Annotated in this window: 33 protein-coding genes and 1 tRNA gene; 19 read left to right on the top strand and 15 right to left on the bottom strand. The window is 45.8% G+C overall.

Going from position 1 to position 48,452, the window contains the following annotated elements:
• Window positions 1-1,096 precede the first annotated feature (1,096 nt).
• The gene (locus Q5691_RS17960) at window positions 1,097-3,682 is read left to right on the top strand and encodes a calcium-binding protein (RefSeq protein ID WP_333346039.1); all 2,586 of its coding nucleotides are present in this window, start codon (window positions 1,097-1,099) and stop codon (window positions 3,680-3,682) included.
• Between the two features lie 279 nt (window positions 3,683-3,961).
• Window positions 3,962-4,033 (top strand) — tRNA-Gly (locus tag Q5691_RS17955).
• A gap of 168 nt (window positions 4,034-4,201) precedes the next feature.
• Here the strand turns inward: Q5691_RS17955 and Q5691_RS17950 are convergent.
• The gene (locus Q5691_RS17950) at window positions 4,202-4,390 is read right to left on the bottom strand and encodes a hypothetical protein (RefSeq protein WP_333346036.1); all 189 of its coding nucleotides are present in this window, start codon (window positions 4,388-4,390) and stop codon (window positions 4,202-4,204) included.
• Between the two features lie 122 nt (window positions 4,391-4,512).
• Window positions 4,513-4,845: a hypothetical protein gene (locus tag Q5691_RS17945; protein WP_333346033.1), complete on the bottom strand. Its 333-nt coding sequence runs from the start codon at window positions 4,843-4,845 to the stop codon at window positions 4,513-4,515.
• Window positions 4,846-5,186: 341 nt separating this feature from the next.
• Between Q5691_RS17945 and Q5691_RS17940 the strand changes: the two genes are divergently transcribed.
• On the top strand, window positions 5,187-5,537 hold the full coding sequence (locus tag Q5691_RS17940) for a hypothetical protein (RefSeq protein WP_333346030.1): 351 nt from the start codon (window positions 5,187-5,189) through the stop codon (window positions 5,535-5,537).
• Window positions 5,538-5,694: 157 nt separating this feature from the next.
• Here Q5691_RS17940 and Q5691_RS17935 read toward each other — a convergent pair whose 3' ends face one another.
• The 6 genes from Q5691_RS17935 to Q5691_RS17910 all read right to left on the bottom strand — a co-directional run bounded on the left by Q5691_RS17935 (window position 5,695) and on the right by Q5691_RS17910 (window position 12,620).
• The gene (locus Q5691_RS17935) at window positions 5,695-8,466 is read right to left on the bottom strand and encodes a DUF3854 domain-containing protein (RefSeq protein WP_333346027.1); all 2,772 of its coding nucleotides are present in this window, start codon (window positions 8,464-8,466) and stop codon (window positions 5,695-5,697) included.
• Between the two features lie 820 nt (window positions 8,467-9,286).
• Complete coding sequence (locus Q5691_RS17930; RefSeq protein WP_333346024.1) at window positions 9,287-9,832, bottom strand: hypothetical protein; 546 nt, start codon at window positions 9,830-9,832, stop codon at window positions 9,287-9,289.
• Complete coding sequence (locus Q5691_RS17925; protein WP_333346021.1) at window positions 9,823-10,086, bottom strand: hypothetical protein; 264 nt, start codon at window positions 10,084-10,086, stop codon at window positions 9,823-9,825. The genes Q5691_RS17930 and Q5691_RS17925 overlap by 10 nt, the downstream gene beginning before the upstream one ends.
• Window positions 10,087-10,596 carry a hypothetical protein gene (locus tag Q5691_RS17920; RefSeq protein ID WP_333346018.1) on the bottom strand — a complete coding sequence of 170 codons (510 nt, stop codon included), beginning with the start codon at window positions 10,594-10,596 and terminating at the stop codon, window positions 10,087-10,089.
• On the bottom strand, window positions 10,593-11,120 hold the full coding sequence (locus tag Q5691_RS17915; protein ID WP_333346015.1) for a hypothetical protein: 528 nt from the start codon (window positions 11,118-11,120) through the stop codon (window positions 10,593-10,595). The genes Q5691_RS17920 and Q5691_RS17915 overlap by 4 nt, the downstream gene beginning before the upstream one ends.
• 264 nt (window positions 11,121-11,384) lie before the next feature.
• Window positions 11,385-12,620 (bottom strand): tyrosine-type recombinase/integrase, encoded by a 1,236-nt coding sequence (locus Q5691_RS17910; RefSeq protein WP_333346013.1) that lies wholly within the window; start codon window positions 12,618-12,620, stop codon window positions 11,385-11,387.
• Window positions 12,621-12,847: 227 nt separating this feature from the next.
• On the opposite strand from Q5691_RS17910, the gene trhO reads away from it, so the two are divergent.
• The 9 genes from trhO (at window position 12,848) to Q5691_RS17865 (ending at window position 25,899) form a co-directional block, all read left to right on the top strand.
• Entirely contained in the window at window positions 12,848-13,795 is a 948-nt protein-coding gene (gene trhO / locus Q5691_RS17905; protein ID WP_333346010.1) for an oxygen-dependent tRNA uridine(34) hydroxylase TrhO, read from the top strand.
• 234 nt (window positions 13,796-14,029) lie between these two features.
• Entirely contained in the window at window positions 14,030-14,680 is a 651-nt protein-coding gene (locus tag Q5691_RS17900) for a glutathione S-transferase (RefSeq protein WP_333212230.1), read from the top strand.
• Window positions 14,681-14,882: 202 nt separating this feature from the next.
• The gene (dpdE, locus tag Q5691_RS17895) at window positions 14,883-18,218 is read left to right on the top strand and encodes a protein DpdE (protein WP_333346007.1); all 3,336 of its coding nucleotides are present in this window, start codon (window positions 14,883-14,885) and stop codon (window positions 18,216-18,218) included.
• A gap of 298 nt (window positions 18,219-18,516) precedes the next feature.
• Entirely contained in the window at window positions 18,517-20,421 is a 1,905-nt protein-coding gene (locus Q5691_RS17890) for a response regulator (RefSeq protein ID WP_333311587.1), read from the top strand.
• Window positions 20,422-20,643: 222 nt separating this feature from the next.
• The gene (locus Q5691_RS17885; protein WP_333346004.1) at window positions 20,644-24,078 is read left to right on the top strand and encodes a PAS domain S-box protein; all 3,435 of its coding nucleotides are present in this window, start codon (window positions 20,644-20,646) and stop codon (window positions 24,076-24,078) included.
• A gap of 57 nt (window positions 24,079-24,135) precedes the next feature.
• The gene (locus Q5691_RS17880; RefSeq protein WP_333212238.1) at window positions 24,136-24,516 is read left to right on the top strand and encodes a response regulator; all 381 of its coding nucleotides are present in this window, start codon (window positions 24,136-24,138) and stop codon (window positions 24,514-24,516) included.
• A gap of 116 nt (window positions 24,517-24,632) precedes the next feature.
• Window positions 24,633-25,067 (top strand): hypothetical protein, encoded by a 435-nt coding sequence (locus Q5691_RS17875; RefSeq protein WP_333346001.1) that lies wholly within the window; start codon window positions 24,633-24,635, stop codon window positions 25,065-25,067.
• Window positions 25,068-25,194: 127 nt separating this feature from the next.
• The gene (locus Q5691_RS17870; RefSeq protein ID WP_333212290.1) at window positions 25,195-25,575 is read left to right on the top strand and encodes a response regulator; all 381 of its coding nucleotides are present in this window, start codon (window positions 25,195-25,197) and stop codon (window positions 25,573-25,575) included.
• A gap of 132 nt (window positions 25,576-25,707) precedes the next feature.
• The gene (locus Q5691_RS17865; protein WP_333212242.1) at window positions 25,708-25,899 is read left to right on the top strand and encodes a hypothetical protein; all 192 of its coding nucleotides are present in this window, start codon (window positions 25,708-25,710) and stop codon (window positions 25,897-25,899) included.
• A 79-nt stretch (window positions 25,900-25,978) separates the two neighbouring features.
• Here Q5691_RS17865 and Q5691_RS17860 read toward each other — a convergent pair whose 3' ends face one another.
• The 5 genes from Q5691_RS17860 to gatB all read right to left on the bottom strand — a co-directional run bounded on the left by Q5691_RS17860 (window position 25,979) and on the right by gatB (window position 31,801).
• Window positions 25,979-27,211, bottom strand: coding sequence for a pentapeptide repeat-containing protein (locus tag Q5691_RS17860; protein WP_333212243.1), 1,233 nt, complete (start codon window positions 27,209-27,211; stop codon window positions 25,979-25,981).
• A 107-nt stretch (window positions 27,212-27,318) separates the two neighbouring features.
• Window positions 27,319-27,957 carry a Uma2 family endonuclease gene (locus Q5691_RS17855; RefSeq protein ID WP_333212245.1) on the bottom strand — a complete coding sequence of 213 codons (639 nt, stop codon included), beginning with the start codon at window positions 27,955-27,957 and terminating at the stop codon, window positions 27,319-27,321.
• A 184-nt stretch (window positions 27,958-28,141) separates the two neighbouring features.
• The gene (locus Q5691_RS17850; RefSeq protein WP_333212247.1) at window positions 28,142-28,729 is read right to left on the bottom strand and encodes a Uma2 family endonuclease; all 588 of its coding nucleotides are present in this window, start codon (window positions 28,727-28,729) and stop codon (window positions 28,142-28,144) included.
• Between the two features lie 39 nt (window positions 28,730-28,768).
• On the bottom strand, window positions 28,769-29,935 hold the full coding sequence (locus tag Q5691_RS17845) for a pentapeptide repeat-containing protein (RefSeq protein ID WP_333212249.1): 1,167 nt from the start codon (window positions 29,933-29,935) through the stop codon (window positions 28,769-28,771).
• 363 nt (window positions 29,936-30,298) lie between these two features.
• On the bottom strand, window positions 30,299-31,801 hold the full coding sequence (gene gatB, locus Q5691_RS17840) for an Asp-tRNA(Asn)/Glu-tRNA(Gln) amidotransferase subunit GatB (protein WP_333212251.1): 1,503 nt from the start codon (window positions 31,799-31,801) through the stop codon (window positions 30,299-30,301).
• A gap of 542 nt (window positions 31,802-32,343) precedes the next feature.
• Between gatB and Q5691_RS17835 the strand changes: the two genes are divergently transcribed.
• From Q5691_RS17835 to Q5691_RS17825, 3 genes are all read left to right on the top strand, one after another.
• Entirely contained in the window at window positions 32,344-35,619 is a 3,276-nt protein-coding gene (locus Q5691_RS17835) for a PAS domain S-box protein (RefSeq protein WP_333345998.1), read from the top strand.
• A 361-nt stretch (window positions 35,620-35,980) separates the two neighbouring features.
• Entirely contained in the window at window positions 35,981-39,190 is a 3,210-nt protein-coding gene (locus Q5691_RS17830; RefSeq protein WP_333345994.1) for an EAL domain-containing protein, read from the top strand.
• 547 nt (window positions 39,191-39,737) lie between these two features.
• A complete protein-coding gene (locus Q5691_RS17825; protein WP_333212257.1) occupies window positions 39,738-41,327 on the top strand; it encodes a glycoside hydrolase family 57 protein in 1,590 nt (529 codons plus the stop codon).
• Window positions 41,328-42,192: 865 nt separating this feature from the next.
• Here Q5691_RS17825 and Q5691_RS17820 read toward each other — a convergent pair.
• Window positions 42,193-43,266, bottom strand: coding sequence for a radical SAM protein (locus tag Q5691_RS17820; RefSeq protein WP_333345991.1), 1,074 nt, complete (start codon window positions 43,264-43,266; stop codon window positions 42,193-42,195).
• Window positions 43,267-43,725: 459 nt separating this feature from the next.
• Here Q5691_RS17820 and Q5691_RS17815 point away from each other — a divergent pair, with 459 nt between their 5' ends.
• The 3 genes from Q5691_RS17815 to Q5691_RS17805 all read left to right on the top strand — a co-directional run bounded on the left by Q5691_RS17815 (window position 43,726) and on the right by Q5691_RS17805 (window position 46,412).
• The gene (locus Q5691_RS17815) at window positions 43,726-44,508 is read left to right on the top strand and encodes an ABC transporter permease (RefSeq protein ID WP_333212291.1); all 783 of its coding nucleotides are present in this window, start codon (window positions 43,726-43,728) and stop codon (window positions 44,506-44,508) included.
• Between the two features lie 222 nt (window positions 44,509-44,730).
• Entirely contained in the window at window positions 44,731-45,594 is an 864-nt protein-coding gene (locus Q5691_RS17810; RefSeq protein ID WP_333212270.1) for an aldo/keto reductase, read from the top strand.
• Window positions 45,595-45,734: 140 nt separating this feature from the next.
• Entirely contained in the window at window positions 45,735-46,412 is a 678-nt protein-coding gene (locus Q5691_RS17805; RefSeq protein WP_333212272.1) for a GIY-YIG nuclease family protein, read from the top strand.
• Window positions 46,413-46,557: 145 nt separating this feature from the next.
• On the opposite strand, the gene Q5691_RS17800 is transcribed toward Q5691_RS17805, so the two are convergent.
• A complete protein-coding gene (locus Q5691_RS17800) occupies window positions 46,558-47,406 on the bottom strand; it encodes a DUF3598 family protein (RefSeq protein ID WP_333345988.1) in 849 nt (282 codons plus the stop codon).
• 18 nt (window positions 47,407-47,424) lie between these two features.
• On the opposite strand from Q5691_RS17800, the gene Q5691_RS17795 reads away from it, so the two are divergent.
• Window positions 47,425-48,234, top strand: a complete 810-nt coding sequence (locus Q5691_RS17795; RefSeq protein ID WP_333345985.1) for an SAM-dependent chlorinase/fluorinase — start codon at window positions 47,425-47,427, stop codon at window positions 48,232-48,234.
• Window positions 48,235-48,452: the final 218 nt, after the last annotated feature.

Genomic DNA, 48,452 nt, shown 5'->3' with positions numbered 1-48,452 from the left:
ATAAGTTTCCCACGATCCCAGACCCATGCAAATACTACCCTTGACAATTTCCCTTTTTCCTTAACTTGTCACCAATGCCGCCACAGTATCATAGCTCGGTTGTGCGATCGCTGCCACTGTTTCATCAATAAATACGTGGTTTTTGATGTGTATAGTATCTAGCCAACGCTTTCATTCATAGCGCAATTTTTGTACAAGTTCTCTAGCGAGGCTGAGTCGCTACTAAAGTTTTTTTTACGCCTTAATTTTAAGAGGTTAAAAGTGCGGGACAAACTTGATACAGCGGATTCCAGGTTTATAAAGTACACCCCAGAAACCGGGTTTTTTCGGGATTTTTCGCCAGAAACCGGTTTTATTCAAGAAACCCGGTTTCTCTGTACTTCACTTACCTGGAAAGTGCTGTATACTTAAGATCGCGAATTAAATAACTTACAATTTTAATTGTTATTGTGGGATGGGCGTCGGGCCCGTCATGAGTGGACGGGCCCGACGCCCATCCCACTTTCAAGAGTGGAAGTTATTTAATTCTCATTCCTTACCTCTATGCCTTGGCGCTCTTTGATTTCAAGAGTGAATTTCTCGCATATATATCACCCGTGTTCTGTCACTATTATCTTTAACAATTCTTCCTCTTTACTTGTAAGCTTCGAGCGCCGCTCCCCTCAAGAGAGTCATGGCAGCTATCTGGGCCGTCTCTCAATACCGAGGCAAAAAGTCACCTATGAGCGATCGACTGACTTTAAATCGTTTTGCTAAGTTTCTTTGTGTGCCTTCTTTGTTTGGCCACGCACTTAGTATCTTCTGTAGTAAGTCAATAGAATATGCAGCTATCTCTAAATAATTTGCTTTTTTTACATCTTTCAAGTTTACCCTCTTTGTGGCGGGTTTTATCTCAAAGTGCTGTAAGTCCCGTTATTTTGTGGTGAACAGAGGCTATAGATCATAGCATCTTTTGTCGCCAATGAAACAAATTGTGCAAAAAAAAGTTTTTTGGAAAATTCGCATAATTTTTGGGAAAAAGCACTGATAGATAATTAGGGTGTAGTAGCTAAGTAAAATTAGCCCTCGCCTGTTTACCGTAAGCAGGAAAAAAACATTGGCAGTATTGACTGGTACATTGACAAATGACAATCTTATCGGCGGGCCTGAGAATGACAACATCTCAGGGCTTGAGGGCAATGACACTTTAGTTGGCTTAGAGGGCAACGACACCTTGCTAGGCGGTGCAGGAAACGACAACGTAAATGGGGGTGGAGGAAATGACTCCCTGATTGGCGACAGTGGCGATGACATCCTGGATGGGGGTATCGGCAATGATGTTCTCAATGGAGGTGGCGGCAATGATAGTCTCGCTGGTGGCGATGGAGATGACACGCTGCTAGGGACTGGGCCTAGCACCTTGGATGGCGGTGCGGGCAATGACTATCTCAGTGGTAGTGGTAATAGCACCTTGGATGGCGGTGCTGGCGATGATACGCTCAGTGCCGGATTTGGCAGTGGGAATGTGCTACGAGGCGGTGCAGGTAGTGATCGCTATCTCCTGCGGGATTTTAGCCAGAATCAACTGCAAATTCAGGATACAGGTGGCATCGATCGCCTAGACTTTGTTGATTTTAGCAACGATGTCAGTACCAGCCCTACGCTGTCGCTGTCGCTGTCATCGGGAAATACAGGCTTGGCCCGACAAGGCACTAATTTACTGATCGACATCAATAAAGACGGAATTGTCAGGGCTACGGATGACATTGTAATTTCCGACTTCTTCGGTGCATCGGCGACTGTCGAAGGTGCTGGCTTCATCGAAACTGTGGGCAACCTCTCTGGTACGGAGATTCTCACAGCTAATTTGATTGAGGCTACGGCTGCACCCGGAAGCAGTGCAAGCACCGGCACAGCAGGCAACGATAACCTCACAGGCACTATCGGTAATGACAACATCTCAGGGCTTGAGGGCAATGACACTTTAGTTGGCTTAGAGGGCAACGACACCTTGCTAGGCGGTGCAGGAAACGACAACGTAAATGGGGGTGGAGGAAATGACTCCCTGATTGGCGACAGTGGCGATGACATCCTGGATGGGGGTATCGGCAATGATGTTCTCAATGGAGGTGGCGGCAATGATAGTCTCGCTGGTGGCGATGGAGATGACACGCTGCTAGGGACTGGGCCTAGCACCTTGGATGGCGGTGCGGGCAATGACTATCTCAGTGGTAGTGGTAATAGCACCTTGGATGGCGGTGCTGGCGATGATACGCTCAGTGCCGGATTTGGCAGTGGGAATGTGCTACGAGGCGGTGCAGGTAGTGATCGCTATCTCCTGCGGGATTTTAGCCAGAATCAACTGCAAATTCAGGATACAGGTGGCATCGATCGCCTAGACTTTGTTGATTTTAGCAACGATGTCAGTACCAGCCCTACGCTGTCGCTGTCGCTGTCATCGGGAAATACAGGCTTGGCCCGACAAGGCACTAATTTACTGATCGACATCAATAAAGACGGTGTAGTCAGGGCTACGGATGACATTGTAATTTCCGACTTCTTCGGTGCATCGGCGACTGTCGAAGGTGTTGGCTTTATCGAAACTGTCGGCAATCTCGCTGGTAGCGAGATTCTCGCGGCTAATTTACCAGAGGCGACTGCGGAACCCACCGCGCCAACACCTACGGCGCCAACACCCACAGCGCCAACACCCACAGCGCCAACACCCACGGCGCCAACACCCGCCGCGCCGACACCCGCCGCGCCAACACCGGTTGCACTCCCACCGCTGCCACCCACACCGACACCCACACCGGTTACGACGCCCACACCGGCTACCACACCCACACCCGTTTTCACTCCCGCGCCAGCTCAGACGATCGCACTTCCGATCGCACTCACAGTCACAAGCGCGCCCGCACCGACAGGCTCAGCGTCAGGGAACATCGGCAGCAACAGCAATGACGTGATTATTGCGATCGACGCTAACAGTCCCGTCTACGGCAACAAAGGCAACGACACCTTAATCGGCAATAGCGAAAACAACACATTCTTCGGAGGCAAAGGAGACGATGCCTTATTTGGCGACGACGGCAACGATCTCCTATTTGGCAACGACGGCAATGACACCGTGATTGGAGGCGACGGTAACGATATCGAGTTAGGAGGAAAAGGTGACGACTTCTTGTATGGCGGCGACGGTAACGATGCGATGAGTGGCGATCTAGGCAACAATACTTTAGCCGGCGACGCTGGAGACGACAACCTCTACGGCGGTAAAGATAATGATGCTTTGCTGGGCGGTACTGGCAACGATTTCCTCTACGGCAAAGAAGGCAACGACATTCTAAGTGGGGTTGACGGCACTGCTGCTAACCCAGGGCTAAGCGAAATCGATACCCTGATTGGCGCTGAAGGCAATGATACTTTCTTGCTGGGAGATGCCACCAAGTTCTATTACAACGATGGCAACGATACCGGCACTGGCGCAGGCGACTACGCTTTGATTGTCGGTTTTAACCCGACTGAAGATATCCTCCAACTTCAAGGCGCTTCTAGCACTTACGTGTTAGGTGATTCTCCCGAAGGATTGCCTGCTGGAACCGCTATTTTCAAGAAGACTTCGGGCTCGGATGAATTGATTGCGATCGTCCAATCAGTTTCTTTCCTGGCTATTGACAGCACCTCTTTACGCTTCGTCTAACGGCAAAGTTCGATTCCCCTCGATCGATCGGCGGTTGAAACCGCTTCTTGTCAAACGAAGTCCCTCTCGCTTGACACTAAGAAATTTAAGTTAGATTAAGTCCTGCCTTTGGTGCAGGACTTTTTTGTCGGGTGGAGGGGCGATCGGCGATCGCCCAAAATTGATTGTCAAAATGCTATACTCAAAATCAGAAAATAGTTGTACAATGTCTTTCTAGTCGTTTTTTACCGCTGCGCCTCCCAGGTGAAAGCAGGTGAAAACAGGTAAAAAACACTAAGCGCGGGCGTAATTCAGTGGTAGAATGTCAGCTTCCCATGCTGAACGTCGTGGGTTCGAGTCCCACCGTCCGCTTGCGCGAACAGTATTTAAACCCTTGAGAAATCAAGGGTTTTGGCGTTTCTAGGGCTTGTTTTCCGTGGTTGCACGGGATGTTTTGGAGACAAAAACAGAGTTTTTGGAGACAAATACAGGGTTCTTGAGGGCTGTTTGGAGACAAATTGGAGACAAAATTGGAGACAATTAAGGGTTTAACTGTGCCAATACGTCCAAAACTACTTCCATATCTGCCAAGTCCGCCCTCGACTTTTTACGCCGCGCTTTCAATTGGTTGAGCAAGTCGGCTGGCTCTGGAAATTCTGCGACGGTCAGAGCGGAGTTTTTATCTTCCTCCCGATCGCGCTGCACTTCCTTGAGTTCTTGCTCCAACATCTGCACCTTCAGTCCTAAATCGCCGTTGCGCTCGTGTAACTGATTCAGTTCTTTATCCCATTCTGCAAGCTGCTTGTTGGCCGCTTTTAATTCCTGCCTGAGTGATTCATCGTTGCCATCACTCAGGCGCTCAATTTTCCCAGCCGTTCCTCAATGGCGGCCATCCGCTCCATCACGGGGTCAAGGCGATCGGCTACAACCTTGTCTACAGTGTCTACAATATTTGTAGACACGACGCTATCATCACTTCGTGTAGACAAATCTGTAGACGTTGTAGACAGCACGTTAGCGTCACTTGTTGTAGACATCGTAGACAGCATTGTAGACGTGCCTGATATTTCCTTGAGAATGCGTTGTGCAGCTTGACTCACTGACTCACCATCTAGTCTCTGAGCTTCTATCCAGTTTAGGAAGTGACCAGAAGCCCTGAACGATACAACTTGACTTTGACTCATTGTAGACGCTTGTATACAGTATATGTCTACAGTAACAGATAAGTGTCTACACTGTCTACATATTGTCTACAAATCTTGTAGACACGAAAATTGCTCTTAGTGGCATACTTATAGCTCTAGAGTTTGATATGATGAAAACGTGGGCCGGGGGGGGAGCCGGGTTATGGCCCGCCCTCCCGGCCGCGCCGGTGAAGATTTAGGGCGCCGCAGGCCAACCGGGGTGAGTGATACCCGGTATAACTAAGAAAAATAATAATAAATTAATATATTAGAAGGCTCTATCTGCTTGGGATACAGCTATTTTTGAATCGATACAATTAATCAATATTTTCCTTGATTTCATGATTAAATCAGTTAAGGCTGGCGGACGTGGTGGAAAGCGATTAGGGTCAGGGCGTCCCTCTACATGGTCTACAAACGATATTAAGACCATCAGAGTGCCAGTTCCTTTGGCTGACCAGCTCTTGGAAATTGCTAGATATCTTGATGGGCAGGAATATTTCTCTCCTCCGTTTTATTCTTTTGAGGATGAAGATTCCAAAGATTTTGATGGTTCCAAAACCACGAAGCTACATTATTTGCGTTTTTGTGCTCAAGCTTTGACTTATCAAAACAATCAGTTACGCACTGAGATTGAAAGCTTAAAAGCAGAATTGAAATCTGCTAAAAAACGAACGTTGAGATTGATTTGATTTCTTTCCATTTCTAGCGGGATTTTTCCGAATTTTCGCTAGCAAGCTCTGTCGAAGTTCACAGACTCCGCCGAAAATTCGGAAAAATAGCCGCCACCAGTGGGGTTACATAAAGTTTTGGGTAACTTTCACTGGTGGCTGTTGTGGCAACGATCGCTTAGATTTTCCGCAGATGGCAGAAGAGCATTGAGATTATGCGGCCACCTCTGATCCCTTCGCGCTCTTGCCAGTCAACCTTGCAACTGATGCTCGTGTGAATCTCAACGATGCGACCGTGCCAGTTGTAGCTAGAGTCCTCTGGTTTGTTGCCAGCCACTTTGTCTCCAACTCTGAAAGCTTTGATGGGGTCAGAGCAAGGAATGCCAGTGAGTAAATCTGCCATTTTTTGTCGTTCATCGTCGGTAAGTTGAGAGAGTAAATTGCACACTTCCGCAAAAGGTGACGAAATTGGGTTGCCAGGGTTGCCAGCGTTCTGTGTAAGGGTTTCTGGGTTGTCAACTGGGTTGCCAGTATTTTTTGGCAACTCACCTGGTAACTCACTTGGCAACCCTGTATGCCTTGCTGTGTCTACTGGCAACCCTGGCAACCCAGTTTTTCGAGTTGTTGTGGGATTCTGCACAAATCCAATCCCCAGCAAGTATTTTTGCCCCCTTCGTTCTATTTCGTCACGCCCGTTATATCGGTGAATTTGTACTTTAGGGAAAATCTCACACAACCTTGCATACAACTGGTTGACAGCTTTCACTGGGGCATCGTACTTATTGGAAAGTTCATTCCAAACCAGCTTCTCCTTATTATTGTTGGACTCTTTTTCTAAAATCCCCGCATCCTCATACCAGTCTTGCAACTGCTGCCACAAATCCGTAACCCAAACACGGCCGCCAGACTGAACCTCCAAACCAACCTCGCGAGCGAACTGCCACAAGTGCCGACTTTCCTCCTGAGCTTCCCGCATAGCCTCACGGGTTGCCTTATAGTCAATGCCCTCGGTCAACAGCAGTGGCAACCGCTCCAGCATCTTGTTAAGTATCGCCGGGGCAATCCGCTCAAGGATAAAATTCTCATCATCCTTAAAGCGCGGGTCAGCTTCCAGCTCGCCCTGAGACAAGTCAGCATCACGCTTGTAGGTTTTCTTAAAACTCAGGATGCCGTATCGGTCATCAATGGCCGCTGTCCCCCCGGTGATGGATGGTAGTTTGTTGCAGTTGGCGAGAAAGATAGCGGCAGGCTTGTATTCGTAGCTGTCTTTACCCTTGCGCTCAATATCAAGAGGGTCGCCGGTGATGAACTGCTTAAGACTTTGAATGGTATCCAAGTCTACTTTTGCAGTATTTTCAGAAGCCCAGTTACAGGTGCTTCCTTCAATTCCTGCCAGAGAGAACTTGCGGCCATTGTCATAAGACCTGAAGTCAGACAAAGACTTCCCAGTCATCCCCCGCCCAAAGACAGCGGCCAACACAGCCCGCAGTGTATCCTTGCCGTTAGAGCCCTCGCCGTAGCACAGCAAACCTTTAACCCCCCGTCCTGTCAGCTTGGAGCGGACAAGCTTCAAATTCAACGCAGCAGCAGCAGTCCGCAAAAATATCTCGCGCTCCGACGGCTCCAAGCATTCTAAAAGGCGATCGCAATCTGTCGGGTCAATGTCGGGGTCATACTTGCAGCCAACATAGGTATAGACATGGTTAGGGTCGTGTGGCACAAGCGAGTGAGAGCCATCAGGATTGATTTTCACTATCCCCTTAGAAGAGTTCAACCCATCTGGATTGATGGTATTAGGGTCTACGGCCACAGCTAAGACCATACAGTTGTAGACCTCGTTAGCACTGGCAGAGTTAAAACGATTGCAGCGATATTTCCCCTTCACAAATTCAGAGTAAGTGCTTAACCAGTCAAGAATACGTCGTTTCTCGGCAGCTTCCGATCGCAGTTCGTAATGAGTCCCAGTGAATTCAAAAAGCTGCCCCGCTATCGATACCCAGGGCGTGTCCGAGTACAGTGCCTCAATGGCTTTATGCACGTAGTTTTGCTCTGGAGTCGGCGCGGTGTCTGGGATGTAGTCACTTCCACTACTGTCATACTTCTGGCATACTACTTCTTCTCGCGTGCGCGGGTGAGGAGTTAAAGAAATATTAGGGTTAAAAGTGTCATTTTTGCGATCGCCTTTCTTGAGCTGTTTCTCCCACTTGGCTAGAGGTAACGCACTCGCTACAACTTCTTTGAATGCGTCACCGCCGTTAGCTTTGATAAAATCATCCATCCCCTTAAACTTGGTATCCCAAACCGTTACGTGTACCTCGCAGCCCTCCCGTTCCAGCAAGCGGCCAAACTTCAAAATGGCTGCACGGCAAGACGGGTTGGCCGCATAGTCGGAGTCAAAATCTATGTAGTGGATGGTGTCGGGCTGTGCCCACTGCTTAACAAAAGTTGCCAGTTCTCCGTCCTTGCTCCAATTCCAAACACCTGTTAGGGCAATAGTGGCAAGGTCAATACTCAAGCCAGCCCCAGCTTTCTTGGTTCCCTCAGTCCAATGACGGGGGATGGATTTGTCAGCGTGAACTTTTGCCCAATAATCTCTATCAGGCATTGCTAGGAAAATTGCGTCGGGTTCCATGCCGCTACCTGTGAGGTATTTGCGCGGTTTAGAACCTTCTGGCTGGTGTGGTTTGTCTGGTTTGCCTTGTCCGTACCAATTGCTTGCCCGTTGACCTGTTTTCCACAAAACACCTCGACACCACCAACCCCCTGTTTTGATGGGTTCTTTTGGACGGATGCGCTCGTTGAGTTCTTTTGCCGTCAGCGATTCGATGTTGAGAGAGGCGATCGCTTCCGATACGGCTGAGCCTTCAACCCATTCTGAAAGGTGTTTTGGGTTGAAAGGATTTAAATTTTGAGATGCAGAATTTTCCCCAGTGGGGTATGATGTATTCACGAGTTTACGGCTCACCGTCTGGTGAGAGTGAATCCAAAAGCCGTTGCGTGTAGGTTCCAATTACGAGCAGCGGTTTTTTGGTGTCTATAGATTTTGAGATATAGCTAAAATTTGGAACCTAGCTCTTGTTCACCAAAAAAAAGTATGGTGAAAAAAGCCAGTTTCCCCGTACCAATGGGTTCTTCAGCTTAGGGTTTGTAAATTGGTGTGTTGCATCCTTGGTACGCGCAGCCCGCGTAGCTGCCAGTTTCCCGGACTCTGCTTAGATCCGCCCTCCCGCATGACTCTACTTTGGAAAGATTCCCGCAGAAATTTGCTTAAGGATATTTCAAAAACCCACTCAAGCCGAACATCTTGCGCCTACTCTTTCTGATTTCAAAGCTTTTTCTCGGTCTTAACGGCCGAGAGTCGCCTATAGATTAAGCTGCGTCGCCACAGCCTGGGACTCCACCAATTGCCTATTTGGTCTTAACAGATAACCTAGAGCACTCTTGTTTTTAGAGCCACCCTTGCGGGGCTAGGACTGTTTTACTTGTCTTGAATTTTACCTCAAGTTTGGTTCGATTGCCTCTTGCCACCCAACACCGCGTCATAGGGCTTCGGCTGTGGTTCGTTGGGATTGGGTGCTGTGGGTGCGGATGTTATTACAAGGGATGTTCTTACGTTATTTAGGTAATAGGCAAACTTATTTGCGTCACCCCGTTGAGCATGATATTTTTCCTTGCTATTCCAGACGCAACCCTTAGTTCTTAAAAATGCCAAGGTGTTTGTAATTTCTGTTTTAGTTCCTATCACTCGGAAGCTTCCTAGTTGTAGTGATTCACTCATTGAGTTTACCCTCAAACTGTTTCAAAATTGACTCTAATTTTACCTTGCCATCTGCAAATTTGCGCCCTCCCATTTTGAGTACATTCTCAACAATCCAAGTCACAGACTTACCCGCTTCCATTGACTTACAAACTTCCAAGTATATAGGGTAATCAGGAGAGTCGGAAGCGGAAGCAGTTTCCTGTAAGTCGCTGCTGTATATAGCTTCCAGCGCTTGACGGGAAGCTTCCACGTCAACACCAGGGGAAGTCAGGATAAGTTCAGCTTCCTGCTGCCTTTGTTGCTGTGAAACGTAAACGCTCGTGCTGATTTCATCCTCTACATCTGCCTTAATTGCTCTCAGTTTCAATTTCTCGATTTCTCCCTCGTCAGCTAATTGACGGGCGATATTTCCAGCGGTAACAGCACAAGCAATTGCAGCACACAGGCTTACCCCTTGCAGCGCTTTGTGAGTATCTAGCTTTTTGTCCAGGGCTGCTAGTGGAGTTAACCAAAGCACTACAGAGGACGCACTCAATACAAACAGTTTTAGCTGCATAGAAACACCCCCAAACCAATCAGCAGCATCGCCAAACCGCCGATTAAAAGCGCTTGTAAGTCAGCCACTGAAATCTTGAGCAACTTACTCAGGGAATAGTCAAGCAACCAGCTCAACCCCCAAGCAATCGCAATCGCTGCTAGCAAGAATAAAACGGCTTTCATTGCCATCGGATGCAGACTCGCTATCCACCCCAGAAGGGAGAAAGCGACGCATCCGGCAAGGAAGTAGTTTGCCAGATACATCGCTTTCATTTAGTCAGTCCCTCCCGTGAGTTTTGCCTTAATCGCATCAATCCGAGTGCGGGCATCACTGTCAGCTTTGTCAATCCCTAACCCCAGTCGGGCATAGCCGGGACGCAAACTGTGCAAGTGCTTAGCTAGTCGAGTGTCTGAGCGTTTTTTACCCAGTTCATTATCAGCCACAACACCCTCATATTTGCGGTGTTCTTTATGAACTGTTTTGTCTGCAACTTCAATTTTTCCTAGTGCTTTGTAAGCGCGTTTAGACTGTCTTGCACCGTCTGTTTTCTCCTTTGCCAAGTCCTTCATTGCGTCCGCTTCTTCCTTCGTGAAATAGCGCGGTGCTGGCACAACTGGAACGCTACGAATACTAGAAAAGTCACCAGGATTTAGCGGTGTGATAACGCTTGTGTCAGTGCTTGCCAGAACTTTTGATTTGTCAATGGCGTGTCCGCCGTCGTTGCTGGTAGTCATTTTTCCAGCATCAGAATTGCCGCCAAAAAGGCGTAATTGTAAGCTCATAATTTTGTCCCGATTTGAATGTTGATGCGAACTGGGGAGGGGAATAAATTCAAGGGATTGATTTGACGCCACATAGACATTGCCAGCACAAACACCCCCGCCGACGCGAGTACAAGTGCGATGAGTTGCCCAAAGTCAACCCAGTCTAAAAAGCTGGTGGAAGTCTGGCGGGTGAAACCACACACAGGGAATGAACCGTCGTTAGTCCAATCTAGGCTGTCTACACTGTCTACAGCTTGCATATTAAGCGGTTCAGGTATTGTGTCTACAGTGTCTACACTCAAACTGTCTACACTGTCTACACTCAAACTGTCTACAGTGTCTACATTCACTGTGTCTACAGTGTCTACATTCACTGTGTCAAGTGACTCACCGTCAACAAGGTACAGTTCTAGCAGCGCTTCCCACGTAGCAGTTTTGCTGAGTTTCCCAAACTGTCTGGCGTCTTCATTGGAGAAGCCACGGTCAAAGGCGATCGCCTTTAATTGGTCAATGCGACGGTAGCTGACGGTAGGTTTAGTCATGACAAAACCCCGCCAACTCAATCATTAAGAGTTGCGATCGTCCGTCTGGACAATCGGCTGAAAGTGGCATAATTTATAGGCTCCAAACGTTCTAGTACAACGGTTTGGGGAAGTCGTGGTTTGGCTAGCATTGCAAGTGCTCGTCAACCGCGCATCAATCTTCCTTAGTTACTCACGATTGCAGACTTCCACTTCCTTGTCAACACAGGGACTGTAAAGTTTTGTTTCGCAAAAGTTGCCCCTAGAATCAACATCCTAACAGCATCAAAGCGGGCGTAAATGCTCCAAAATCTTGCCGTCTAAATACACAGCATTAATCACCCTCTCCGACGTATCACACCATTTAGCAACAACTGCACTCGGTACACCCTTGCCAACTTGTTCGCTGATAAAAGTATCCCGACAAGAGTAGGGAGTGGTAGTTTTACGATGTCCTTCAACCTCGCGATTTTTCTCAGTAATTGGGTCAACCAACTTATGCCAAGTGCGGACAGTGAAATTGCTGTAATTAATCGCCCCGCACTTTTTGGGTGAGGGAAAAACCAGACTGTTTTTGTCTGTCAAATTTTCCGGCTCAAGGTTTCTTAAAAACTCGCTTAATTCCTGATTGCAAGGGAACCTACGGCGCTTGTTGTTTTTACTACCATCAACCCTAGTCTCTATCCCGCCCGGATGCTGCACACTGCCGTTAAACACAATGTGAGAAAAGTCGGAGGCAATATCGCGCCACCTCAAGCCAACAGCCTCAGAGGGACGGCATCCAGTCATGAACCAAAATTGCACCAAAGGGTAATAAAAGCAAAGCTTCTGCCCTCCATAGCCCCTACCGTTCCAAGTCCCCTTGTGGTTCCTAAAAGCCTCTAATACCAACGCCTTTTCTTCTGGACTAAAAGCGTTCGGTTCGGGGTCACTTTGCCAGTTGTGTTTTGGTAAATCCGCAGCCATCCCTTTAAAGGGGGAGACGCGCAACCCACTGATTATTTTAAATTTAATCCCCCATTCAATCGCTGCATTCACGTAAGTCAAGACTCGCTTGGTCATACTATTGGTAGTGTCCTCAAGCAGCCACGCGCGTAATTGCAAAGCATCATCCTCGGATAAATGTTGGTAAGGACAACGGTCAATATAAGCTTGAATGCTGGTCACTAAATAGTGAAAAGTTGTGGGCTTAACAGCAGGTTTTTTGAATTCTAGATATCTCTCAAACAATTTAGTTAGAGTCAGTTCGGGCTTGGACTTGAGAGTCTCAATGACGGTCAAGTGAGTTTGTGACTTGTACTTTTTGAGGGTAGGGTCAAAACGCTCGAACTTGATATCAGATTCAATCAGTTGGGCTTTAGCTTGTGCCAGTTCCCAGTTTTCAGGGGTGTCAGACAGGTTCAGGTACAGGTATTTACGATCGCCCCCGTAAATCTGGCGGGGCAACTGCAAGCGCAGCCTACCACTGCGAGTCTGGACAACTACCGCTCCTTTTTTAGCCCTACTCAGGGGATGGGTCATGGTAAAATTTCAAAAGCAACAGGACAATGCTAGCAATTTGGAGACAAATTGGAGACAAAATTGGAGACAATAATCAGTGCAGAGGATGCAAGCCTTTGCCTGCATAGGGTTTCCTGAGTTATGCCTAGTGCTTCCCATGCTGAACGTCGTGGGTTCGAGTCCCACCGTCCGCTTTGACTGAATTTTCATAGAATTATGAAAATTAATTAGTGCTATCAATTCAATTTATGGCTTATTTCTTAACCGCTGCTTTATATAAGTTCGTTGAACTACCGGATTTTGCTGAGCTGAAAGCACCGTTACTCGATTGTTGCAACAACAACAACGTCAAAGGCACTATCTTGCTGGCCCAAGAAGGCATTAATGGCACGATTGCTGGCTCGTCCGAGGGCGTACACGCAGTGCTGGCATTCTTGCGTAGTGACGTGCGTTTTGCCGATCTCGTGCACAAGGAATCTTTCTCGGAAAAAGCACCTTTTTATCGGTTGAAAATACGCTTGAAGCGCGAAATCGTCACGATGGGAGTACCGGACATTAATCCCCGCCTCATGGCTGGCAAATATGTTAAGCCGGAGGAGTGGAATAAGCTGCTTGACGATCCCGATGTTGTCGTGGTTGATGTGCGTAACGACTTCGAGGTATCTATGGGTACTTTTGAAGGTGCTATTAATCCAAAAACAAAAAGCTTTTCTGAGTTACCTGAATGGGTGCGGCGGGAAACAGCTTTACGCAATAAACCCAAGGTGGCAATGTTTTGCACCGGTGGTATTCGCTGCGAGAAATCTACTGCTTTTTTGCGTACTCAAGGTTTTGAGGAAGTCTATCATCTCGAAGGCGGAATTTTAAAATATTTGGAAACGGTGCCGGAAGCAGAAAGTCGTTGGGAAGGTGAATGTTTTGTCTTTGATGAACGAGTTTCGGTTGGTCAGGACTTAAAGCCGGGTAACTATGAACTTTGTCGCGGTTGTCGTCACCCGATTAGTCAGGAAGATAAGGCTTCGGAATTATTTGTACTTGGTGTGAGTTGTCCTCATTGTCATGACTCAAAAACTGAAACCAAAAAACAAGCCTTATCTGAACGTCAACGTCAGATTGAGCTTGCTAAGCGTCGCAACCAAGTGCATATAGGCGCGCGCTACGATGCGAAGAAAAAAGTAGATGGTGCGATCGACTAATAGTATTCACTAAGCTCAAAGAAACCCGGTTTCTACGAAAAATCTTGTTTCGCGACAAGAAATCTACGAATAAAGGGGGTTTCTGACCCGAAAAACCCGATCGTGCGATCGACTAATTATATCGTTTCCAGTGGCATCGGAATAATAAAATCGAGTCAACAGTTAACAGTCAACAGTCAACAGTCAACAGTCAACAGTCAACAATAATTCCGGTGCAACCGGAATTGATATAATATGTCAGCAACATACCCGATTTTGTATTCCTTCCGCCGCTGTCCCTATGCTATGCGGGCGCGCTTGGCCTTAATGGTTAGCAATCGGGTGTGTGAGTTGCGGGAAGTTGTTTTGCGAGACAAACCACCAGAGATGTTGGAGGTATCTCCCAAAGGTACAGTACCAATATTAATGGATGTTGACGGGCGGGTTCTAGATCAAAGTATCGATATCATGTTGTGGGCATTGAGACAACACGATCCTGAAAAATGGTTGATGCCACAGCAAGGTTCTGTTACAGAAATGCTGGAACTAATCGCTCTATTTGATGATAGGTTTAAATATCATCTTGACCGTTATAAGTACCCCGATCGCTATCCCGGTGTTGATGCCCAAGTACATCGTTATGAAGGTTCTTTATTTCTGGAACAACTTAACTCACGGTTAAGTGCCACTAAATATTTATTTGGTAACAATGTAGCATTGGCTGATATGGCGATCGCACCTTTTGTTCGTCAATTCGCTCATACAGATCCAGCTTGGTTCAACGAACAGCCTTGGCCACCGCTACAAGCTTGGTTAGCAGAGTTTACAGACTCTCAAATTTATAGCAGTGTGATGCAGAAATACCCGAAATGGGAATCCGGTAATGCAGGCGTTGTTTTTCCTTGATGGTAAGTAGGTATTCTTATTCGCTGCCCGGATATTTATTGAATACCAAAATGTTAGTTACCATGCTAAACTTATTGTTTTCCGAATAGCAGATTGACTGTCATTTGACTAAAAAAGCGAGGCCGGCGAAACTCGCATCTTGCTAATTTTTTTAATGTGAAAGGATGTACTGTATTCTAGTAAGTATTGTCAGGCTAAAACTATGATTGATGTTGGTTCATTAGTTCGATTGCCCAGAAACGATTTGGGAGTCGGAAAAGTTGTCGAGGTATCGCGTACCGAGGCGGTAGTTGAATATTTTTGCTCAGTTAAAAACCGCATCCGCAAAACTGTACCCTTGGGTTTGCTGCAAGAAGCCAGACTTCAGCGCCAAACCCGCTGCTACCTCTGGAGTACAAGTCAGGAAAGATGGATTATCGGTCGAGTTTATGACTGGGATGAAGATAAATTAGAGTACGAAATTGACCTGCCCGACAGCCAAAGTTTGCAAGCTGTCGAAAGCGAACTTTACGTTCGCTGCAATATCCCGATCGCCGATCCGATCGACATTTTAGCAGTCAAAGGCCAAGAAACGCCGTATTTTCACGATCGCCGATTGGCATTCGTTCAATCTGCGATCGAACAGCGGGCCGTCAGCCGCGGCATGACCGGTTTAATTTCTGCTAATATAGACCTCTATCCGCACCAAGTTGAAGTCGTCCGGCGCGTCCTAGAAGACCCAATCGTGCGCTATTTATTAGCCGACGAACCAGGACTGGGAAAAACAGTAGAAGCCGGCACAATTCTCCGCCAATTCCTGCTAGATGAACCCAACGGACGCGCTGTGGTTCTGGTTCCGAAATACCTGCTCGAACAGTGGCGGCAGGAGTTAGAAAATAAATTCTATTTGTCTCATTTTGCGGATAGAGTGCAGCTTGTTGCTATTAGCGAAATCAATCAAGTTAGCCGCAATGCTAACCTAGATTTTCTGATTGTGGATGAAGCGCATGATGTGGCAGCAATGGCACATTCGAGCGATCGTACTCAGCAGCAGTCCTTTGAACTCTGTCAGAAACTAGCTCAGAAAAGCAAAAATGTATTGTTATTATCTGCAACGCCAGTTATCGGCCATGAGCAAGATTTTCTAACGATGCTGCACTTGCTAGATCCGACAACTTACCGTCTTGATGACCTGGAAAGCTTCAAGGAACAGGTGCAAAACCGTCAAGAAATCGGCCGCGCTTTGCTGGATTTCCGAGAAAAGGCCAAGCCTGCTGTTTTGCAAACAAAACTCGCTCAACTTCGCACTATTTTTGCCAAAGATGATTATTTAATCGGATTAGCAACAGAGTTAGAAAGTTGTTTGAAAACTAAAGAAAGCGCAGAACAGGCTCGGCTTGTCCGAACTATTCGCACTCACGTTAGCGATACCTACCGCCTGCATCGTCGCATCCTTCGCAACCGCCGGGATGCGGTTGAAGATGTGATTTTCGAGCGAGAGGCTGTCCCTAAAACTGAGTACGATCTGAATGATGAACAGTGGTCGGAAATTCAAACCGTACTCGATAAATGGCGCACATTCGCTCCCAAGTCTAGCGAATATCAGAGAATATTTCTGCTATTTTTCCGCGCTTCTGGTACTTGGCTGAATGTTTTAGAACGGGTTGTCAAAGCTCGCTTGCAGAAAAAATCGACTCCTGAACTCGATCGCGAATTTGGACAAAATGACACGGCAATTTTGACCAAAACGGAGCTGTTTCCAGAAGAAAGGGAAATGCTGGAAACCTTGCTCAATACCCTGGAAAAGCCCCAGGAAGGACTCGATCGACTGAGTTTGTTACGAATCGCCATTCTCCGATTTTTGGCAGTTGCTTTGAAGGTTCCGCGCGAGTATCACAGCAAACCTCGCGATTTGCTGTCGAGAATTCAACAGCAAATTAAACGGCCGATTCCAGGCGAGCGTTTCCCGAAAATTGTGATTTTTACCAGTTTTACTGCAACTTGTAAAGAGATTGCGGAAAATTTAGCTAAAATCTTTGGTAAAAATGCGATCGCCAGCCATGACACGACCAAATCGGCTGATGAGGTTGAGGCTAGTCTCAAGCGGTTTAAGACTGAACCCCATTGTTTTATCTTAGTGTGCGATCGATCGGCGGAAGCAGGGGTAAATCTGCAATTGACAGATTGGCTAGTTCACTTCGATTTACCGTGGTTTCCCAACCAGTTAGAACAAAGACTCGGCAGAGTCGATCGCATTGGTAGCAAAATGGGAGTGCAATTTTGTTTGTTTGCAGGCCCGGATATGCCAGAGAGTCCCCACGAAGCTTGGTTTCAAGTTTTAAAAGATGGGTTTGATATCTTCAACAAATCTCTTGCCAGCCTTCAGTTTTATGCTGAGGAAAAACTTCTCAAACTTGAAGAAAAGTTGTTTGCTGAGGGAGGCAAGGGCTTATCGAGCGAAATTGAAGCGATTAAAACTGAAATCGAACAAGAGAAAATCAAAATTGACGAACAGTACGTTCTCGATGAAATTGATACTCTTGATGACAGCGCATCTCAGTATTTTGAGTCTCTCGATAACTGCGATGCTAAGCATAAAGAAATGCAGCGGTCTACAGAAGGTTGGTTGTGTCAAGCTCTTCACTTCAAACAAATCGAACATCCGAGTATATCGGGGTTGATGCGCTATAAACCTACTCAAAAAACGTTGATTCCCTCGAACGATTTGATGACCAGATTGGTTCCTTATTGCCAGCAATATGGTAGTTACAATCGCCGCATTGCTCATCAGAATGCGGATGTGGCTCTTTACCGAATTGGTGAGGGATTGATCGATGCAATTAGCTCTTATATTCGCTGGGACGATCGGGGCCAAGCTTTTGCCATGTGGCGGCATGATGAAAGTTGGGATGCGGAACCCGGGAAGGAGTGGTTTGGCTTTCAGTTTAATTATTCCATCCAGACTGATGTGCAACCGGCAGAGCAAGTTTTGCAAGCACAAAACATCGAAAATTACAACTTGAAAGCTTTGCAGCGCCGCGCTGATGCTCTGTTTCTGCCCATTTTTGAAACTGTGTTTGTAGATGCTCGCAGCGAAGAAATGTCACTGGTGGAAGATGCAGAAATTCTAGCGATTTTGCAGCGGGCTTATAAGGGGAAAGGCGGGCAGAATCGGGATTACAATTTGTCGAAAAATCGCACATCGCTGATTGACAGTTTTGTCGATCCGCTAGAATGGGATGATTTTTGTCAAAAGGGACGGGTGGTATCGGAGAAATTGTTGCGCGGGCGATCGGCTTTTGTGGAAATGTGCGATCGATCTGCTGTCACGGCTGCAATCCAACTCGAAAACCGGGTGAATCAATTGCAGTTGCGCTTGCATCGACTTTCTAAATCCGAACAACTTTTAGAATCGGTTTTGGCTGATGAAATCAATACCGAAAGTTTGTTGAATCAAGCGGTTTTAGCTGGTATTCGCCGCCCGCACATGACTCTTGAGTCTGTGGGATTTATTGTGATTTCTGGGCGTCCTCCTGTAAAGTCGGAGGATGAAGGATAATTTGTTTGGTAGGGCGATCGCTCTTTTTGGGGGCGATTCCCTACCCTTCGGGATAGCTTCGCTTCACGCTTTTTTTGAACCGCAGATGTAGGCAGATAAACGGGGATGGACGCAGATGAAGGAAAGGGCGATCGGTTTTATCTAAACTGCGGAAATGACAGCAATTTTTAGGTGATGGGACTGCAAAAATGGTAAGATAAAAGGAGTAGTAATGAGTAGCAGTGATTTAGTTAAAAGCCACGCTTCGGCCTGACATCAAAGCGCGTCGATCGCATGGGAATTGAACCGCACAGCTAAAATGAAGAAGTCTCCGATCAAAATTTTGCTCGTAGATAATGATGGAGGGCTGAGTGCAACACTGGCAAAGGTGTTGGAGGCAAATCATTACGGGTTTGATCGTGCAAATGATGGACAAGTGGGCCTAGACTTGGCAGCCACAATTGAGTATGACCTGATATTGTTAGATGTGCAAGTTCCCAAACTAGATGGAATTAGTCTATGTCGGCAATTGCGATCGCAAGGCTACTGCAAACCGATCCTGTTAATGACGGCAAAGGATTCAGATGCGGAGGTGGTGGCTCTTTTCGATGCGGGAGCAGATGATTACATTAGCAAGCCTTTTGCTACGAAAGTATTACTGGCAAGAATCCGAACTTTATTGCGACGCAGTAAAGCACTTTATCCAGGAGGTTATACTCAGAATTCAGCGGCTAATACATTGACTTGGGGATATCTTTGTTTAGATTTAGAGTCTGGTAGAGTGACTTTTTGCGAACAAATAATTTCACTGACAGCAACAGAATATAATCTGCTGGAATTATTACTGCGAAATCCCGATCGCATCTTTAGCCGCAGTGCTATTTTGGATCGGCTGTGGGGATTTGATGACGCACCAACCGATCGCGCCATTATCACTCATATTAAGGATGTCAGAAAGAAACTGAAGGCCGGCGGCTTAACTGAAGAAATCATTGAAACAGTTTATGGCATGGGCTATCGACTGAAACCGTACACCCCATCTGCGTCGTCTCATTCAAATAATTCTGGGATTGAGCGCCCCCAAAAACATCAATCTCGCGGGGTAGATAAGTCCGATATCGACAAAGTTTTAGAGCGGTTTCGGGGAGGCTTCGACCAACAAATTGCTGTATTGGATCAGGCAAAAACTGCTATATTAGCAGGAAAATTAGAAACTGAATTACAGCAATCGGCAAAACGTGAAGCTCATAAATTGGCCGGCTCTCTGGGATCTTTTGGTTATCCCGAAGGCTCGAAATTGGCACGCTCTGCAGAGCATTTGCTAATAAACGATCGCTCTTTGACTGCTGAAGAAATTACCCGCTTCTCGGAATTGGTGACAGGATTACAGCAGGAATTAGCCACAACACCTATTAAATCAACCGCAGCACCAGTTTCTACTATTTCAATTTTCAACTATCGGGTTTTGGTAGTTGATGATGATGCTGCATTAACGGAGCGATTGAAAGTAGAATCCGCAGCTTGGGGATTGCGGATGAAAATTGCGCCGAATATTACTGCTGCCCGATCGCGTCTTGCCCTGTCCATGCCCGATGTGATGTTACTAGATTTAAGTTTTGCAGAGACAGAGGAAGATGGATTGACGCTACTGCGAGAACTGACCGAGCGATCGCCTAACCTGCCTATAATTGTTTTTACCGGACGAGATAGCCTTGCCGATCGCTTGGCTGTATCGCGCTTAGGTGCTAAGCAATTTCTCCACAAACCTGCAACCACCGAGCAAATTTTTCGAGCGATTTCCCGTGTTCTACCCAGTCCCAAAACTTCAGAAGCCAAAGTCTTAATCGTAGATGATGACCCTGTGATGCTGGTTAAATTATCAGCGTTACTGACTCCCTGGGGAATTGAGGTGACAAATCTCAAAGAACCACAGCAATTTTGGGAGATGTTAATTAGCACTGAACCCGATTTAGTAGTGCTGGATCTAGAAATGCCGATCGTCAGTGGCTTAGAATTGTGTCAGGTCGTCCGACAAGATATCCAATGGGAAAATTTACCGATTTTGGTGGTGACAGCCCATACCGATCCAGAATCTCTGCAACAAGCCTTTGCAGCGGGAGCCGATGATTTTATTACCAAGCCGGTACTAGGGCCTGAATTAGTCACGCGGGTACTCAGCCGAATCAAGCGCACTCGTCCTTTACTTCAGGGTGGGAATACTTAAATAAAACTTATACCAATTTTTTATGAGGCTGCATAGAATCCGATCACCCTGGCGCCCCCCTTAATAAGGGGGGGACAAGATTCCGATCAAAGTCCCCCAACAACCAGGAGGATTTAGGGGGATCGAGATATGTGCAACTTCACATTAAATTGGTATTACGCACAAGGGCTAAAAACCCGGTTTCGGCTTCAATCTAAAAAATGTAATTAATTAAGTAGATTAATGATAGATCATACTGATGAGAATTATGGGGAATTGCAACAACAGCAACAACAAATCCTTGCTAAAACCGCACTTTCTCTCTCCGAATCCATCCAACTAGAAGATATTCTCAACACTACGGTAACGGAACTCAGAAACATTCTGCAATGCGATCGCGTAATTATCTTCCAATTTGCTCCTGACTGGAGCGGAAAAGTGGTGGTAGAGTCAGTTGGTCCAGAATGGACACCAATCTTATCCACTCAGATACAATATCCTTGCTTGGTTGAAAGCTATATCGAAGCCTTCAAACAAGGCTTATTCACATCTAAATCAGATATTTATACTGCCGGAATTGATACTTGTCACCCGGACTTCCTGGCAAATGTTCAAGTTAGAGCTAACCTGGTTATTCCTATGCTTAAGGGAGAAGAACTTTGGGGATTATTGATTGCCCATCAGTGTGCAGAACCTCGCGAATGGCAACCATCAGAAATTGAACTCATGGGACAGCTAGCAACTCAAGCTGGAATTGCCATTCAGCAAGCTGATTTATTTGATCAAGTACAAACGGAAGTGAGAGAGCGCCAACAAGCAGAAATTGCCCTGCAACAACTCAATACTGAACTCGAACAACGAGTCATAGAACGGACAGCAGAACTCACTGAAGTCAACCATAGCTGGCAACAATATATCAATCAAGTTGAAGACCTTTATAATAATGCTCCCTGTGGCTATCATTCCCTAGATGCAGCAGGAACAATAATTATGATTAATGATACGGAACTGAATTGGTTAGGCTATACCCGCGAGGAAATTGTGCATAAAAAGAAATTTGTTGATTTAATGACAGTTGAAAGCAAAAATATTTTTCATCACAACTTTTCTTTGTTTAAGAAACAAGGACACATCAATAATTTAGAGTTTCAAATGTTGAATAAAAACGGAAAACTCATTTTGGTAAACTTAAATGCTACAGCAAGTTATGATGAAGCAGGTAACTTCATGATGAGTCGTTCTAGCGTATTTGATATCACCGATCGCAAACTGACTGAAGAAGCATTCCGCCAATATGAACGCATCGTCTTCAATACAACAGATGGGATTGTGTTGATGGATCGCAACTATACTTATCAAATAGTCAATCAAGCTTATTTGACTTGGTGCAACAAATCTGAAAGCGAAGTGATCGGAAATTATGTTAGGAATATCCTGGATGCAGACGTGTTTGATAATATGATAAAACCTCGGTTAGACAGATGTTTGGATGGCGAGAAAATTCAGTATGAAAACTGGTTTACTTCTCCCAATTTAGTCAGGCAATTTTTGAGCGTTACTTATACACCTTTACGTGATGCAGGCGAAAATATTGTAGGGATAATCGTTATTCTGCGCGATCTGACTAAACTTAAACAAGCCGAACAAATGCTGGAGCTTCAGGCTGTCATTACCCGCAACATGGCGGAAGGCATTTGTTTAGTAAGAGCAGAGAATGCAGTTATTGTCTATGCCAATCCTAAATTTGAGCAGATGTTTGGCTATGACTGTGGCGAACTCAACGGTCAGCACGTTTCGATTCTCAACTATGCCACCGAATCGGTCAGCCCTGAAGAGGTAAATCAAGCCATTCGGTCTGCCGTTTTACAAAGGGGTGAATTTAGTTATGAAGTTCAGAATGTCAAGAAAGATGGGACTCCATTTTGGTGTAGTGCCACTTGCTCTGCATTCAATCATTCCGACTATGGCGATGTTCTGGTGGCCGTTCATCAAGATATTACCGTAGCGAAGCACCTCGAAGAAGTTCGACAAGAGGCGGAAGCAGCCTTACTACAGAAATCCCGAAAGGAAAATTTGCTCTGGAGGATTACTCAAGGGATTCGCAAATCTTTGGATCTGAATGCGGTTCTAAATACTGCTGTTACTGAAATCAGGCAGACATTACAAACTGATCGCACTGCCATTTACCGCTTTAATCCTGATTGGAGTGGTGATTTTGTCGTGGAGTCAGTTGGTGAGGGTTGGGTAAAACTGATAGGGAGCGATCTTCAAAAAAATTGTGCAGATACCTATCTGCAAGAAACTCAAGGCGGTCGATTCCGCAATCATGAAAACTTTGTTATTAATAATCTTTACACCGATAAAATTCAAGCCTGTCATATCGAGCTAGTGGAAAAATTCCAAGCAAAAAGTTATGCTGTTTTCCCGATATTTTTGAGAGAAAATCTCTGGGGTTTGTTAGCTATATACCAAAATACGGCACCTCGTCAATGGGAATCCTGGGAAATAGAATTAGTTGAACAGATTGCCAGCCAATTGTCGATCGCCATTCAGCAATCCAAACTCTACCGACAACTTAAGCTAGAACTGCAAGAACGTAAGCAAGCCGAAGCCACGATCCGAGAAGCCGAACGACGCTGGCGATCGCTTTTGGATAACGTGCAGTTGATTGTTGTCGGACTTGATATAAGGGGAAATGTCAATTACGTTAATCCTTTTTTCTTACAAATCACAGGATATACTCACCCCGAAGTTATCGGAAAGAATTGGTTTAAAGAATTATTACCCCGTTCTATTCAACAATCGATTAAAGTTGTTTTCTCGGAAGTTTTAGCCCAGAAATATCATGTCTATTATCAAAATCCTATCTTGAAAAAATCGGGTGAAGAACGGTTCATTGCTTGGAACAATACCGTTCTGCGAGATTTAGAGGGAAACATCATTGGAACTATCAGCATTGGGGAAGATATTACCGAACGACAAAGGCTCGAACACATTAAAGATGAGTTCATTGGCATTGTCAGCCATGAACTTCGCACTCCTTTGACAGGAATCCAAATGTCATTGGGACTAATAAAAAGTGGGGTTTATGATAAAAAACCAGAAAAATCTAGACGCATGATTGAAATTGCCCTCCTTGATACCAATCGTTTAGTGAACCTGGTTAATGATATTTTAGATCTGGAACGCCTAGACTCCGGGCGGGCAATTGTGGAGAAAACTGTTTGCAAAGCTGCAGATTTGATGCAGCAAGCAGTAGATTGCATTCAGGCGATCGCTACTCAACAACGGATCTCATTAATCGTTACCCCCACGGATGCCGAAGTCTGGGCAACAGGAGATGCGATCGTCCAAACTTTAACAAATTTGCTCAGTAATGCAATTAAATTCTCACCTGCCGATTCCACAATTCATCTGAGTGCCGAAAACCAGACAGACTTTGTGCTGTTCCAAGTTAGTGATCGCGGACGAGGCATTCCTGCCGATAAACTAGAACTGATTTTTGGGCGATTTCAGCAAGTCGATGCCTCCGACTCCCGTGAAAAAGGAGGCACCGGTTTAGGTTTAGCAATCTGTCGCAGTATTGTTGACCGGCATGGCGGCAAAATCTGGGCGGAAAGTATCTTAGGTGAAGGCAGCACATTTTGCTTTACCCTACCCTTACCCACCACTGAATAACGCTTAGATTAATCTGTACCATCAATCCAAAATCCAAAATCTCCAATCCAAAATCCCATGACAGACAGACAAATTCTAGTTGTTGACGATGAAGAACACCTTCGGGAACTTGTGCAAGCCTGCTTAGAAGATTTAGGCGGATGGGAAACAGTGGGGGCAGGATCGGGAGAGGAATGTTTACAAATACTGCAAATAGAACAACCCAACGCTATTTTGCTGGATGTATCTATGCCGGGAATGGATGGGTTTGCCGTGTACGAGATCCTCCAGTCCGATCCGATTACCCGATCGATTCCAGTGATTCTGCTGACAGCGAAAGTTTTGCCCAGCGATCGGGCTAAATTTGCCCAAATGGCGGTAGCTGGGGTAATTGCCAAACCGATCCAACCAATCACCCTGACGGAAGAAGTAGCAGAGATTTTGGGATGGGATGAATAACTTTCACCATTTTTGTGAATTATTGTAACAATCACCCAATCTTTACCAAATCCTTACCGTTGCTATTTAGTCTCCTGTTATGCAGCTAACAGTTCTTTGCATTAGGAGGAGACTCAATGAATGCTTTTCAGGCTTTGAATGATATAAATCAGGAGCTCGCAGGTTCATTTTCCGGTTTGCCCACTGGTTGTCAGCAATCCACACTTTGGATTGCTCATACAGAGGAAACACCGAGCACAGCCATTAAAATTCAAGAAAAGGATTTAACACTTATCCTTAAAGTTCACATTTCTGACATTGATATTGTCAAATTGAATCTCCAAATCACTCCAGAAACTGTTTTAATCCAAGGTCAACCTACCGAAGTGGCTGTAGTAGAAGGTTATTTCCTTCCTAGTGGATTTCAAAGTCTCATTCCGTTGCCCCACCGCGTACATCCTGAAATCTATGCGGCTGAAATAGACCAGGATGGTTTAATACTTCAGATTGCTAAAGAGTTGAGAGTTGAGCAATCCGAAGTTCGGATTCAATTCTCAAATATACATCTTTAAGCGATTGCTTAAAGATGTATATTTGAGACCCAATTGGCAACCGAAAAATTGATTTCTAATCAACCAAAATAAAATGAACACTTTACAAGTAGCTAATTATGATGGCAGTCTCCTGCCCGAAAACAAGATGAAAGGGAAACAAATTCTCATCGTTGATGACCAAGAACACCTCCGCGAACTGATACAGATGTGCCTGGAAGACCTCGCGGGATGGGACACCCTGGTGGCCGAATCAGGAGAAGAATGTTTACAAATCCTACAAACAGAACGACCTAATGCTATTTTGCTGGATTTATCAATGCCGGGAATGGATGGGTTTGCTGTGTACGATCGTCTCCAATCCAATCCCATAACTCGATCGATTCCAGTGATTCTGCTGACAGCAAGAGTTCTGTCAACCGATATGGCTCAATTTGCCCAAATGGGTGTTGCTGGGGTAATTCCCAAACCATTTGAAGCCACCACCCTGCCGGGAAAAGTGACAGAGATTTTGGGATGGGATGATTGACACTCCCCGGTATGGCAGATGCAGGATTCTTAAGACTTTACCTCTACATTGATAGAGTTGCTGCTTCTACGCAGCTTACAGCACTTGGCAACAAGAGACAAATACACTTTCATCTATAAAAAAGAGGTTTTTATGACAAGCTGTCCTTGCTGCACGAATCAAATGCTGCGTCACGTTCGCCAAAGTCAAGTATACTGGTTGTGCCGTCAGTGTTGGCAAGAAATGCCTGTTTACCCTCTTAACAGCTACGGTTCATCGCTCTCTATAAATTTAGTTAGAGAGTTAAGGATTAAGAAGCAACTTTCTTCAGAGGCGATAGTTTAAAGGTTAAATTCCCTCGCACAGGCGGGACGCCCGTGCCACGATGGAGGCGGATGGATAAAAGGGATCTCGCACTTACCCACTAAACCTCTTCAAAAATTGCGCCTCGCTGCTGTAGATTCACCTGCATCTCCTCATCGATTCCTGAATTATTCCCGAATCTGGCTGACTCGACATTTGCACCACTGAAATTAGTATTTGTTAAGTTCACTTCCAGCAGATTTGCGCCGCTCAAATTGGCACCGCTGAGGTTAGCTAAAGCTAGACTTGCTTTGTGCAAATCTGCGCCGCTTAAATCAGCATTTCCTAAGAAAGCGCCACTCAAATCTGCACCGCCGAATTTGGCATTTTGTAGGTTGGCGTCGCTGAAATCGGCATCGTTTAAGGTTGCGCCCCGGAAATTTGCCCGATCGAGATTGGCGCTGCTAAAATCCACTGCACTTAAAGTTGTTCCGCGCAAGCTGCTACCCGCGAAATCCAGTGCTGGATTGAGATTAGCGATTTTTGCCAACTCTACAAAGTTGTCGGTTTCAGCGGAAATAATGCGATCGACCATTTCCTGCAATTCCGATTCAGCTTCCGGGACACTTTCCTCTTCAGGCTGTTCAATCGGAGGCAAATTGTAGGATAATAGCGCCCAACTGAGAGCAGGTTTGAGTTTATTGGCTTGCAGGTATGCAGTCAGAATTCTTTCTAAAACAGAATGTTGATTGGGCGTGATTTCGTGCGGCCACAAACCCTCAGCATCTGTGAGATAAATATCTTCTTTAGTCACTTCAAAAGCCGCCGCCATCCGAAATTCTTTGGCAGTAATTTCTCCCAGCTTAGCACTTTTTAGCAAACCTTTTAATACTGATTTGCCTTGTTCTACTGCAAAAATCCAAGCTGGCTTTGTATCATCGCTGATTGTGGAAACGTGACAAAATATGCTCTCTGTCTCCTTAATTTTTTCCAAATTCTCGCCACCCTGAACTCCCCGCTGACTTTCGCTTACTAAAATTTCTGCACTGCTTTGAATGGGCAGGGTTTCTCCTATTGGCAAAAGCTTGAAAGCACCGACTAACTGACGTGATGCTACGGGTATTTCGCAGTTTTCTAGATAGAGTTTGAGCGTCCCGCCTTGCAGACCAAATTTGACGCGACCACCTAGCAGGGGTTCCCAATGCTCGTTAAAATTCAGGCTCAAGTGAATGTCGAGCTGCTGGGTTTGGGGTGCAACCGATGGAACGGGAATTGCTTCTAATTGCATCCACAAGCAATCTGGGTATTTGTTGTGAGACTCTAGCGATCGCATATCGGGTAGAATTGCTGGCACTACCAGCCTGTAATTGATATTTAAATTAGTTTATCATCTCTATTTGATCACAACACAACTTTTTTTTGTGGTTAAAATTGTAAATTTTGTTTAATTTTCTCCGCCCTTTATTGGTTTTGCTGAATGTGGCTTTTTACCCAATTCCGAAATGCTTTCACTAATTCCAAATAGTCCATTGTTTCTGCTTGTTCCAAAAATCTGACAATCTCTAATATCGGTAAGCTAGGAAATGCTAAACTGATCTCGCACTCAACGTATTCTCCATTTTCCAATCTGTTGATTCTGAATCGCACTCCATTATAAATCCAAACTTCCGGCACTCCCAGATCCGCATAAATCTGCAAACTATTTTCGGAACGACTGGTAATATCAATTTCTACCACTAAATCCGGTGGCGGATCTTGATTCATGTCGATTCTTTTTTTACCTTTAACTGCACTAACATTTTGGATGTAAAAACATTCATCAGGTTCTACACCGCTAAGTTCAGGACGCTTGAAAGTTGTGGAACCCCGGGGGGCAATGTTGAGTTCCAATTCTTCTGCTAGGGTTTCAACAAATCGACCCATTACTTTTTTGTAAAGTTCGTGTTCTGGAGAAGGTACCATAATTTCCAGATTGCCGCGATTATATGTCAGTCGAATTTGCCGATCGCCGATTTCGGCAAGCAAATTTTCGTAGGTTTGCCAACTGATACCCGATAGCTGGACAATTTGTTCGGGTGGGGCGAGAGTTTTAGCAGTCATCTGATTTTAGATTTTAGATTTTAGATTTCTCCCGCGAATAAATCGGGGGTCAGAAACCAAATTGTTTTGGATGATAGTGCTAGTTTTATGCTTCATTCCTTTGCACTTTTACATTATATCATCGAAAAAAGCTCGATCGCTCTTTAATTACTGAGTTAAAATATCTGCTATCGAGCCAGATTTTTTACTCACCACTCTGCGCGGGAAATACCGAAGACAAATCTAGAGACAACTCGGTCAAACCCGGAATTACCACCGTCTGATTTGGCAGAACAACTCGTTGCAATTGATAACTATAACTCCCGTTTTGTTTCTGATAAGGTTCGCTGTGCATTTCCAGTTGAGTATCTACCAAATTAAATATCCAATAATCAGAAATTCCCGATTCAGCATAGAGAGATAACTTGGTTATCCTGTCGTATTTCAAAGTAGAATCGGAAACCTCAATTACTAGCAAAATATCAGGAGGCTCCGGGTGAGAAGATAAATAATTATCAGAACGATTGCGAGCAATAACAACATCAGGCTCTGGTTCGCTATCAGCCGACAAAATAATCGGCTCTTGACCGCGCACGATCGCTCGTTCTTCCAGCAGTGGGTACAATTTTTTAAGCAATAGCGAATTACAAACAGAGTGAAACGTACCTTTAGCAGCCATGATAATAATTTCTCCGCGAATCAATTCAACTCGGTCATCGGGGGCGAAAAATCCGAGTTCTCCCAAACGGTGATATTCGGCGATCGAGAATCGTTTTACAGTTACGGCAGTCATAGCTTTTCTTACCCTCTACAATTACCAACATTTCCCATTCTACTCAAAAATCCCGCCCCGTGCCCTTAATTCAACCTTCAGGGCTTCCGAAATTCCCACACAACCAAAAAACTTCGCATTTTCCACCACCGTATTTTTCAAATCAGCGCGGCTCAAATCAGTACCTTTTAAATTCGCACCACTCAAATTAACACCGCTTAAATCAGCATTTTTGAAATCAGTATTTGTCAAATTTGCATTTACTAAAATCGCATTCGGTAAATAAGCACTGCTCAAATTTGCGCCGGTTAAATTTGCACCGCTCAAATTCGCACGGGGCAGCTTTGTCCGCATATCAGCACCGCTCAAATTGGCGCTGCTGAGTTCAGCATCCCGCAAATTAGCATTGCACAAATTAGCATCAATTAAAATAGCAGCGCTCAGCAAAGCACCGCTGAGATCGGCCAAAGTCAAATCGGCTCCCCGGAGGTTGGTTTCGCGCAAATCCGCACCGTTAAAATCAGCGTAGTGCAAGTCAAAACCGCTTAAATTAGCTCCAGCAAAATCCTCAATCGGATTTAAACCCACTGTTTCTGCAAGTTGTACAAAACTCTTATTTTTATCAATTAAAAACAGTTCCCGGACGATCGCCAATTGCTGCTGTCGGTACTCGTCGGCCTTGTCGTAATCTGCTAAATACTTGTAACCGAGCTTCAAATACTTGAGAGCATTACGCTCAATGCGATCGTCCTTGCTGGTGCGCGCGAGCGACAACTGCTCGTGATAACATTCGATCGCACCAGGCAAATCTCCATTAGCATCGTAAGCTAGCGCCAAATTGCCCAAAGTTTCCAACTCAGAGCGCCCGTCGCCAGTGTCCCGCGCGATCGCCAAACGCTGCTGCTGGTAATCAATAGCACCAGAAAAATCCTCAAGAGCACAGCAAGCATTGCCCAAATTTCCCAAAGCATTCGCCTCGCCCCGGCGATCCCCAATTTCCCGCGCTAACAGCAAATGCTGCTGGTAGCAGTCGATCGCCTGAGCATAATTTCCCAGCGCTTCGTAAGCTACGCCCATATTACCCAGCGCGGCACCCGATCGCCGCTTATCGTCCATTGAGCGATACAGCGCCAGCGCTTCCTGCCAAGAACCCAGCGCCGCCTCAAATTGGCGTGCCTGATATTGCGAAATCCCCTGCTTGATTAGCTCGCTAGCTTGTTCGCTCATAATGTCAAAATTAGTTAATAACTAAAGTTGATATTAATCGACTCAAAGCGGTAATTGCTAATCGGTAATCAGTAATCGGGAATCGGTATGGCCAACCCCCCTCTCCCCGATCCGTATTTTCACGTCCGTGCAAAAAAAAAGACCAAAAAAAGAGAGAGCTACCTAAGTAACTCTCTCTGCCATCAGGGTGCATCTACATAACACAATATAACATGATAGGGATGAGGGGTGTCACCCCCAAACGTGAAGATGTTGTAAAGAAATGTAGATTAATTATAAAGTTACGATCCCCCCAGAAGGGCGAGATCGGGAAAAACCGATCGCCCGCTGCTGTATCCGCTACACGACCCCCTTAACGACTGCTTAGCCTGGGGCGTTAAGCTTGGCCGTCAGCAGCTCATTCGTCAGTTTGGGATCGGCGCGGCCGCCCGTTTCCTTCATCACCTTGCCGACAAAAAAGCCCAGCAGCTTAGTTTTACCGGCTCGGTACTGTTCCAGCTCCTTGGGATTGGCTGCCAACACGGCATCGATCGCTTGCTCGATCGCCCCCGTATCCGAAATTTGAATCAAACCCTTGCTTTCAACAAACTTCTGAGGCGAACCACCGTTTGCCAGCAATTCCGGCAAAATATCCTTAGCGATTTTGCCACTGATCGTACCGGCATCAATTAACCCCAGCAGTTCGGCTAAATCCTGCGGTTGGAAAGGAATTTCTCCGATCGCCAGCTTTTCATTTTTCAGATAAGCAGTAATATCGCCCATCACCCAATTGGCAGCTTGTTTAGCCACAGCGCCGGCGGCGATCGATTTTTCAAAATACTCCGCCACCGCTTTGTCGTCAGTCAGCACCCGCGCGTCGTAGGGAGAAAGACCGAGCTCAGTTTCGTAGCGATTGCGCTTTTGGGCCGGCAATTCTGGCAGTTGAGCTTGCCAATCCTGCAATTGCTCGGCCGAAACTTTGATCGGAGGCAAATCCGGTTCCGGGAAATACCGATAATCGCTCGCACCTTCCTTAACCCGCATACTGAAAGTACACTGCTTGTTTTCATCCCAAAGCCGGGTCTCTTGAATGATGGTTTCGCCATTTTCCACAGCTTGAATTTGCCGCTCGATCTCATAATCGATCGCCCGTTCGATCGCATTAAAAGAGTTCATATTTTTAATTTCCACCTTCGTGCCGAACTCTTTTCTGCCCACGGGGCGCACCGAAATATTCACGTCGCACCGGAGCGAACCTTCCTGCATATTCCCGTCGCCAACACCGATGTAGCGCACGATCCGGCGCAATTCTTGACCGTATTCGGCAGCTTCCGCGCCCGATCGCAAATCCGGTTCCGAAACAATTTCGATTAGAGGCACACCGGCGCGGTTGTAATCCACCATTGAATAAGTAGAACCGCTGAGCCGATCGCTGCCGCCGTGAACCAATTTTCCGGCATCTTCCTCCATGTGCAAGCGAGTGATCCCGATTTTTTTTCTAGTAGAATTTCCCGTCTCATCCACGAGTTCAATTTCTAGCCAGCCGTTAGTAGCGATCGGCAAATCGAACTGAGAAATTTGATAATTTTTCGGCAAATCGGGATAGAAATATTGCTTGCGGTCAAACTTACTGTAAGGTGCGATTTCGCAGTTGAGAGCCAGCCCTGCTTTCACCGCATACTCCAGCACTTTTTGATTTAATACGGGCAAAACTCCCGGCATTCCCATACAAATTGGGTCAATGTTAGTATTTGGGGCATTGCCAAATTCTGTAGAAGAACTGGAGAAAATTTTAGTATTGGTACTTAATTGACAATGAGTTTCGAGGCCGATAATGGCTTCGTACTGAGTTCGGTTTTTTATCGAAGAGGGTGCAGAAGCAGTCATAAGCAATTTAAAAGACTGAATAACTTTAGATTTTATTTTAGCTTTTTATTGACCAAAGTGATTGGAGAGTATTTGGAGGTAGGCGCGGTTTCATTGGTGTCAACAAGCGCGTCAAACCCTGAGTTCGGCAGGTTTAAACCCCTGACGTACTTGGGGAAAGCGTGTTTAGTTGAGACAAATGGATATCTGCATAGGCAACGCCCTGCTACAGATTCGCGATCGACCCACGCCCCCAGCCACGCCGCTCTCCTTTTGATCGCCCCCAAACAACAACTCTGTGCAAAAATATACTTAGCGCCTGCTCCTGCCCGCACCCTTCCCTTATCCAGGAGAGTTTTAGATCCATCCACCACAATTGCTGATCAATCTGCACCCCAAATCCTTTGACTGGCAGTATTTAATAACGCCCGCCGCTTCCAACGATCGGCTCCACGCACAGACTAAAAATTAAAAATGTATAATTTAACAGGAAATTACATATTTTTATTTTTTAAGCTTTAATTTTGAACTCTCAAAGTAACACTTGCCTAAGTGTCAAAACTATGCCTGAAATTCCAGTTGAAAGTGCCAAACTGTTTCAGAACAGCATCACTGAGCTAGAGCAGGCGGAATTAGCCCTCGAACTCGCTTGGAACGAACTCGAAAAACAAACAGCAGAAACCATTGCTCACCTTGCCAACGCCGGCTCAGCAAACACACAGGAAATTAGCGATCGCTTGACCGAGGCTAAGCAACTCCGCCAGCAACTTCAAACTCAAATAAAAAAAGCCAACTCGCGGCGGGAATTTCATCTAGAAAACTTACCAATGGCAGTTGTAGAGTGGGACAAAGAATTTCGGGTAGTGCGGTGGTCGCCAATGGCAGAACAAATATTTGGCTGGAGTGCAGCAGAAGTAATCGGCAAATACTGGCACGAATGGTCAATAGTTTATCAAGAAGACTTCGAGGAAGTGTGCGCCGCTACAAATGAACTGTTACACAGCAGAGAAACCCGCAACGTTTGCCGCAACCGCAACTATACCAAAGATGGCTCGATAATTTACTGCGAATGGTACAATTCTGCACTCATCGATGAATCGGGAACAGTAGTTTCAATTCTCTCATTTGCCAGAGACATAACCGAGTTCCAGCGCGCTCAAGAAGAACTGCATCGGCGCGAACAAGCTTTCAGCGCCATCGCCGAAAATGCGACCGATATTATCGCCCGGTTCGATCGCAAACTACGTCTCCTTTATATCAACCCAGCAGTAGAATCAACTCTTGGAAAAAATGCCGAAAATTTGATTGGCAAAACCAACCAAGAATCAGGAATACCACCGCACTTATGCAGCCTGTGGGATGAGGCTTTTATAAAAGTTTTTAGTAGCGGCAAACAAGAAACTATAGAATTTGAGTTTCCCACTTCCGAGGGCATAAAATATTACCACTGTCGAGTCATTCCCGAGTTTGCTGAAAGCAATTCAGTAGAAACAGTTTTATCCATCTCCCGTGACATTACAGAACTAAAACAAGTCGAAGATCAGTTGCGAAAAAGCGAATCCAAATTTAAAGCCATAGTTGATTCTAATATGATCGGCTTAATTTTTTGGGATCTTAACGGCCACATTATAGATGCCAACGCCGCTTTTTTAAACACGGTAAATTATACGCGGGACGAGCTGCTTGCCGGAAAAATTAACTGGCAAGAAATGACACCGCCAGAATACGTGCGTTTAGATACAGAAAAAGTTGCCGAACTGAAGGCTAGAAATACTGTTGTCCCCTTTGAAAAAGAATTTATACGCTCCGATGGTAGCCGCGTTCCGGTGCTGCTGGGCAGCACATTTTTAGAAGGAACGAAGCAGTTAGGCGTCAGTTTTGTGCTGGACTTAAGCGAGCGGAAGCAGGCAGAATCAGAACTGCAAAAGCATCAACAACTTTTAGAGAGTATCCTGACAACTATCCCTAACTTTCTTTACATTTACGATGCAGTAGAAAACAAAAATATTTATGCAAATGAATCGGTCACAGCGATGCTGGGATACACTCCCGAAGAATTGCAAGATTTGGGTACAGACGCTTTAGCTAGCTTAATTCATCCCGATGATATGTTAAAGCTAATTACAGGTATGGAGCGACTCAAATACAGCAGCAATCCCTATGAAACGGATGACAGAGACTACAGAATTAAACACAAAAATGGGGAATGGCGCTGGGTGCACGATCGCTCTACAATTTTCAAAAGAACGCCCGACGGACAAATGAGTCAAATTATCGGTTCCGTACTCGACATCAGCGATCGCAAACAAGCCGAAGAATCATTAAAACAGCAAAAAGAACTGCTGCAAACTATCTTCGACAACGTGCCGATCATGCTCGCTTTCTTAGATAAAAATGGTGAAATAAACTGGGTCAACAGCCACTGGGAACAAGTGCTAGGCTGGAGTTTGGCAGAAATCAAAAACCGTGATATCTTGGCAGAATTTTATCCGCAGCCAGAATACCGTCAATATGTTTGGGATGAAATCCAAGCAGCAAATCAGAAGTGGAGCGACTTCAAAACACAAGTTAGAGACGGGCGAATTATCGACACTTCTTGGGCAAATGTTCGTCTTTCAGACGGCAGTTGTATCGGAATTGGTCAAGATATCACCGAACGCAAACGAGTAGAGTTTAAACTCAAAGAACTCAACGAAACTTTAGAAGCTCAAGTCGCTCAGCGTACCGCAGAATTAGAGACGTTTTTTGATGCTTTGCCCGATCACATTTTTGTGGTAAATCGCGAGAATATGCGACTGTCTTTTGTCAATCAATCGGTTGCCCAAACTGCTGGATTAAATAGCAGGAAAGAGATGCAGGGCAAAACTATTTTTGAATGTTTTTCCCCAGGCAGATCCGCACAATTTTGTAGGGAAAATTCGCAGGTATTTGAAACAGGCGAAACTATGCACTTGCAGGATAAATTTGTGATGGCTGGCGAGACGACTTACTACGATACTTTTAAAATTCCCCTCAGAAATATAGAAGGCAAGGTTTATGCTTTAATTGGTACTTCTCGCGATATCACTGAGTTGGTAGAGACAAAACAAGCTTTGTCAGAACGCACAGAGCAATTAGAAGCTGCCAATCAAGAATTAGAATCTTTTTCTTACTCAGTTTCCCACGACTTGCGTGCACCTTTGCGACATATTTCAGGTTTTGTAGAAGCGTTGAAACAGCGGCTAGAGTTAACTGAGGCTTTGAGCGATCGCAAAATAGTTCACTATATGGAAGTAATTGAAGACAGCAGCCAAAAAATGAGCCTGTTGATTGACGGTTTGCTCGCCCTGTCGCGGGTGAGTCGCACCGAGTTGAGGCAAATTCCGATCGATCTGAGCCGTTTGGTACAAAATGCGATTAAATTGACTAAACCCCCAGCCGTCGCCGATCCGGCCCAAACTCCCCACAGCGTTGAATTTGCCGTCGGAGATTTGCCGACAGTAATGGGAGATCCAACCTTGTTGCAACAAGTGTTCAGCAACTTGATTAGCAACGCCGTCAAGTTCAGCCGCGGACGCACTCCGGCTACAATAGTTATTGAGGGTCTACCGGATGGGACGATTTTTGTCAAGGATAACGGGGTGGGTTTTCCGATGGAATACGCCGATCGCCTGTTTGGAGCCTTTCAGAGGCTGCACTCCCAGAGAGAATTTGAAGGTACGGGCATCGGTTTGGCGATCGTCCAGCGGATTATTCACCGCCACGGCGGCACGGTTTGGGCCGAAAGCCTACCTAGTCAAGGAGCCACGTTTTACTTTAAACTAGCGCAAACAATCTCAAACGGTAATATAGATTCATAAGTTAAGTGTATAAGAGTTTTAAATTCAAAATTTAAAACTCTTATACACTTAAATAAGTCACAATCGGTGAGAGCATCCGAATTGTGGTGTGACAGAAGTGTTCACTGTCAGGAATGAAAGCGAAAGAGCTAGGCTTAGCGGTGCAAGATGCTCGTACTCCTAAAAAACGCTCTTTGAAAAATTGGGATGATCCCCAATGGGTTCGGTCAGCCCTCGACTACCGATGCTAAATAAAGGTCTTGCGAGTAGAGTATATAATTGATTTTGCTAAAAATATCGAGATAAAATTAATAACCAAACTCAGTCTAAAAAATTACTAGCAAAAACACGAATAACCAATTGAAAACCTCCCGAATACCTTATGTTAGATATAAATCAGACCAACTATCTACTAAAAATGGTAGCGGAATCAACATTAAAATTGTTGATTATCGAAGACATGGCAGAAGATATGGAATTAATAGTGCTCGCCTTAGAATCGGGGGGGGTAAATTTTAAGTGCGACATGGCAGAAACAGCAACAGAGTGCAGAAAACTGCTGGAGAATTGCAAGTACGATGCTGTACTCTCAGATTACCGCCTCCCAGGCTTCAACGGTTTAGAAGTGTTGAAATTAATGCAGGAATTAGGGCAAGACATACCCTTGATTTTAGTAACGGGAAGTTTGGGAGAAGAAGCGGCAGTTGAGTGCCTCAAAGCCGGAATGACAGATTACGTATTAAAAGGGCGGCTGTTTAGGTTGCCAACAGTCTTAGAACGATCGCTCCAAGAATACAAAATGCGGCGCCAGCAACAAGAAGCGATCGCCCAAATTCAGCGGCAAGCTCAGCGAGAAGCGATCGTCAACCGCATCCTCCAAGCCATGCGCTTCACCCTTGTACTCGACGAAGTGCTGCAAACCACAGCAGATCAACTGCACGAAGCTCTCGAAATCACCGCCTGCGCCATCTTGCAGCCAGATGCTGAAGGCGGAATCAGAGTTCGCTACATCAGCAAAGCATCCAACAGAGAACGGTTCGTCGGGCTAAATTGCAAAGTGGCTGAGCACTACCGATCCGATCTCGCGGCTGGGGAAACCCTGATCATCGACGAGTTATCGACACTGTGCCCGTCGCTGCAAGAATCCGCACAGTTGGTAGGGTTTCGCTCCGTCGCGATCGCCCCACTGCTCTACCAGGAGTCATTTTTGGGAGGAATTAGCCTCTATCAGTGCGATCGGGCGCGCTCTTGGACCGTCGAAGAACTCTCCCTACTCACAGCCATAGCCGATCAGTGCGCGATCGCGATCCACCAAGCCGAACTCTACCAACAAGCCCAAACCGAACTTGCAGAACGCAAGCGCGCCGAAGCAGCAGTCTGCGGCATCCAGCAGCAGCTAGCCACAATGGCAGCCAACATTCCCGGCTCAGTCTACCGCACCGTGCTGCATTCCGATGGCACAATCTCCATGCCCTACATCAGTCCGGGCGTGCGCGAAGTTACTGGGTTCGGGGCTGAAGAAGTGATTTTGCACCCGGAACTCTTGACCGAAATCATCCATCCAGAGGACAAAAGCTCGTCTGACAGCCTCGTAGCATCATCGAGAGCGAGTCTTTTGCCGTGCGATCGCCAGTACCGCATCGTTCTGAGATCTGGGGAGGTCAAGTGGGTTCAAGACAGCGCTAAATTTTCCAAAAACGAAAACGGCGACGTAATTATAGACGGAGTAGCCCTCGACATCAGCGATCGCAAACAAGCAGAATCAGCACTGCGCCAAAGCGAACAGCGATTTCGCTCGCTGATTGAAAATGCCACAGACATCACGATCATTCTCGACGCCGAAGGAATCTTCCGCTACATCAGCCCTTCCGTCAAGCGAATTTTAGGATACGCACCCCACCAGGCGATCGGCCGCAGCGCCTTAGAAATAGTTCACCCCGACGACAGCGCCACGATCACCGAAACCCTCCACAAAGCCATTGAAAACCCCAAAAGAAGCCAGTGCCCAGTTGAGTACCGAGTCCGCCACCGCAACGGTTCCTGGTGTTATGTAGAAGCTGTAGCCACCAACTTGCTGTACGATCCCGCAGTCAAGGGAATCGTGATTAACTGTCACGACATCACTCAGCGCAAACTCGCCGAAGAACAACTGCTGCACGATGCTTTTCACGACGCCCTCACCGGATTGCCCAACCGATCGCTATTTACCGATCGGCTCGAACACGCTCTGAGGATGGCAAAACGGCGCAAAGACTACTTGTTTGCCGTGCTGTTTCTCGATTTAGATAGATTTAAAGTAGTCAACGATTCCCTCGGCCACGCCATCGGCGATCAACTGCTAGTATCGATCGCGCGGCGTCTGGAAGCTTGTCTGAGGGTCGGAGATACAGTGGCTCGCCTTGGAGGAGACGAGTTTGTGCTGTTGTTAGAAGACATCGAGGGCATCAATGAAGCTACCACCATTGTCAACCGTCTGCAAAAGAAAATCACCTCCCCTATCCTTCTAGACGGACACGAAGTATTTATCACCGCCAGCATCGGCATAGCTTTGAGTTCTGGCGAATACGTGGAACCGACAACCCTGCTGCGCGACGCCGACACAGCAATGTACCGCGCCAAAGAACTCGGCCGATCCCGACACGAAGTTTTCAACAGTTCCATGCACGCCCACGCTTTGCGGCTATTGCAGCTAGAAAACGACCTGCGGCGGGCGATCGAATCAATTAGAGAACCGATCAGAGAAGAAGACTTTCCCTCCTCCCCCGAATCAGCCTTACCTCCCTTATCCCCAGCGCCCCAGTTTATTATTCACTACCAGCCGATCGTGTCGATCGCCAACAACACAATTACCAGTTTTGAGGCCCTAGTGCGCTGGCAGCATCCAGAACGTGGCTTAGTTTCCCCCGGTGAATTCATCACCATCGCCGAAGAAACCGGCTTGATCGTACCGCTGGGCCGCTGGGTACTCCGCACAGCTTGCCACCAAATCCGCCAGTGGCAGCAGCTATTTCCCAGCAATCCCCCCTTAAGCGTTAGCGTCAACATTTCTGTCAAACAGTTTTCTCAGCCCGATTTAATCGAATACATCGACCAAGTTCTCGCAGAAACTCACCTCGACGGCAGCAGTTTAAAACTAGAAATTACCGAAAGCGTACTCATAGAAAATTCCGAATCAGTAACAGCAATGCTGGTGCAGCTCAGAACCCGAAACATACACTTGTGTATTGACGACTTCGGCACCGGCTATTCCTCGCTCTCCTACCTGCACCGCTTCCCCACCAATACCTTAAAAATAGACCGCTCTTTTGTTAGCAGGATGGGAGGTGAGTTCGATTTCAGTAAAGGAGGCATTGATCCGACAGAAATTGTGCGGTCGATCGTTACTTTATCCCACAATTTAGGCATGGATGTAGTAGCCGAAGGAGTCGAAGAAGCCTCGCAACTATCTATACTAAAAGGGTTAAAATGTGAGTACGCCCAGGGATTCTTTTTCTCAAAGCCAGTAGACTCTCAAACAGCAGCAACCCTAATCCGACAGCAAGCAGAAAATCAGAATTTGCTGACATTTAGTTTGTTAGAGAAAGGCCATTAAAAAAACACGGCATTTTGTGAGTCCCGTTTCAGCATAAAATCTTAAAATATTTTAAAGCTGTGCCTAACTGGCGTCAGTTAATAACTACGGCATCCAAATCAATGTCAATGACCCCGGTCTCTAGATACGCTTCTTGCTTCGGGCCTAAGACTTAAACCATAGTTGACCAGAGGCGTACCTGCGTACTACGTTAACGGTAAGAGTTAAAGGCCTACCAGGGAATGCTCTCGCTAGTTCCTTGCCAAGCGAAATTTAGGATTAAACAGACTTATTGGGTTAAATCAGTTTCCTAGATATAGTATCGGCTCTTAACTCAGGCGCAAGCTAACATTACCCCTCTCATAGAGGCTCATAAAGGAGCGAACATTATGCGATCGCCGGTTGCGAGGTTGGATGTGGTAATTGTCCCACTGAAAGTACATTACAAAAGTACACTCCCATCTAGCAATCCCCGTGTAATGGAAAGATTCACGGCGGTTGAAACCGCCTAGCCGTTTCCCACGAGCGGTCTAAAGACACGCTCGTTTCCCACTTACCAAATTTTTTTATGACTATTGGCTACCTCGCACTCGTTCTCCACGCCCACTTGCCCTTTGTCCGCCACCCCGAAAGCGACTACGTTTTAGAAGAAGAATGGCTGTTTGAGGCGATCGCGGAAACCTACATTCCCCTGCTGCAAGTCTTTGAAGGGCTCAAGCGCGACGGCATCGACTTTAAAATTACCATGAGCATGACGCCGCCATTGGTTGCCATGCTGCGCGACCCCTTGCTGCAAGACCGCTTCGACGACCACTTAGCTAAACTCGAAGAATTAGCGGATCTCGAAATCGAGCACAATAGCGGAAATGGTCACCTCCGCTATTTGGCAGAACATTACGCCGCCCATTTCTCTCAAGTCCGCAACTTTTGGGAAAAGTACGATCGAGATTTAGTCAAAGCCTTCAAAGAACACCAAGATACCAACAACCTCGAAATCATCACCTGCGGCGCCACCCACGGCTACCTACCGCTGATGAAAATGTACCCCGAAGCAGTTTGGGCACAAATTCAAGTAGCTTGCGACAACTACGAAGCAAACTTCGGCCGCCGACCAAAAGGTATTTGGCTGCCCGAATGCGCCTACTATGAAGGCTTAGAACGGATGTTAGCCGACGCCGGCCTCCGCTACTTTCTTACAGACGGTCACGGCATCCTCTACGCCCGCCCGCGTCCCCGCTACGGCAGCTACGCCCCAATTTTCACCGAATGCGGAGTAGCAGCCTTCGGCCGGGATCACGAATCCTCGCAGCAGGTTTGGTCTTCCGAAGTCGGCTATCCCGGCGCCGCCGAATACCGCGAATTCTACAAAGATTTGGGCTGGGAAGCTGACTACGATTACATTAAGCCCTACATCATGCCCAACGGCCAGCGGAAAAATACCGGGATTAAATATCACAAAATCACCGGTCGCGGATTGGGTTTAGGCGATAAACAGTTGTACGATCCTTACTGGGCAAGGGAAAAAGCAGCGGAACACGCCAGCAACTTTGCTTTCAACCGCGAACGCCAAGTCGAACACCTCAACGGCATTATGCAGCGTCCGCCGATTATTGTTTCGCCTTACGACGCCGAACTTTTCGGTCACTGGTGGTACGAAGGGCCTTGGTTCTTAGATTACCTGTTCCGCAAGAGTTGGTACGACCAAAATACCTACGAGATGACGCACTTAGCCGATTATTTGCGGGGAAATCCGACTCAGCAAGTGTGCCGCCCGTCTCAGTCGAGTTGGGGTTTCCGGGGTTTCCACGAGTATTGGTTGAATGAGACGAATGCTTGGATTTACCCGCATTTGCACAAGGCTGCGGAACGGATGATTGAGTTGGGAAGTATGGAACCGGAAGATGAGTTGCAATATCGTGCTTTGAACCAGGCGGCGCGGGAAGTGCTGCTAGCTCAATCTTCTGACTGGGCATTTATCATGCGTACAGGGACGATGGTGCCCTATGCAGTGCGGCGGACTCGATCGCACTTAATGCGCTTTCATAAACTTTACGATGAAGTGAAAGAAGGGAAAGTTGATTCGGGTTGGTTGGAGAAGGTTGAGGAGATTGATAATATTTTCCCTGAAATTAACTATCGCGTTTATCGATCGCTTTAAGCAAACTGCGAGCAAATCCCGAGAGTTTAAAACCACTGGCGACACAAAAAAAGCCCGCGCAGGCGGGTTTTTTTTCATAAAGTTGTTCAAGACTTGGGCAGAACATCTATATTGCAGGTTTGCAGTGGGCGCCTTACCCCGATAAGTAGCGCGTCAAACCTATTCAGGACTTAGGCAACTGTCCCAAGTGAGCCTCGCACCATGCACCAAACAATTAGACAATAAACATATGAGCATTGGGACGTTTTAGTTGACAAATTAAATAACTTGACAGCATTACAGTGTTTAATTTGATAAATTGTTTGACCCGCTTGATCGGCTAAACTTGTTAGCGCAAAGCCTACACGAGTAAAGCGCAAGAAGCAACATGATTTCTTTGAATCCGAGCTTTACGACACTGCCAAGACTATATCCCTGCTAATTGCTTTATCTCTCTGAAATTAGTCGTTATTTCAACGAATGGCACACACTTTGTGTACATCACTTGTTGTAGATTGATTCTTGTCCGTAGTTGCGACATATCCATTTTTTTACAATTACGAGAAATAATTTAATTTATTGAATTGGGGAAAAGTTTTAATTTTAATAATAGTCCCTAATTTGAGTTAGTTTGAGAACCAACTTAAAGCTCCAACAGATTTATAATATTCTTGACATAAGGTATCGCCAACCAATCGGTTATTGTTTAAGGGGCAATAATATATTTGACCAAGACTGATACAAAACATTGTATTCGTCAACAAGAAACGGCATTGCCATGTTTTTTAGCAAAACCGGACGTGAATACAATTCATCAAACAAAAAACCGGGTTTCTGCTCAAACCCGGTCACTATGAATACAAGCAATATTAACACTGATCCAACCTCAATTTTTTAATAATTTTAACCCCATTTTTACCTTGTCCAAAATCGTCTTTTGTGAAACACAGGTAATCAGACAAAGCTTGCCGCAATTCAAAGTATCGCGGCGGACTTCCTGAGCTTTTTCGCCGTACCAAATTTCGCGGGCGCTGGCATTTTTTACATTACCAATTACCGGGAACTCATCACACAATTTCACATCGCCGCGCGTATCAATCCAGTAATTTCGCAGTCCAACGCGGCAAGGACGAGTTGAATCAGGAGCTTTTTCTTCGGCAAAGTGAGGAATCATCAATCGCAACACTTCATCGCTGTTCATAATCGGAGCACCGTTGTTCTTCATTTCAATTAGGCGCTCGATTACTTGTGCAAATTCCTCGATGTCTTCTTTTTCAATCCACAATTCCTCGTATGTTTCTGGCGTCCAGCGGTTGACTGGTTGGAAGTTCACCGTCGTCGCCCCAATGCCCTGAACCCAGGTGACTATTTCAGGGAGGTGGCGGAAATTGAGTCGGTTCATTGTCGGTTTGACGTTGATCGGAAACAGGACGTTCTGTTTTTCTTGTTCTTCGCGCAGATAACCGATTCCTTTAGAAAGCCGATCGAACAATCCCGGTTGACCCCGCAAATAATCGTGCAGTTCTGCATTCGGCCCGTCAACTGACATATTCACATTAAAAGGACGAGCAGCGACAGTTTTGGCTGCGTTTTCCCTGGTCATGCAATAGCCGTTGGTGGTGACGCCGGCGTGAATGCCATTTTTATTCGCAAAGGCAAGTAAGTCTAGAAAACCTTTTTTAATATAAGGTTCGCCGCCACTAAAGTTGATTGAAAATTCGCCCACAAATTCTTTGACGCTCAAGAGGGCATTTTGCCATTCTTCGATCGTCATTTCGTCTTTATATTCTTTGAGCCGCCAATACTCGCACTGCCGGCATTTTACATTGCAGCGCTCGTTGACAATCCCGTAAAAAGTGACTGGGCTTGTCACGTCGTATCCTGTATTGATCCGCAGCGATTCGGCCACTGCACTCTTGGTGTGCTTGACGCCCAGTCTCGATAATGTTAAAGCATCCATGTCTTTTTTTCCTTACGTGTTGTTACTTAAGTCAATTTCTCGCTCCCTCTTTTGTACGTATGATTACGTATTTTTGATTGCGTATTCCTTTTGAGTACGTATGCCCCATCCTAAGTGTTTAGTTTGGGTATGGCTAGATGTTTGTCAAATATTTATAATATTAAAACTTGTAACATATTAGTATTTCCAATTAATTAAGCAGATTTTTGTCTCCAAACATGAACGATGCTTAATAATTGCCAAAATATAGGGGTTTAAGATTGACTTAATTTAATAATTTTAGTTTTTGTTTAAATTGTGTTAAATAACTTAATATTAGTCCTCAGTAAAATTACTTACGCAAACAGTATCAATAATTTATTGTTATAGTGAAATGAGCAGCCATTACAGCAGTTAACTTCACACAAGCTTTACAATATGGAAATTTAAGTATTTACACGGCAAAAAATGGCGACAAACATGGGACGATATTTGCACGTACTGAAATTGTTCTGGGGTGCGGCGATCGCAGCCGAACTAGAATACCGAATCAACTTTGTCCTCGCGGCCATCAGCAGCCTCGGAAATCTTGCGGGCAGCTTGTTTGGGCTATTTTTGTTCTACCGTACCGGTTACACGTTTTCTGGGTGGAAATGGGAAGAAGCCTTAGTTGTACTCGGTATTTTCACCATTTTGCAGGGGTTTTCGTCAACGTTTCTCGCACCTAATCTCAGCCGTATTGTCGATCGAGTCCAGCAAGGTACTCTCGATTTCGTACTCCTCAAACCCATCAGTTCCCAATTCTGGCTATCTGCAAACACAGTTTCGCCTTGGGGAATCCCAGATTTAATCTTGGGAACAGTATTGCTGCTGTATGCTGCTAACAAATTGGGAGTAGCAATCGGCAACTATTTTTTAACAGCAATACCGCTGTTATTCGGAACTATTACTCTTTACAGTATATGGTTTATGTTAGGGGCAACCAGCATTTGGTTTGTCAAAATTTACAATGTTACCGAAGTTCTCGAAGGATTGTTAGAAGCGGGTAGATTTCCCATGGCAGCTTATCCTGCAGCTTATCGATTTTTCTTCACTTTCGTAGTTCCCGTTGCCTTCTTGACGACGGTGCCTGCAGAAGCCATGCTGGGGAGAGGTGAGATCGTTTGGATCGCAGGGGCGGGAATATTGGCGATCGGGCTGTTATTTTTCTCCCGCTACTTCTGGCAATTTGCCCTCCGCTTTTACACCAGCGCTTCCAGCTAGTTAAGTAGGTAGGTAAACTGCTGCACATCTAGATTGTTTATTAGGTTTGAGAGGGAGAGAATTTGACACGGGAATAGGAAAGTGAAATCTACATTTTCAAGGCAAAACAGCTTATCTAAAAAATATTTTACTCTATTTACTTAGATAGTTAAATAAATGTAATATTTCAACCTATCCTGGAAATGTAAACTGGAAATAAACCACGCAAACGCAGGCAAACCAATGAAAAGAAAAAAACTGGGTAACAGTAATTTTACTATCAGCGCGATCGGTCTTGGAGGTATGCCAATGTCCTTAAGCGGCCGGCCGCCAGAATCGCAATCAATTGCGGTAATTCACCGCGCCCTCGATTTGGGTGTCACCCTAATTGACACCGCAGATTCCTACTGCCAAGATCAATCCGACAAACACCACAACGAACACCTGATTGCCAAAGCTTTGGAACAGTATAGCGGAGATGTTAGGGCCGTTACAGTGGCCACTAAAGGTGGCTTAATGCGGCCTCAAGGTGCGTGGACGCGCAACGGCAATCCCCATCATTTACGCAAGACAATTCGGGAAAGTTTTGAAGCATTAGGCGGCAAGGAACCGATCGACCTTTGGCAATATCACTCGCCCGATCCCGCTTATACCATCGAAGCAGCCCTAGCACCCGCAAAAGAAGCCGTAGAAGCAGGAATGATTCGGTTTATTGGAGTTTCCAACTTTTCTGTAGAGCAGATCAAACGCGCCCGCGATACAGTAGAAATTGTCTCTGTTCAGAATCAATATAATCCGTGGCACAGACAGCCAGAATCAGACGGCGTACTGGAATATTGCGAAACCGAAAAACTGACATTTTTTCCTTGGAGTCCTTTAGGAGGAAGCCGTCGCGCCACAAGCTTGCAAGATATGCCCGCGATCGCCAAATTAGCTGCAGAAAAAAACGTTTCAGTTTATTGTATAGTATTAGCTTGGTTGATGGCTCAATCGCCCTGCGTCGTTCCGATTCCCGGTGCGACCAAAGTATCGAGTATTGAGGACTCTGTGCAGGCGCTCGAAGTTAAATTGACTGACGAGGAATTGCAACAAATTGCCGTAAGTTAAGTAGATAAGGGCAAAAAAACAATAGAACAGGCGAGATGCCTGTTCCACAAAGAGAACTTTATTGTGGGGTGGGCATCTTGCCCGCCCCTGAAAGCGGGATTTAATGAGTAAAGTTGACATTTTTTGAGGAATTGGGTTTTATGGAAGCTAATCAAGTGAATGCCGATCGAGACGTAGCAATTGAACATCAAAACGTACCTGTCGCCCATGAAGGACTGCACAACTTTTTATACAGTTCCGACTCAGAACACAGCGCAGCAGCGACTATTTCTGAATTAGAAAATGACGGCACGCAAGTAATGTCGATCGATACATGGCGCGATTTGGCAACTAACGCGAAAGTCGCCGGCGTTTACGCTGTAATGGACACTTCCCGCAACACTCAGTTTATAGGTTATTCGCGAAATATCCTGCTTTCGATCAACGGTCACATTGCCCAAAATGGCGTTGAAAATTGCGCTTTTCTGCGTGTGCAAACTTTCAAATTCCCAAAGCGGGAAGAAATGGAAAGTTTGCGGGATGCTTGGATAGCAGAAATTGGCAGCATTCCGCCTGGAAACGGTGCTGAAAGCGAAATGTGGGCGGCTACGGTAGGTCAAGCTGCGCGCGCTGCTATGTCTGCTGAGGAACAAAAAGCTTATGAAGAAAAAAAGCTAAAATTACGCAAAGCAATGGCAGATTCCACTCTTACCAAAGAGTTAGAAACAGCCGCCAAAAGTGATGGCGAACAGGCTAAGGATTTGGAAGCTGCTGTTAACAATGATGACTGGAGTGCGGTGATTCAATCCCAAACACAGGAAACAAAATCCGGTTCCTAAATTGGAAAAATGTTTGTAGTGCTGATATCTTGTACTATTGTTAGAACGGGCAAGATGCCCGTTCCACAATATATCAATTTTATGGTGGGGCGGGCATCTTGTCTGGGCAAAATACTCAATCTTAATCCTCAACAACTGCTCGGAATTAATGACTAACTTTTCGTTCAGTAACTAAAGTCAAACTTACCCATTCACCCCGATCGTTGTAACTGCGAATCATCCGAAACCGCAAGTCAGGTTCTACCAACCAACCAGCCTCGAAAAATATAGGTTTTCTGGATTCAATCTTGACAGGTAAAGTGCAAGAACCACCGTCAGGAAGCAGCACAACTTGCACGGGCATAGCACCTTTGTTAAAATTTAATACAGAACCGTCAATGCTGGCGCTAGAACTGATAACAGTAGCATTACTGCCAAAAGTAATTTTCTGCACTAGGCGATCGCTACTTTCCAAATGCAATTGTAAATTGGTAGAATAAAAGTCAGGAGAACGCGAATCTGGATACATTGTCACGGCCTCGCCCTGCCACTCTCCGAGCAAATCTTCAACAGTTAAAGGCGGACGTTCGGGGACATTTTTATCCGGCTGTTTTTCCCGAATTAAGGTAAGTTTGGATAAATTGCCGTCGGTATTGTAGATCATAGGGAAGCGCAACCGACGATAATTGTAGATAAAACCAAACTCGGCACCGCACTCAGAATAAGGCGCTAGTTGAATAGTACCCTGAGAAAAAGCTCCATTTTCAAAAAATAGGATATCTCGTCCCAAAGTTTGATATTCTCGAACAAGTTCGCTCACTTCCGGTTCGCCGACACCGCTAGGATTTGGGGAAAAACGACGGAGTTTCAATCGCACTGTTTTGTTGTCATTGAAACCTTCGAGAGAAATAATGCTAGGAGTATCTTGAAGTACCTCTCCTCGTGGCGATAACTGGGTAAAAGAACCGTGCCATTCTCCCAAGTTTTGCAGAAAGTTTTCCCATTGTGATACCATATTTTTACTTTTGGATATATGTCTAAAAATAGAATTATAACTCTGCTGACGGATTTTGGATTAAGCGATGTTTATGTGGGAGTGATGAAAGGTGCGATCGCCCAAATTAACCCGCAGTTAAAAGTCATTGACATTACGCACCAAATACCATCTCAAAATATTGCGGCCGCGAGGTTTTGTTTGATGACTGCTTTTGCTTATTTTCCGCCGGAAACCGTACACGTTGCTGTCGTCGATCCGGGGGTGGGAAGCAAGAGGCGCCCGGTGGCGATTAAATGTGCTAATTGCTTTCTTGTCGGGCCGGATAACGGGTTGTTTAGCGGGGTGTTGATTCGGGAAAGTGCGATCGCCTCTGTCGAACTCACGAATTCTCAATACTGGCGATCGCCTCAACCCAGCAGCACTTTCCACGGTCGCGATATTTTCGCTGCTGCGGGCGCTCACTTGGCGAATGGGGTGGCGTTGGAAGAGTTGGGGGAAAATCTCGACCCTGCAAGTTTAGTACAGTTAGAGATACCAAATTGTGCGGTTACAGCCACAGGTTTAGAAGGCAGCATCCAATATGTCGATCGCTTCGGCAATCTAATTACTAATATCCCCAATAATTGCATTCTAGGTAACAATTGGTCATTGACAATTAGCAAGAGTTCTGATGCACTTCGCATCCCCAGCGGTAAAACCTACAGCGAAAGCAAAACGGGCGATTTAATTGCCATAACTGGTTCTGACGGTTGGGTAGAAATTGCCGTTAATGGCGGCAGCGCTCAATCTGTATTAAAATTGGAATGCGGAGCGATCGTGCAATTGCTTTTTGAAACTAACAATTAAATTGGACTTACGCATGGGTGCTCAGGAACTGGGTTTTTTACGAAAATACTTTGTTAGAATCAGCAGATTCCCTAAAAAACCGGGTTTCTTTGGCGGAGTGCGTAAGTCATAGTCGGGAAATTTTTAGATTACTCTTTTTTGCTGTACTTTAGACTAAATAAAGATGAGAACGGTGGCTTTGAGAAGAACTAAAGCCACCGCGCCGGGAGAGAATAAGG

This window comes from Microcoleus sp. w1-18aA5 (assembly GCF_036701705.1).
In the GTDB taxonomy this organism is placed as follows: domain Bacteria; phylum Cyanobacteriota; class Cyanobacteriia; order Cyanobacteriales; family Microcoleaceae; genus Microcoleus.
This window is presented reverse-complemented; position numbering and strand designations above follow the sequence as displayed.

Coding starts and splice junctions, on each gene's coding strand:
- Q5691_RS17845 (WP_333212249.1), bottom strand. CDS start 29,935: ATGAGCGAACAAGCTAGCGAGCTAATCAAGCAGGGGATTTCGCAATAT.
- Q5691_RS17880 (WP_333212238.1), top strand. CDS start 24,136: ATGACAGACAGACAAATTCTAGTTGTTGACGATGAAGAACACCTTCGG.
- Q5691_RS17930 (WP_333346024.1), bottom strand. CDS start 9,832: ATGCAGCTAAAACTGTTTGTATTGAGTGCGTCCTCTGTAGTGCTTTGG.
- trhO (WP_333346010.1), top strand. CDS start 12,848: ATGGCTTATTTCTTAACCGCTGCTTTATATAAGTTCGTTGAACTACCG.
- dpdE (WP_333346007.1), top strand. CDS start 14,883: ATGATTGATGTTGGTTCATTAGTTCGATTGCCCAGAAACGATTTGGGA.
- Q5691_RS17830 (WP_333345994.1), top strand. CDS start 35,981: ATGTTAGATATAAATCAGACCAACTATCTACTAAAAATGGTAGCGGAA.
- Q5691_RS17870 (WP_333212290.1), top strand. CDS start 25,195: ATGAAAGGGAAACAAATTCTCATCGTTGATGACCAAGAACACCTCCGC.
- Q5691_RS17815 (WP_333212291.1), top strand. CDS start 43,726: ATGGGACGATATTTGCACGTACTGAAATTGTTCTGGGGTGCGGCGATC.
- Q5691_RS17835 (WP_333345998.1), top strand. CDS start 32,344: ATGCCTGAAATTCCAGTTGAAAGTGCCAAACTGTTTCAGAACAGCATC.
- Q5691_RS17940 (WP_333346030.1), top strand. CDS start 5,187: ATGATTAAATCAGTTAAGGCTGGCGGACGTGGTGGAAAGCGATTAGGG.
- Q5691_RS17865 (WP_333212242.1), top strand. CDS start 25,708: ATGACAAGCTGTCCTTGCTGCACGAATCAAATGCTGCGTCACGTTCGC.
- Q5691_RS17875 (WP_333346001.1), top strand. CDS start 24,633: ATGAATGCTTTTCAGGCTTTGAATGATATAAATCAGGAGCTCGCAGGT.
- Q5691_RS17800 (WP_333345988.1), bottom strand. CDS start 47,406: ATGGTATCACAATGGGAAAACTTTCTGCAAAACTTGGGAGAATGGCAC.
- Q5691_RS17805 (WP_333212272.1), top strand. CDS start 45,735: ATGGAAGCTAATCAAGTGAATGCCGATCGAGACGTAGCAATTGAACAT.
- Q5691_RS17850 (WP_333212247.1), bottom strand. CDS start 28,729: ATGACTGCCGTAACTGTAAAACGATTCTCGATCGCCGAATATCACCGT.
- Q5691_RS17795 (WP_333345985.1), top strand. CDS start 47,425: ATGTCTAAAAATAGAATTATAACTCTGCTGACGGATTTTGGATTAAGC.
- Q5691_RS17885 (WP_333346004.1), top strand. CDS start 20,644: ATGATAGATCATACTGATGAGAATTATGGGGAATTGCAACAACAGCAA.
- Q5691_RS17945 (WP_333346033.1), bottom strand. CDS start 4,845: ATGAGTCAAAGTCAAGTTGTATCGTTCAGGGCTTCTGGTCACTTCCTA.
- Q5691_RS17890 (WP_333311587.1), top strand. CDS start 18,517: ATGAAGAAGTCTCCGATCAAAATTTTGCTCGTAGATAATGATGGAGGG.
- Q5691_RS17950 (WP_333346036.1), bottom strand. CDS start 4,390: ATGTTGGAGCAAGAACTCAAGGAAGTGCAGCGCGATCGGGAGGAAGAT.
- Q5691_RS17920 (WP_333346018.1), bottom strand. CDS start 10,596: ATGAGCTTACAATTACGCCTTTTTGGCGGCAATTCTGATGCTGGAAAA.
- Q5691_RS17820 (WP_333345991.1), bottom strand. CDS start 43,266: ATGGATGCTTTAACATTATCGAGACTGGGCGTCAAGCACACCAAGAGT.
- Q5691_RS17810 (WP_333212270.1), top strand. CDS start 44,731: ATGAAAAGAAAAAAACTGGGTAACAGTAATTTTACTATCAGCGCGATC.
- Q5691_RS17910 (WP_333346013.1), bottom strand. CDS start 12,620: ATGACCCATCCCCTGAGTAGGGCTAAAAAAGGAGCGGTAGTTGTCCAG.
- Q5691_RS17925 (WP_333346021.1), bottom strand. CDS start 10,086: ATGAAAGCGATGTATCTGGCAAACTACTTCCTTGCCGGATGCGTCGCT.
- Q5691_RS17825 (WP_333212257.1), top strand. CDS start 39,738: ATGACTATTGGCTACCTCGCACTCGTTCTCCACGCCCACTTGCCCTTT.
- gatB (WP_333212251.1), bottom strand. CDS start 31,801: ATGACTGCTTCTGCACCCTCTTCGATAAAAAACCGAACTCAGTACGAA.
- Q5691_RS17900 (WP_333212230.1), top strand. CDS start 14,030: ATGTCAGCAACATACCCGATTTTGTATTCCTTCCGCCGCTGTCCCTAT.
- Q5691_RS17915 (WP_333346015.1), bottom strand. CDS start 11,120: ATGACTAAACCTACCGTCAGCTACCGTCGCATTGACCAATTAAAGGCG.
- Q5691_RS17855 (WP_333212245.1), bottom strand. CDS start 27,957: ATGACTGCTAAAACTCTCGCCCCACCCGAACAAATTGTCCAGCTATCG.